This window comes from Beduini sp., assembly GCF_047239305.1.
Taxonomy (GTDB): domain Bacteria; phylum Bacillota_I; class Bacilli_A; order Erysipelotrichales; family Coprobacillaceae; genus Beduini.
Genome location: NZ_JBKTEM010000011.1, coordinates 1 through 57,671, shown reverse-complemented (window position 1 = coordinate 57,671; position 57,671 = coordinate 1). Strand labels below are relative to the sequence as shown.

The 57,671-nt window shown below is 36.4% G+C and carries 59 protein-coding genes (1 of these 59 running past the window's edge); 47 read left to right on the top strand and 12 right to left on the bottom strand.

Annotated elements, in window-relative coordinates:
- The 7 genes from yicI to mutM all read left to right on the top strand — a co-directional run.
- Window positions 1-515, top strand: partial view of an alpha-xylosidase gene (gene yicI, locus ACLRVU_RS12665; protein ID WP_412892132.1) — the 3' portion only. Its footprint begins 1,741 nt before the window's first position; the window shows 515 of its 2,256 coding nt (coding positions 1,742-2,256); its start codon lies off the left edge, out of view; the stop codon is at window positions 513-515.
- A 56-nt stretch (window positions 516-571) separates the two neighbouring features.
- Window positions 572-1,663: an FAD:protein FMN transferase gene (locus ACLRVU_RS12660; protein ID WP_412892131.1), complete on the top strand. Its 1,092-nt coding sequence runs from the start codon at window positions 572-574 to the stop codon at window positions 1,661-1,663.
- A gap of 86 nt (window positions 1,664-1,749) precedes the next feature.
- The gene (locus ACLRVU_RS12655) at window positions 1,750-1,986 is read left to right on the top strand and encodes a TIGR03905 family TSCPD domain-containing protein (RefSeq protein WP_412892146.1); all 237 of its coding nucleotides are present in this window, start codon (window positions 1,750-1,752) and stop codon (window positions 1,984-1,986) included.
- 177 nt (window positions 1,987-2,163) lie between these two features.
- Window positions 2,164-2,379, top strand: coding sequence for a hypothetical protein (locus ACLRVU_RS12650; RefSeq protein WP_147553699.1), 216 nt, complete (start codon window positions 2,164-2,166; stop codon window positions 2,377-2,379).
- Between the two features lie 59 nt (window positions 2,380-2,438).
- Window positions 2,439-5,489, top strand: coding sequence for a DNA polymerase III subunit alpha (gene dnaE / locus ACLRVU_RS12645; RefSeq protein ID WP_412892130.1), 3,051 nt, complete (start codon window positions 2,439-2,441; stop codon window positions 5,487-5,489).
- A gap of 12 nt (window positions 5,490-5,501) precedes the next feature.
- Entirely contained in the window at window positions 5,502-8,099 is a 2,598-nt protein-coding gene (polA, locus tag ACLRVU_RS12640) for a DNA polymerase I (RefSeq protein WP_412892129.1), read from the top strand.
- 7 nt (window positions 8,100-8,106) lie between these two features.
- Window positions 8,107-8,925: a DNA-formamidopyrimidine glycosylase gene (gene mutM / locus ACLRVU_RS12635; RefSeq protein WP_412892128.1), complete on the top strand. Its 819-nt coding sequence runs from the start codon at window positions 8,107-8,109 to the stop codon at window positions 8,923-8,925.
- Window positions 8,926-8,948: 23 nt separating this feature from the next.
- On the opposite strand, the gene ACLRVU_RS12630 is transcribed toward mutM, so the two are convergent.
- Window positions 8,949-9,215 (bottom strand): EAL domain-containing protein, encoded by a 267-nt coding sequence (locus ACLRVU_RS12630; RefSeq protein ID WP_412892127.1) that lies wholly within the window; start codon window positions 9,213-9,215, stop codon window positions 8,949-8,951.
- 406 nt (window positions 9,216-9,621) lie between these two features.
- Between ACLRVU_RS12630 and coaE the strand changes: the two genes are divergently transcribed.
- From coaE to ACLRVU_RS12560, 14 genes are all read left to right on the top strand, one after another.
- The gene (gene coaE, locus ACLRVU_RS12625; RefSeq protein WP_412892126.1) at window positions 9,622-10,221 is read left to right on the top strand and encodes a dephospho-CoA kinase; all 600 of its coding nucleotides are present in this window, start codon (window positions 9,622-9,624) and stop codon (window positions 10,219-10,221) included.
- Window positions 10,206-11,498 carry a DnaD domain protein gene (locus ACLRVU_RS12620; RefSeq protein WP_412892125.1) on the top strand — a complete coding sequence of 431 codons (1,293 nt, stop codon included), beginning with the start codon at window positions 10,206-10,208 and terminating at the stop codon, window positions 11,496-11,498. Before coaE ends, ACLRVU_RS12620 begins: the two co-directional genes overlap by 16 nt.
- A gap of 12 nt (window positions 11,499-11,510) precedes the next feature.
- Complete coding sequence (locus ACLRVU_RS12615) at window positions 11,511-12,410, top strand: hypothetical protein (RefSeq protein ID WP_412892124.1); 900 nt, start codon at window positions 11,511-11,513, stop codon at window positions 12,408-12,410.
- Between the two features lie 79 nt (window positions 12,411-12,489).
- Window positions 12,490-13,443, top strand: a complete 954-nt coding sequence (locus ACLRVU_RS12610) for an ATP-dependent 6-phosphofructokinase (RefSeq protein WP_412892123.1) — start codon at window positions 12,490-12,492, stop codon at window positions 13,441-13,443.
- A 31-nt stretch (window positions 13,444-13,474) separates the two neighbouring features.
- Window positions 13,475-14,902, top strand: a complete 1,428-nt coding sequence (pyk, locus tag ACLRVU_RS12605; RefSeq protein ID WP_412892122.1) for a pyruvate kinase — start codon at window positions 13,475-13,477, stop codon at window positions 14,900-14,902.
- Window positions 14,903-14,989: 87 nt separating this feature from the next.
- On the top strand, window positions 14,990-15,889 hold the full coding sequence (locus ACLRVU_RS12600; RefSeq protein ID WP_412892121.1) for an exonuclease domain-containing protein: 900 nt from the start codon (window positions 14,990-14,992) through the stop codon (window positions 15,887-15,889).
- Between the two features lies 1 nt (window position 15,890).
- Entirely contained in the window at window positions 15,891-16,262 is a 372-nt protein-coding gene (locus tag ACLRVU_RS12595) for an FMN-binding protein (RefSeq protein WP_412892120.1), read from the top strand.
- On the top strand, window positions 16,255-16,770 hold the full coding sequence (locus ACLRVU_RS12590; RefSeq protein ID WP_412892119.1) for a Gx transporter family protein: 516 nt from the start codon (window positions 16,255-16,257) through the stop codon (window positions 16,768-16,770). Before ACLRVU_RS12595 ends, ACLRVU_RS12590 begins: the two co-directional genes overlap by 8 nt.
- Before the next feature lie 116 nt (window positions 16,771-16,886).
- Window positions 16,887-17,294, top strand: coding sequence for a PTS sugar transporter subunit IIB (locus ACLRVU_RS12585; RefSeq protein ID WP_412892118.1), 408 nt, complete (start codon window positions 16,887-16,889; stop codon window positions 17,292-17,294).
- Between the two features lie 24 nt (window positions 17,295-17,318).
- On the top strand, window positions 17,319-18,800 hold the full coding sequence (locus tag ACLRVU_RS12580; protein ID WP_412892117.1) for a 6-phospho-beta-glucosidase: 1,482 nt from the start codon (window positions 17,319-17,321) through the stop codon (window positions 18,798-18,800).
- Between the two features lie 170 nt (window positions 18,801-18,970).
- Window positions 18,971-20,062, top strand: a complete 1,092-nt coding sequence (locus ACLRVU_RS12575) for a MupG family TIM beta-alpha barrel fold protein (protein ID WP_147553685.1) — start codon at window positions 18,971-18,973, stop codon at window positions 20,060-20,062.
- 76 nt (window positions 20,063-20,138) lie between these two features.
- Window positions 20,139-20,405, top strand: a complete 267-nt coding sequence (locus tag ACLRVU_RS12570; RefSeq protein ID WP_412892116.1) for an AbrB/MazE/SpoVT family DNA-binding domain-containing protein — start codon at window positions 20,139-20,141, stop codon at window positions 20,403-20,405.
- Between the two features lie 474 nt (window positions 20,406-20,879).
- Window positions 20,880-21,485, top strand: a complete 606-nt coding sequence (locus tag ACLRVU_RS12565; protein ID WP_412892115.1) for a recombinase family protein — start codon at window positions 20,880-20,882, stop codon at window positions 21,483-21,485.
- 237 nt (window positions 21,486-21,722) lie between these two features.
- Window positions 21,723-23,906 (top strand): Ig-like domain-containing protein, encoded by a 2,184-nt coding sequence (locus tag ACLRVU_RS12560; RefSeq protein WP_412892114.1) that lies wholly within the window; start codon window positions 21,723-21,725, stop codon window positions 23,904-23,906.
- A 62-nt stretch (window positions 23,907-23,968) separates the two neighbouring features.
- Here the strand turns inward: ACLRVU_RS12560 and ACLRVU_RS12555 are convergent, their stop codons facing one another.
- Window positions 23,969-26,347 carry a YhgE/Pip family protein gene (locus ACLRVU_RS12555; RefSeq protein WP_412892113.1) on the bottom strand — a complete coding sequence of 793 codons (2,379 nt, stop codon included), beginning with the start codon at window positions 26,345-26,347 and terminating at the stop codon, window positions 23,969-23,971.
- A gap of 209 nt (window positions 26,348-26,556) precedes the next feature.
- Here ACLRVU_RS12555 and ACLRVU_RS12550 point away from each other — a divergent pair, with 209 nt between their 5' ends.
- Window positions 26,557-26,994 carry an Rrf2 family transcriptional regulator gene (locus ACLRVU_RS12550; protein WP_147553680.1) on the top strand — a complete coding sequence of 146 codons (438 nt, stop codon included), beginning with the start codon at window positions 26,557-26,559 and terminating at the stop codon, window positions 26,992-26,994.
- A gap of 2 nt (window positions 26,995-26,996) precedes the next feature.
- Window positions 26,997-27,563, top strand: coding sequence for a GNAT family N-acetyltransferase (locus ACLRVU_RS12545; RefSeq protein ID WP_412892112.1), 567 nt, complete (start codon window positions 26,997-26,999; stop codon window positions 27,561-27,563).
- Between the two features lie 60 nt (window positions 27,564-27,623).
- On the opposite strand, the gene ACLRVU_RS12540 is transcribed toward ACLRVU_RS12545, so the two are convergent.
- Entirely contained in the window at window positions 27,624-28,700 is a 1,077-nt protein-coding gene (locus ACLRVU_RS12540) for a GNAT family N-acetyltransferase (protein ID WP_412892111.1), read from the bottom strand.
- Between the two features lie 135 nt (window positions 28,701-28,835).
- Between ACLRVU_RS12540 and ACLRVU_RS12535 the strand changes: the two genes are divergently transcribed.
- From ACLRVU_RS12535 to ACLRVU_RS12480, 12 genes are all read left to right on the top strand, one after another.
- Window positions 28,836-29,975 carry a serine hydrolase gene (locus ACLRVU_RS12535; RefSeq protein WP_412892110.1) on the top strand — a complete coding sequence of 380 codons (1,140 nt, stop codon included), beginning with the start codon at window positions 28,836-28,838 and terminating at the stop codon, window positions 29,973-29,975.
- Window positions 29,976-30,079: 104 nt separating this feature from the next.
- Window positions 30,080-30,451, top strand: a complete 372-nt coding sequence (locus ACLRVU_RS12530) for an anti-sigma factor antagonist (RefSeq protein WP_412892109.1) — start codon at window positions 30,080-30,082, stop codon at window positions 30,449-30,451.
- Complete coding sequence (gene spoIIAB, locus ACLRVU_RS12525; RefSeq protein WP_147553675.1) at window positions 30,426-30,857, top strand: anti-sigma F factor; 432 nt, start codon at window positions 30,426-30,428, stop codon at window positions 30,855-30,857. Before ACLRVU_RS12530 ends, spoIIAB begins: the two co-directional genes overlap by 26 nt.
- The gene (locus ACLRVU_RS12520; protein ID WP_147553674.1) at window positions 30,847-31,572 is read left to right on the top strand and encodes a SigB/SigF/SigG family RNA polymerase sigma factor; all 726 of its coding nucleotides are present in this window, start codon (window positions 30,847-30,849) and stop codon (window positions 31,570-31,572) included. The genes spoIIAB and ACLRVU_RS12520 overlap by 11 nt, the downstream gene beginning before the upstream one ends.
- 232 nt (window positions 31,573-31,804) lie before the next feature.
- Entirely contained in the window at window positions 31,805-32,557 is a 753-nt protein-coding gene (locus tag ACLRVU_RS12515; RefSeq protein WP_412892108.1) for an endonuclease/exonuclease/phosphatase family protein, read from the top strand.
- Window positions 32,558-32,858: 301 nt separating this feature from the next.
- Complete coding sequence (gene lepB / locus ACLRVU_RS12510) at window positions 32,859-33,329, top strand: signal peptidase I (RefSeq protein ID WP_412892107.1); 471 nt, start codon at window positions 32,859-32,861, stop codon at window positions 33,327-33,329.
- An 8-nt stretch (window positions 33,330-33,337) separates the two neighbouring features.
- Window positions 33,338-33,907 (top strand): hypothetical protein, encoded by a 570-nt coding sequence (locus tag ACLRVU_RS12505; RefSeq protein WP_412892106.1) that lies wholly within the window; start codon window positions 33,338-33,340, stop codon window positions 33,905-33,907.
- Window positions 33,908-34,067: 160 nt separating this feature from the next.
- Window positions 34,068-35,831 (top strand): phosphoenolpyruvate carboxykinase, encoded by a 1,764-nt coding sequence (locus ACLRVU_RS12500; protein ID WP_412892105.1) that lies wholly within the window; start codon window positions 34,068-34,070, stop codon window positions 35,829-35,831.
- A gap of 32 nt (window positions 35,832-35,863) precedes the next feature.
- Complete coding sequence (locus ACLRVU_RS12495; protein ID WP_412892104.1) at window positions 35,864-36,322, top strand: GNAT family N-acetyltransferase; 459 nt, start codon at window positions 35,864-35,866, stop codon at window positions 36,320-36,322.
- Between the two features lie 105 nt (window positions 36,323-36,427).
- Window positions 36,428-36,769, top strand: a complete 342-nt coding sequence (locus tag ACLRVU_RS12490) for a metalloregulator ArsR/SmtB family transcription factor (RefSeq protein ID WP_147553668.1) — start codon at window positions 36,428-36,430, stop codon at window positions 36,767-36,769.
- A gap of 13 nt (window positions 36,770-36,782) precedes the next feature.
- Entirely contained in the window at window positions 36,783-39,266 is a 2,484-nt protein-coding gene (locus ACLRVU_RS12485; RefSeq protein ID WP_412892103.1) for a heavy metal translocating P-type ATPase, read from the top strand.
- 93 nt (window positions 39,267-39,359) lie between these two features.
- Window positions 39,360-39,860, top strand: coding sequence for a GNAT family N-acetyltransferase (locus tag ACLRVU_RS12480; protein ID WP_412892102.1), 501 nt, complete (start codon window positions 39,360-39,362; stop codon window positions 39,858-39,860).
- A gap of 92 nt (window positions 39,861-39,952) precedes the next feature.
- Here ACLRVU_RS12480 and ACLRVU_RS12475 read toward each other — a convergent pair whose 3' ends face one another.
- Window positions 39,953-41,506, bottom strand: a complete 1,554-nt coding sequence (locus tag ACLRVU_RS12475) for an ABC-F family ATP-binding cassette domain-containing protein (protein ID WP_412892101.1) — start codon at window positions 41,504-41,506, stop codon at window positions 39,953-39,955.
- Window positions 41,507-41,616: 110 nt separating this feature from the next.
- Window positions 41,617-42,372 (bottom strand): hypothetical protein, encoded by a 756-nt coding sequence (locus tag ACLRVU_RS12470; RefSeq protein WP_412892100.1) that lies wholly within the window; start codon window positions 42,370-42,372, stop codon window positions 41,617-41,619.
- A 123-nt stretch (window positions 42,373-42,495) separates the two neighbouring features.
- Here ACLRVU_RS12470 and ACLRVU_RS12465 point away from each other — a divergent pair, with 123 nt between their 5' ends.
- The 3 genes from ACLRVU_RS12465 (at window position 42,496) to ACLRVU_RS12455 (ending at window position 44,899) form a co-directional block, all read left to right on the top strand.
- Window positions 42,496-43,275: an HD domain-containing protein gene (locus tag ACLRVU_RS12465; protein ID WP_412892099.1), complete on the top strand. Its 780-nt coding sequence runs from the start codon at window positions 42,496-42,498 to the stop codon at window positions 43,273-43,275.
- 89 nt (window positions 43,276-43,364) lie between these two features.
- Entirely contained in the window at window positions 43,365-44,201 is an 837-nt protein-coding gene (locus ACLRVU_RS12460) for an RNA polymerase sigma factor (protein WP_147553662.1), read from the top strand.
- Between the two features lie 14 nt (window positions 44,202-44,215).
- Window positions 44,216-44,899, top strand: coding sequence for a DUF2461 domain-containing protein (locus tag ACLRVU_RS12455; RefSeq protein ID WP_412892098.1), 684 nt, complete (start codon window positions 44,216-44,218; stop codon window positions 44,897-44,899).
- Between the two features lie 112 nt (window positions 44,900-45,011).
- Here the strand turns inward: ACLRVU_RS12455 and ACLRVU_RS12450 are convergent, their stop codons facing one another.
- Window positions 45,012-45,824 (bottom strand): MurR/RpiR family transcriptional regulator, encoded by an 813-nt coding sequence (locus ACLRVU_RS12450; RefSeq protein WP_412892097.1) that lies wholly within the window; start codon window positions 45,822-45,824, stop codon window positions 45,012-45,014.
- Window positions 45,825-45,908: 84 nt separating this feature from the next.
- A complete protein-coding gene (locus ACLRVU_RS12445) occupies window positions 45,909-46,553 on the bottom strand; it encodes a TatD family nuclease-associated radical SAM protein (RefSeq protein ID WP_412892096.1) in 645 nt (214 codons plus the stop codon).
- 113 nt (window positions 46,554-46,666) lie between these two features.
- Between ACLRVU_RS12445 and ACLRVU_RS12440 the strand changes: the two genes are divergently transcribed.
- The gene (locus ACLRVU_RS12440) at window positions 46,667-47,218 is read left to right on the top strand and encodes a class I SAM-dependent methyltransferase (protein ID WP_412892095.1); all 552 of its coding nucleotides are present in this window, start codon (window positions 46,667-46,669) and stop codon (window positions 47,216-47,218) included.
- 155 nt (window positions 47,219-47,373) lie between these two features.
- A complete protein-coding gene (locus ACLRVU_RS12435; RefSeq protein WP_147553657.1) occupies window positions 47,374-47,664 on the top strand; it encodes an HU family DNA-binding protein in 291 nt (96 codons plus the stop codon).
- A 40-nt stretch (window positions 47,665-47,704) separates the two neighbouring features.
- Here ACLRVU_RS12435 and ACLRVU_RS12430 read toward each other — a convergent pair whose 3' ends face one another.
- Both ACLRVU_RS12430 and eno read right to left on the bottom strand, forming a co-directional pair.
- On the bottom strand, window positions 47,705-48,574 hold the full coding sequence (locus ACLRVU_RS12430) for a shikimate dehydrogenase (RefSeq protein ID WP_412892094.1): 870 nt from the start codon (window positions 48,572-48,574) through the stop codon (window positions 47,705-47,707).
- Between the two features lie 53 nt (window positions 48,575-48,627).
- Entirely contained in the window at window positions 48,628-49,917 is a 1,290-nt protein-coding gene (gene eno / locus ACLRVU_RS12425; RefSeq protein WP_147553655.1) for a phosphopyruvate hydratase, read from the bottom strand.
- Between the two features lie 199 nt (window positions 49,918-50,116).
- Between eno and ACLRVU_RS12420 the strand changes: the two genes are divergently transcribed.
- The 6 genes from ACLRVU_RS12420 to ACLRVU_RS12395 all read left to right on the top strand — a co-directional run bounded on the left by ACLRVU_RS12420 (window position 50,117) and on the right by ACLRVU_RS12395 (window position 54,091).
- On the top strand, window positions 50,117-51,616 hold the full coding sequence (locus tag ACLRVU_RS12420) for a carbohydrate-binding domain-containing protein (RefSeq protein WP_412892093.1): 1,500 nt from the start codon (window positions 50,117-50,119) through the stop codon (window positions 51,614-51,616).
- 93 nt (window positions 51,617-51,709) lie between these two features.
- A complete protein-coding gene (locus tag ACLRVU_RS12415) occupies window positions 51,710-51,868 on the top strand; it encodes a hypothetical protein (RefSeq protein WP_412892092.1) in 159 nt (52 codons plus the stop codon).
- Window positions 51,837-52,310: a hypothetical protein gene (locus ACLRVU_RS12410; RefSeq protein ID WP_412892091.1), complete on the top strand. Its 474-nt coding sequence runs from the start codon at window positions 51,837-51,839 to the stop codon at window positions 52,308-52,310. The genes ACLRVU_RS12415 and ACLRVU_RS12410 overlap by 32 nt, the downstream gene beginning before the upstream one ends.
- 22 nt (window positions 52,311-52,332) lie before the next feature.
- Window positions 52,333-53,097, top strand: a complete 765-nt coding sequence (locus ACLRVU_RS12405; protein WP_412892090.1) for an alpha/beta hydrolase — start codon at window positions 52,333-52,335, stop codon at window positions 53,095-53,097.
- Between the two features lie 2 nt (window positions 53,098-53,099).
- Window positions 53,100-53,405 carry an MGMT family protein gene (locus ACLRVU_RS12400; RefSeq protein ID WP_412892089.1) on the top strand — a complete coding sequence of 102 codons (306 nt, stop codon included), beginning with the start codon at window positions 53,100-53,102 and terminating at the stop codon, window positions 53,403-53,405.
- Window positions 53,396-54,091 (top strand): pseudouridine synthase, encoded by a 696-nt coding sequence (locus ACLRVU_RS12395; protein WP_412892088.1) that lies wholly within the window; start codon window positions 53,396-53,398, stop codon window positions 54,089-54,091. The genes ACLRVU_RS12400 and ACLRVU_RS12395 overlap by 10 nt, the downstream gene beginning before the upstream one ends.
- A gap of 20 nt (window positions 54,092-54,111) precedes the next feature.
- Here the strand turns inward: ACLRVU_RS12395 and ACLRVU_RS12390 are convergent, their stop codons facing one another.
- The 3 genes from ACLRVU_RS12390 to ACLRVU_RS12380 form a co-directional block, all read right to left on the bottom strand.
- Window positions 54,112-54,429, bottom strand: a complete 318-nt coding sequence (locus ACLRVU_RS12390; protein ID WP_412892087.1) for a hypothetical protein — start codon at window positions 54,427-54,429, stop codon at window positions 54,112-54,114.
- 37 nt (window positions 54,430-54,466) lie between these two features.
- Window positions 54,467-54,802, bottom strand: coding sequence for a helix-turn-helix domain-containing protein (locus ACLRVU_RS12385; RefSeq protein WP_412892086.1), 336 nt, complete (start codon window positions 54,800-54,802; stop codon window positions 54,467-54,469).
- A gap of 124 nt (window positions 54,803-54,926) precedes the next feature.
- The gene (locus ACLRVU_RS12380) at window positions 54,927-55,256 is read right to left on the bottom strand and encodes a helix-turn-helix domain-containing protein (protein WP_147553647.1); all 330 of its coding nucleotides are present in this window, start codon (window positions 55,254-55,256) and stop codon (window positions 54,927-54,929) included.
- A 154-nt stretch (window positions 55,257-55,410) separates the two neighbouring features.
- On the opposite strand from ACLRVU_RS12380, the gene ACLRVU_RS12375 reads away from it, so the two are divergent.
- Window positions 55,411-57,576 carry an ATP-dependent helicase gene (locus tag ACLRVU_RS12375; RefSeq protein ID WP_412892085.1) on the top strand — a complete coding sequence of 722 codons (2,166 nt, stop codon included), beginning with the start codon at window positions 55,411-55,413 and terminating at the stop codon, window positions 57,574-57,576.
- The last annotated feature ends 95 nt before the right edge of the window (window positions 57,577-57,671 follow it).

Sequence of the window (57,671 nt, the reverse complement as noted above, 5' to 3'; positions counted from 1 at the left end):
CCGGAATTCCGATGATGAGAGCGATGGTGTTAGAATTCTTAGAAGACCGTACAACCCATAGTTTGGATAATCAATATATGTTAGGGGATCAACTGTTGGTAGCCCCAATTCTTCAGGAAAATGGCGAAGTCGAATATTACTTGCCAAAAGGAATTTGGACAAATATTCTGACAAATAAAGAGTATGAGGGTGGAAACTGGATCAAAGAAACCCATGGTTATGACAGTCTGCCGCTCATGGCAAGAGAGAATACGATCTTAGTGACCAGTGAAAATCAATGCAGTGCGCAGTATGACTATCTGAGCGATGTCATGATCAAACTATATCATATTCAGCCTAATCAGACACTTCGTCAATTCGTTTATGGAGAAGATGGCCGCATGGGGACAGTGAATGTTGTCAGTCAAGAAAAGGAAATGACAATCACGTTAGATGGGTTTAACGGTGATAATAAAATCTGTTATCAAGGTGAAGAATATTTACTGTCTAATCATAAAATTACTGTCAAATTATAATAATTATAGTTTATCATTGCAGATAAATAGTATATAATACCTCAGAGGAGGAACTTATGAAACCGATTAAAATAATATTAGCTGTTATTCTTTCATTAGCGTTGGCAGGCTGTCAAAGCTCTTCGTCTAAATATCAATATTTAAAAGATTCTTTTACAGGACCTTTTGATACAGTGATTGAATATATGGCCTATGTCAAATCTCAAAAAGAATTTGATACTCAAATGAAACTGATCAAAGAAGAATTGACACGCTTAGACCAATTGTTTGATAAATATACCAGTTATGAAGGCTTAAACAACATTAAGACAATCAATGATAATGCGGGAATAAAAGCGGTTAGCGTTGATCCGGTGATCGTGGATATGCTTCAAAAATCAGTAACGGATTATAAGACTGTTTCGTCAAAAGTCAATATTGCGATGGGGTCTGTCTTATCTTTATGGCATGATTCACGTGATAATGCTGTGGACGGAGTTGGGGTTCCCCCTAGTACCAGTCAGCTGGAAGAAGCCAGTCAGCATATGAATATTGATTCTGTGGAAATTGATACGATCAATAATACGGTCTATATCTCAGATCCAAAGACCTCTATTGATGTTGGTGCAACAGCAAAAGGATATGCCATTGAATATGTGAAACAAGTGTTGATCGATAATGGTGTAGAAGCATTTTTGATTTCCGGCGGAGGCAATATTGCCAGCTATGGAGAAAGAAAGATCAAAGCAAACGGCAATGAATCTGTACCAAGAAGTAAAAATGAATTCTTTGTCGGGATTGAATCCCCGAACAATGGTGCTTATAGTGATGGGAAGTATCCGGCAATGATCATTGCCGATAACAAAGCCATTGTTACGAGCGGAGATTATCAGCGTAACTTTAAGGATAAAGATGGGAATGTATACAGTCATTTAGTTGATCCTGATACTTTGTATCCGGCAACCTATTTCAGATCTGTCAGTGTCATCACAGAAGATTCAGGCTATGCAGACTTCTTGTCTTCTACTTTGTTTTTACTTCCATATGAAGAGGGAAAAGCATTGGTTGACAGTTTAGAGGGTGTTGAGGCTGTCTGGCTATTAAATGATGGAACTGTTCAATATACAGACGGATTAGTGGAAGGCGATAATTTCCATTTAAACAGATAAGCGAGGAAACTCGCTTTTTGTGTGATTTTATTGCATTTATAAATCAATGGTGATAACATACCTAATGGGAGGATACGAATATGAAGATGAGTTATCAAACAGTAGGCGTATGTGCAAAACGAATTGATTTAGAGGTGGAAGACGGAATTATCAAAGATGTGAAATTCGTTGGCGGATGTGCCGGGAATACATTAGGAATATCAAAATTAGTAAAAGGCATGAAAGCGGAAGAAGTCATTGAAAAATTAGAAGGAAATCGCTGTGGGGCAAAACCGACATCATGTCCTGATCAGCTTGCAAAAGCGTTAAAAGAAACACTCTAATACCACATAGGTGGTATTTTTATTTTAAAATAAGTATGCTTAAATCATTTAGAACATATAGTGTAATAGGTGATTATGATGATAATGGTGAAAAAAATAAGAGAATTGCAGTTTCTCTGTGCAATATTATTATTTCTACAGTTTTTCTTTTCTTATTGGGGTGTCTTATTTCACGCAATGGCAGTAATTTTATCCGTCATTGTGATTTGTAATACAAAAATGTTTCGCTGTATTGACGCCCGATATAATTATTGGATCATAGGTCTGTTTCTTTATCGTGTAGCATTACGTCAATGGTATTATCAGTTTCAAATTTGTGCGGCGATCTATGCTATTGTTAGTATCTATATTATTGTTCTGTTAGTCATCTGTACGTACCGCTGTATCATTTAGGACTTGTTTCTTTATAAATCAGCAAAACAATGGTATAATATTTTAAAGGTGGTGATAGGATGTTCGGACATTTGCAAGTGTATAGTGGCTATAGTTTTCAAGAAAGTACCATGCTAGTGAAGGACATTGTCACCCAAGCAAAAAAGTTTGGTCAAAATGCGGTGGCTTTAACAGATAAAAACAATTTGTATGGCATGGTAGAGTTTTATAAGCTGTGTATAAAAGAAGAGATAAAGCCAATTTTAGGAATGGAAGCTGATATTTTGATAGAAGATGAGAAATATCCTTTTGTGCTCCTTGCGAAAGATACGGAAGGCTATTTTCATTTATGCAAAATTTCCACAATGATCCAGTTAGGTGAGGAAGTAACCTTGGATAGTTTAGCTAATTTTCAGCCTCACCTTTTTATACTGACACCGGGACAGAACGGAATTTTAGAACGTTTGATTACAAAAGAACTTTATAATGAAGCTTTGCGTCATCTGGTTCATTTTAAAGAATTATTTAAGGATCATTTTTATATTAATCTGCATCGTCATCAGATTGCTTTGCAGGAAAAGGTGAACGAACATCTCTTATCCTTGGCTAAGATGCATTATATTAAAGTAGTCTGCTCGAATCAGGTCAGCTACTTGGATAAAACGGATGCCTTAGGACTAGATTTAGTAAATGCCAGCAAATTAGGCATCACTTTTGATCCTACTCATCAGCCGATCACTCAGGAAAAATATCTTAAACCGACTCATGAAATGGAGGCACTGTTTGAACCGGAAATCATCAATGAAACTATTCAGCTGATATTATCCATCGATGCTAAGATTCCGATGGATGACCTGCATTTGCCTAAATATCCGGTGCCTCATAATGGAAGCAGTCAGGAATATTTAAAGCAGCTTTGTATCATGGGCTTAAAGAAGCGCTTTGCCAATCAAAAGGTACCATCGGAATACATAGAACGTTTAAGAGAAGAACTTGGGGTTATTACCAAAATGAATTATTGCGATTATTTTTTGATCGTATGGGATTATGTCAAATATGCCAAATCACATGGTATTTTAGTTGGACCGGGAAGAGGATCAGCGGCAGGAAGTTTGGTCTCTTATGTGTTAGGAATTACCAACTGTGATCCGATTCATTATAATCTCTTGTTTGAGCGTTTCTTAAATGTGGAAAGAATCTCAATGCCTGATATCGATATTGATTTTCAAGATGACCGCCGTGAAGAAGTGGTATCTTATGTCGTTGAAAAATACGGCAGCCGTCATGTGGCAGGAATTGTCACTTTTAATACATATGGACCAAGAGTAGCTATTAAAGATCTAGGAAAGGTCATTAAAGTGCCTTTACCAAGATTGGAACGACTGGCTTCTCAGGTTCCAACCTCATACAAAACTAAAAAATCAGCATTGCAGATGTATCAAGGCAATGCCAGTTTTCAAATAGAAGTGGATAAAGATGAGCATTATCGTTATATGATGCCAAGTGTTTTTTTGATTGAACGTTTACCCCGTAATATTTCACAGCATGCTGCCGGAGTTATTTTATCCTCGCAGCCGTTAGATGAACTGATTCCTCTAGTCTGTGGACCAAGCGGCTTTTTGATGAGCCAATATTCCAAAGATTACATTGAAGAAGTAGGACTGCTTAAAATGGACTTTTTAGGATTGCGAAATCTGACAGTGATTGATTATATCTTAAAAGCTATTGAGAAAAATACCGGTGAAAAGATCAATATTAATACGATCCCTTTAGATGATAAAAAAGTCTATGATCTGATTGCTGCGGGGGATACTTTTGGGGTATTCCAACTAGAATCGGATGGGATGAAACAGCTGTTAAGAAAAATGAAAGTCAGCTGTTTTGACGATATTATTGCGGCAAATGCCTTGTTTAGACCGGGACCGATGGAAAATATTCCTTTGTTTTTAGCGAGAAAACATGGGGAAAGTCCGGTTGAATCCCTACATCCAGATTTGGATCAGATATTAAAACCAACATATGGCGTCATGATCTATCAAGAACAGCTGATGCAGGTTGCTCAAAAGCTAGCTGGATTCTCTTTAGCGAAGGCAGATATCCTGCGTAAAGCAACCTCAAAGAAGGAAACTAAGCTCATGGAATCTTTAAAGGTTGAATTTATTGAAGGAGCCTTAAAAAACGGGTATGATGAAGCTTTGGCAAACAAAGTTTTTGAATTAATCTTAAAATTTGCCAATTATGGATTTAATAAATCACATTCTGTAGCGTATGCCTATGTAGCCTATCAAATGGCTTATTTAAAAGTACATTATCCTTTAGAATTCTTTGCTGCCTTGATTTCCAGTGAATCCGGATCAACGACAAGCAAGCTTTCTTTGATACAGGAAGGGAAAAAGTATGGTGTTACACTGCTTCCACCTTCGATCAATCGCTCAACTCAGCGCTTTAAAGTAGAAGATCATAATATTCGCTATGCCTTGACAGCCATTAAAAATGTAGGAGATGCCGTCTATAAAGAAATCGAGGCAGTCCGTCAGGAAGGGCTGTTTAAAGATATTTTTGATTTCTTTATTCGTATCTATCAGCATCGTATTTCAGCTAAGACGATCGAATCATTGATTGATTCAGGAGCCTTGGATGAATTTGGCTATTCACGAGCGATGATGAAAGAAAATATTTCTATCCTTTTGGAATACAGTGAAGTATATTCTAAGTTGGGAATTACAGATAAACCTATTTTAAAAGTAGCAGAAGATCAATATTTGGAACGATTGGAAAAAGAGAAAGAAGTGCTGGGTATTTATTTATCTAAGCATCCTTTATCTTTATATCGTGAGAAATTGAATTTTGCGACTGTGCCGATCTATGAATATGAAAAGCACCTCGGACAAAAAGTGATCAGTGTACTGGCAATTCAGCGCGTCAAGGTGATTAACGATAAAAGAGGGCAGACAATGTGTTTTGTCACCTTCTATGATGAAAATGACCAAGTAGATGGAGTTGTTTTCTCACAGAATTATGAAAGATATCAAGAAATAATTAAAAGAGGAAACGTTTGTTTAGTGGAAGGCAAAGTAGATCGTAAAACGAATTTATCGATTACTGTCAACCAGTTAAAACGTTTAAAATAGAAAGGAATCAATATGGAAAAAATTGTTTTAATCGATGGGAACTCCCTTTTATATAGTGCCTACCATGCCACTGCTTATACAGGAAATTTTATGCGAACCAGTCATGGGGTGCCAATGAATGCGGTATCCGGGTTTGCCAACATGATCGAAAAGCTGATGCAGTCAGCACCGGATTATGTATTTGTCGCATTTGATTATGGAAAGAAAACCTTCCGAAATGAATTGATGGGGGACTATAAAGGAACACGTAAAGAGACCGATGAAGAATTGATTTGTCAGTTCCCGATTGCTAGAGATTATTTAAAGGCTCGCGGCATCATCTATCAAGAAATTGAAGGATACGAAGCCGATGATATTATTGGTACTCTTTCTGTTGAAGCAAAGAAGAAAGGCATTCATGTCGATATTGTCACTAAGGATAAAGATATGATGCAGCTGGTAGATGATAATACGACGGTTTTACGTAATACGACAGGTGTTTCTGAGATGGTCGAGATGACACCGGAAACTGTGTTTGAAAAATATGGAATTCGCCCCGATCAATTCAAAGATTTCTTAGGACTCATGGGTGATACTGCCGATAATATTCCGGGAATTAAAGGAGTAGGGGAAAAAACAGCGGTAAAGCTGCTGACCCAGTTTGAAAGTATTGAAAACATGGCGGAGCATGCCGATGAAATTAAAGGCAAGCTCGGAGAAAAGATTCGCGATCAGATTGAAGATGCTTTCTTATCAAAAAAGATTGCCACTATCAAAACAGATGTGCCGATGGAGATTGACTTTGAGCAATATCGCAATAATGGTTTTGACAGCGAGGTCTTATCTGCTTTTTGCCGAGAGTATGAAATGAATACTTTATTAAGAAAGATATCTACGGTTGTCCCTGATCAAAGTGAGACAATCATGAAACAAGTAACTGTGATGCCGTCATTGACTAAGGATTTTGCTTTAAGTGTCGCTGTTTATGATCACAATTATCATAAAAGCATCGTTTTAGGGTATGGTGTCTATAATAAAGATTTCTGCGGCTACATCAGTTATGAAGATGCCTTAGCTGATGAAAACTTCAAGAAAGCATTAAAAGATCCTGCTATCAAAAAATATGGTTATGATATTAAAAAATGTATGATTGCTTCTAAATGGAACGGTATTGAAATTAATGGATTTGATTTTGACTTGCAGTTATCTAGTTATATTCTTAACCCAAGTCTAAAGGATGAAATTAAATTAGTAATGGATTTCCATGGTGACCATTCACTGCCTTTTAGTGAGGAAATCTTTGGCAAAGGAGCCAAAAGAAAAGTTCCGGACAATGATATTTTGACACAGTATTATGGAAAGATCGCAAAAGGAATCTATGAGATTAGGGCTCACGTTGAAGAACAGCTGCGCGAACAGGAACAATATGATCTCTATTATAATTTAGAACTGCCGGTCGCATATATTTTAGCGGACATGGAGTTTACCGGAGTAAAAGTGGATCGTCAGTCTTTAAAAGATATGGAAAAGGATTTTAACGAGACAATTCAGCAATTAGAAAAGGAAATTCATTTGCTAGCAGGTGTGGAGTTTAATATTGCATCCCCTAAGCAATTAGGAGAAATCTTATTTGAAAAACTGCAGCTGCCTTATGGTAAAAAAACAAAAACCGGATATTCAACATCTGTTGATGTATTGGAAAAATTAGCACCGATTCATCCGATCATTGATAAAGTATTAAAATATCGCGCGATAACCAAATTATATTCTACTTATATCGTTGGACTGCAGGAACAAATCTTTATGGATGGCAAGATTCATACAATGTATAATCAGGCGCTGACTCAAACCGGACGCTTATCTTCAACCGATCCTAATTTACAAAATATTCCGATCCGCAGTGAAGAAGGGCGAATGATCCGTAAAGCCTTTATTCCGTCTTTTGATTATATTGTGTCATTTGACTATTCACAGATTGAATTGAGAGTGTTGGCACATATGGCAAATGTCCCCGCATTAATTAATGCATTTAATGATGATATGGATATCCATACTAAAACCGCTCAGGATATCTTTGATGTGAGCGAAGTGGACAGCAATATGCGTCGTCAAGCGAAAGCGATCAATTTTGGAATCATTTACGGAATGAGTGATTTTGGTTTATCTGAACAAATCGGAGTACCGGTCAATGTCGCTAAAGAGTTTATCCAAAAATATTTTGCGACTTATCCGGGAATCAAGGAATTTATGGATAAAGAAATTGAATTCTGTAAGGAAAATGGCTATGTAGCGACTATTTTAAATCGTAAACGTTATATTAAAGAAATTAATGAGAAAAACTACATGGTACGTGAATTAGGAAAACGCTTGGCGATGAATTCACCAATTCAGGGAAGTGGAGCCGATATCTTAAAATTGGCGATGATCAAAGTCGATGAGGCTATGAAAGCAAAACAGCTGAAATCGAAAATGATTCTTCAGGTACATGATGAATTGATCTTTGACGTTAAAAAAGAGGAATTAGAAGTGATGATGGGGTTAATTAAAGAATGCATGGAAAGTGCAGTTGAACTGAGAGTGAAACTAAAAGCGGACGGCGCTTACGGTAAATCTTGGTATGAACTAAAATAGCTGAGCGATGCCTGAATTACCAGAAGTTGAAACAATTAGAAGAACCTTACAAGGTCCTCTAATCAATCGAACAATTGAATCGATTGAAGTCCTTTATGCCCCCATCATTGAAGACGAAGCGGAACAGTTTATCCAGCAGGTCACGCATCAAAAAATCACAGATATTGATCGTGTTGGTAAATATCTAATCTTTATCTTAGAAAATGATGCCTTTATCTCTCATTTAAGAATGGAAGGAAAATATTATATCGTTTCTAAAGAAACACCCTATACAAAGCATTGCCATGTCATCTTTCATTTAAATGATGATCTGGATCTCCGCTATTATGATACACGTAAATTTGGGCGTATGAAGCTTGTTGATGTTCATCATTACAAAAACGAGCTTCCCCTTGTAAAGCTAGGCAAAGAACCCTTTGATATTGATCCTAAGAATTTATATCAGCTTCTTAAAAAGACCGGGAGACCGATTAAAGAAGTCTTGCTTGATCAGTCCGTTATCTTAGGCATTGGCAATATCTACGCTAATGAGATTTGTTTTAGAATGAAGATAAACCCAATTGCTCCCGCTAATCGTCTGACATTAAAACGAGTGAAAGAATTAGTGTCAATCTCGATTGAGGTATTAAATGAAGCGATTGCTCAGGGAGGAACAACCATTCATACCTTTAGTGCTAACGGCATTGACGGCTTGTTTCAAGTGCGTTTAAATGTTCATGGCAAAAAGGGAGAACCTTGCCCAATCTGTGGCAGTCCGATTGAAAAGATCCAAGTGGGAGGACGCGGGACGTACTATTGTAAGAAATGTCAGCGTAAGAAAACATAAAAGGAATCCAAGAACGGATTCCTTTATTTTTTAAAATATAATGATTCAAAAGAAGAGATCGGAAGTGGTTTAGAAAAATAATATCCCTTAATCAGATGGCATGGCGAATGATGTAGAAATTCAACTTGATCGATTGTTTCAATTCCTATGGCAATCGTTGTCATTTTTAACTCCTTTGCCATCTCCAACATACTTTGAATAATAATATTTTCGTTGTTCATCTTTTGTGAAAAAAAGAAAGCTTTATCTAATTTGATGGAATTGACAGCTATGTCTTTAAGTGTATTCAATATTTTTCCAACTGTTTGTTTTTCTTGATAATCTCCGTTATGTCTGTATAGATGAGTAAATAAATAGGATCATTATTAATCCAATCAATGCATTGAGCATTAATCTTTCAAAGGCATTGTTCCCATCATGATTCATTGAAGAAATTGTAAAAGTGACATCTTTCCCTTGCTTTAATGACGCTAAAACTTCAATCACCTCATGCAAGGCTTTATTAAATCTTCAAGATGAAACGAACGCTCTTGATCAAAGAAATTGAGAGCACTTTTTATGAGGGGAAGATATTGTTTTAAAGAGAGTTGATAAATTTAACTGAATATTCATAATTGGATCAACTTTGTTTTTTTGTGATCAATAATTGCGTGCAGAGAAGAATTTGTTTATAATGTAGAAAATGGTGGTGAGAAGATGATTATAGGAATAACAGGTGGGATTGCCTCAGGAAAGAGTACAGTGAGTCAATACTTAAAAGACAATGGCTTTTTCATAATCGATGCCGATCAGCTGTCAAAAGATGCTTTAACCGTGGATCAGACATGTATTCAGCAGGTTCTTTTGCAGTTTGACTGCAGCGATGAAGCAGGAAATATTGATCGGGCAAAATTAGGTGCTATCATTTTCAATGATAAAAAAGCTCAGGCTCAGTTAGAAAGCATCGTGCATCCTTATGTCATTAAGAAAATGAAAGAAGCCATTCAAAACTGCAAGGAAGAATGGCTGTTTTTAGATATCCCCTTACTCTATGAAGCGCATTTAGAATATTTGTGCGATCAGATTTTAGTGGTTTATGTAGAGGAACAAAAACAGTTAGAACGTCTGCGAAAAAGAAATGCTCTATCCGCAGAGGAAGCCAAAGCGCGCATCTATTCGCAGATGCCGTTAATCGAAAAAAAACAGAAAGCAAATTATGTAATTGATAATAATGGAAATCGAAAAGAGCTGATCAGACAAGTGGATCACTTTATCCAAGGATTAAAGAAAGGAGACATTCTATGGGAGAATTATTAAGCTGTGACCGTTATCAAGTTTATGCAATGGGGCAGTTATCCGCATTATCCTACAGTGTTTTATCACAGCTTTATCAGCCTTTAATCGGGGCAAAAGCATATGGACTGTATATGTATCTATATTCTGAAGTCGATGTGATGAAAATGCTATCGATGGAATCGAATCATAGCCGCATTTCTTCTTACACCGCACTGTCTTTGCATCAGATTAAAGAGAATATGAAAAAACTGGAAGCGATCGGACTTGTGAAGAGTTATATTCGTTATGATAATGAGATGACTAAATATCTTTATGAATTGCTGATGCCGATGAATCCGCAGCAGTTCTTTCAAAATGATCTGTTGAATGTGCTGCTTTACCGCACTTTGGGGTCATTGGAATACGATAAAACCCGCTTTTTATTCCGTCTTCCGGAAATTGATCTGAACGGCTATGATGAAGTGACAGCTAATTTTGAAGAGGTTTTCTTTATTGATGAAACCTCAACAGAAGGCTCACAGATCCTAAAGTATAAAGGGAATTATCGTAAAGAAGAAAGTAAAGCGCCGGTGATGGACTACCCATTAGATCTTTTCTACAAGCAGCTTCAGGAATTGCAGGTGAGAAGAAAATGGATTACGCCGGCTGTTGAAACAAAAGTCAAGCAATTGGGACTGGCCTATCATATCAGTGGCCAGCAGATGGCACAACTTGTTTATGATGCGATTGACCATCAGCGCATCAATTTAGATATTTTAGCTAAAAAGGTAAGAGATTACAATGATCTAGAATCCCCACGCAGCTTCAGTCGTATCTATCACCAGCAGCCAATTAACTTCTCTTCTTCTAAGCAGGCAGACAACGCTAAATCACGTCATATTCAGCAGCTGGAAACCTGGTCTCCTTATAAATTGATTGAAAAGAAGCAGGGAGGGAAGCCGGTGCGAAGAGATTTAGCCATCATCGAAAAGCTAATGGTCGATCTTAACTTGGAACCGGGGGTCGTCAATGTTTTGCTGGAGTTGACATGGTCACAAAATGATGAGCGTATTTCACGTGATTTCGTTGAATCAATAGGCGCTACTTGGAAACGTAAGAATATTCATACAGTTGAACAGGCGATGCAGGAAGCTAAAAACTATATTCGCTATAAAAATAAAAATAATCAGGATATTACACCGGAATGGTTTAAAGATCAGCAAGCAGAAAAGAAACTACAAGCCGTAAAAGAAGATCAGCATTTGGAAGAAAATGATATTTCAGATGAAGAATTACGCGCACTGCTTAAAAGTATCTAATAAGGAGGGCCTATGAAAAAATTAAGTGAGGCAGTAAAGCTGCCTAGTGAAATTAACAGGATGAAAAAAGAAAACTTAGATGCCTTATGTCAAGATCCTTTCATTCAGTCATTTATGCAGACATATCAATTAAAAAGAAGCATGATGGATGATTACTGGATCGAATTAATCAATTATTATGAAGATAAGGAAGTATGCCGTCATTGTCCCGGTATTGAGCAATGTCCTAAAAATACACTTGGCTATCAAATGTCACTGCAATTTGAAAATCAGCGTGTGGCTTTGAGTATGCATCCATGCGAAAAAGAGGCAGTTCGTCAGCTTAAACGCAATACCTTGGATCTGATTGCACCTTGCAATATGCCAAAGACTATTTTTGATATTCCTTTAGATGAACTGGAACTGACAGGACGAAAAGATGTACTGCTGGTTTGTCAGAAGCTGGCTTTGAATTTAGGAAACAAGGGACTGTACTTATACGGACCAATTCAAAATGGAAAGACAACTATCATGGCAGCCTTGATTTATCGATTAGCTTTAAAGAAGATCCCTTGTGGTTTTGTCAATGTGCCGGGATTGATCGCTGAATTAAAAGAACAGTTTTCTTATAATGATGGGAAATCAGATCTTATGCATCAGTTAAAAAGCGTCGATGTTTTAGTATTGGACGATATCGGTGGTGAAAATGTTACTGCATGGTCTCGCGATGAAGTATTGAGTGCTATTATTAATGAACGTGCTTTAAGAAAACTGCCAACCTTTTTTACAAGTGTCTACAGTTTAGATGAATTAAAAAAATATTATGTTTTATCTAAGCAAAAAGGGGATACAATTAAAGTAGAGCGATTAATTGAAAAAATGAAAGCGGTTAGCATGATTATGGAGTTAAAATCAGCTAAATTTAATATGTGAAATTATTATTTAGATGTTGAAAAATAGAAAAATCATGATAAAATATCAGAGGGATTGTAGAACTTAATGAGGTGAACATATGATGAAAAAAGTGGCAGTTTTAACTTCCGGCGGAGATGCTCCGGGAATGAATAGTGTCATCCACGCAATATGTCTTCGATGTGCGAATTTAAACATTGAGCCGATTGGAGTGATTGGCGGTTTTAAAGGATTGTACGAAGGACGTTTTGTGAAACTACATAGTGACAAAACAAGTCAAAGTGCCTCAATGGGGGGAACAATTCTAAAATCTTCACGTTTTATAGAATTTAAACAAGCTAAGTATGTGGAAGCAGCTGCTCAAAAAGCCCGTGAAGCGGGGATTGACGGTATTATTGTGATTGGTGGTGACGGCAGCTATTTAGGTGCTCTTGCTTTATCTAAAGCGGGGATGCCGACTATTGGTGTACCGGGAACTATTGATAACGATATTTCTGGAACTCAGTTTACGATTGGCTTTGACAGTGCGTTCAATACAATCGTGCATTGCATCGATCAGTTGAAAGATACGATTCGCAGTCACGAGCGCTGTCTGCTTGTAGAAGTAATGGGACGCCATTGCAGTGATCTTGCTGTATATGGGGCAATTTCAGGGAATGTCGATGCTGTGATTACAGCAGAGACAAAAATAGATGAAATGGCATTAAAAGATCTTGTTATTGATTCGATAAAACGTAAAGATGAATGTATGATCATGATCAGTGAAAATGTATTAAATGTACATGAGCTGGCGGCGCGTCTGGAAAAATTATCCGGAATGGAATGCCGCGGCAGTGTTCTTGGCTACCTTCAAAGAGGGGGCAATCCAAGTGCGCGTGATCGTTTACTGGCAGCTCGCTGCGGTTTATATGCTGTCGATGCTTTAAATGCTGGGCACAATGGAGAATGCACTTGCTTAAAAGATGAAATGATCGTGTTATTACCGATAGAAAAAGCGTTAAGCGAAAACTATCACAATTCGTATATTCACGAAGAATATCAGAAACTTCGTTAATATAAAGTTAAAATAAAAAGGAGAAAAAGAAATGCAACCTATTAAAAAGACTAAAATGGTATGTACGATTGGTCCTGCTTCAGAACCAAGAGAAATTTTAGAAAGCTTAATCGATGCTGGGATGAACGTTATGCGTTTAAACTTCTCACATGGAGATTTCGAAGAACATGGCGGACGTATTAAAACTGTTAAAGCAATTAAGGCTGAAACTGGAAAAGAATGTGCTATTTTATTAGATACAAAAGGACCAGAAATCAGAACGGGAGATTTCGAAGGTGGCGTAGCTCAATTCAAAAAAGGTCAAACTTCTGTTGTGTGTTTTGAAGATGTTGAAGGAACAAGCGATCGTTTCTCAATTTCTTACAAAGGATTATACCAAGATGTTATCCCTGGTGGAATTATCTTAGTAAATGATGGACAAGTTGAATTACGTGTTGAAAAAGTAGAAGGAAAAGACATCGTAACGACTTGTTTAAATGACGGAGCAGTTAAAAACAAACGTGGAATCAATGTTCCGGGAATCAAATTAGGATTTGATTACTTATCTGAAAAAGATATCAGCGATATCACTTTCGGATGTGAACAAGGAATCAACTATGTAGCGGCTTCATTCGTAAGACGTGCTGATGATGTGAAACAAGTAAGAGCATTATTAGACAAAAACGGACGTCCTGACGTTCAAATCATCGCTAAGATCGAAAACAGCGAAGGTGTTGAAAACATGGATGAAATTTTAGAAGTAGCTGATGGAATCATGGTTGCCCGTGGTGACCTTGGGGTAGAAGTTCCTGCTGAAGATGTACCATTGATTCAAAAAGAATTAATCAAAAAATGTAACGCTGTTGGTAAAGTGGTTATTACAGCTACTCAAATGTTAGAAAGTATGCAAATGAATCCAAGACCAACACGTGCAGAAGTATCAGATGTTGCCAATGCAATCTTTGATGGTAGTGATGCCGTTATGTTATCTGGTGAATCTGCTCAAGGGAATTACCCATTAGAGGCTGTTCAGACTATGGCTAAAGTAGCAATGAAAACAGAAACTGCTTTAGATCATGGATCATTATTCAGAAAAGCGGAAAGAACTGCAAAACATGATGATTCTGATGAAGCAATCTGCATGTCAGTGACTGAAATTGCCAACAAATTTAATGTAGCAGCTATTGTAGCTTTCACAGAATCAGGACGTACAGCTCAAAGAATCTCAAGATTCAGACCTAGCTGCCCAATTTTAGCGGCAACACCTCATGTAATGACAATGAAACGTTTAGCAATCAACTGGGGAGTTCATGCAATTGTTTGTGAACCTGTTACAAAAGTTGAAAACATGGTGCCTTATGCTATCGAATTAGCAAAAGAATTTGGTGTTGAAGCTGGAGAAAAAATCTTAGTTACAGGTGGGAACCCTGGACAAGTTGGTTCTACTAATTTCTTAAACTTAGTGGTTGCAGTTAAGTAAATACATAAATTTGGCTTTCGAATAGGCGGAAGCCTTTTTTATTTGTTTAAATTGTGTTAAGATATAAACGTTACGGAGGGAAACAGGATGGAAAGGTATACTGCATTTGATCTAGAACTAGCCAATCGATATCCAAGCAGCATATGCGCAATCGGAGTTTGCGTTGTTGAAAACAACCGAATTGTCGATACGTTCTATTCAAGGGTAAAACCGGTTCCTTTTATCAGTGAAAGCGGACATTATCATATTCATCAGATCAGTGAAGGTAAATTAGCGGCGGCTCCAACCTTTGATCGAGTGTGGGCACAGATTGCCCCCTTATTCAATGATACGGTTATATTGGCACATAATATTCAGCAGGATGCCTTAGCTTTAAGAGCGACGTTGGATCATTATCATTTAACCTATCCTAACTGTGATATGTCCTGTACCTTTGTTTTATCAAAGAAACTGCTGCCAAACTGTCCTTCTTATAAATTAGATGGGATCGCTGCGTATTTTAATTTTCGTTTTTCTCATCATCATGCTTTAGAAGATGCGATCATGTGTTATCGTATTATTCGAAAAATAAAAAGCATTTATCAATTAAGAAGCTTAGATGAACTGCATGAATTGATTCATGTTCAATATGGAAGAATGGCAGATCAGTATTATAAGAATATCTATATGAGTGATATTGCCAGCAATCAGGAAATGCGTGAAGAAGAAGGCAAGGACACAAACCATTTTCTTTTTCACCAATGCATCTGTTTAGACAGTATTCATGTCAGCTATGGCACCGTCATTAAAGATTATATAACGCTTGCCGGCGGTTTTTTGCAAGAAAAAGTAAACATTAATACGAATTATCTGATCAGTGCCGGCAAGACAGATACAAATAACTATAAACGGGCATATGAACTGATGCAGAAAGGACAGGATATTCAAATCATTGGGTTAACTGAATTTTTGCAGATCATTAATGAAAATACATGGGTAGGGAGTTAGTATGAAAAAGATTTTATGGGTTCTCAGCATTCTATTGGTTATCAGCGGATGCAGTACAAAAGAAAAATCTCTCTATAAAGATGGAGAATACATAGGGGTTGGAAACGGTAAATGCGGCACCATTCAGGTTAAGATTACGGTGAGTGAAGGCAATTTATCGGCTATTGATATTATTAAGGATAATGAAACAGCATCTTATATGTCTGAAGTAAAAGAAAAACTGTTGCCGGAGATCGTTGGCAAGAATTCGTTAGAAGGCATTGACGTTGTGACCGGTGCTACAGCTTCTAGTCAAGGTGTTTTGGAAGCTGTCAAAGTGGCTTTGGATGAAGCACTGTTAGAAAATAATACATCAGGAGGAAGCAATGAATAAAAAAACAAGAAAGCTCGTTTATATTGCGATGCTAACTACCCTTGCGGTTGCTCTCCATACATTTGAAGCCAGCCTTGCTTTACCGCTGCCTTATGGAATAAAATTAGGATTTGCGAATATCATTTCTTTGGTTACAATCGAATTATTTTCGGCAAAGGAAATGGCGATTGTCAATATTTTAAGAGTGGTATTAGCGGGACTGTTAAGAGGTTCAATTTTCAGTTATACGTGGTTTATATCTGCCGGAGGAGTCTTACTAAGTTCCATTGCGATTATGCTGGTTAGAAAGCTTACAAAACTGCCGATGGTTTCAACCTCGATTGTTAGTGCGATCGGTCATGGTGTAGGACAAATTTTAGTGGTTGTCTATATTTATCAGTCATGGGCGATGGCAACCTGGATTATTGCTTTGTTTGCTACTTCCATTCCAACGGGAATATTTACCGGGATTATCGCAAACACGATCGTTACTTATTTATCAAAATATACAAAAAGCATAAAAGCTTAAACACCGATGAGGTGTTTTTAATTTACAAAAAATGAAAGCGGTTATAAAATTGCTTTTGTTTTAATACAATCAGTGTTAAAATTAAGCCATACTGTGTACAGTTAAGGAGGAAAAACATGGTAAAAATATTAATATGCTGTTTAGGTGGATTCTCTTCAAGTGCAATGTCTGTCAAGATGTCAAATGAAATTAAGGAAAAAGGATATGAAGATAAAATCTCAATTGATTTTCAACCTTTTGCATTGTCACATGATGTCATGAATCAATATGATGTCGTGATGTGCTGCCCGCATTTAAAATTTGAAATCAGTACATTCATGAAAAAATATGGGGATATTGAAACACCGCTTTATTTACTGCCCCCAAAGATGTATGGCTCAATGAATGTAGAAGATGTCTATGAAGATGCATTAGATATCGTTGAAGGATTTAAAGAAACGAAGATGAATCCGTTTCATTTTCCTAATGAGGATAATGTCATGCGTATTAAACGTATTTGCAGCTATCGCAAGTCTGTTCAATAATAAATATAAAACGGAGGAAATACTATGAGTTTACCAAAAGGATTTTTATGGGGCGGCGCAACTGCCGCAAACCAATTTGAAGGTGGATATTTAGACGGTGGAAAAGGACTGAGTACTGCTGATGTTGTCACTGCCGGAAGTCACACTGTAAGCCGTCGCATTACATATACAATGCCTGACGGATCAAAACATACGCAGCCAATCATGCCTTATGAAGAAATACCCGAAGGTGCAGTCTGTGATGTGCAAGAAGGTTATTATTATCCATCACATATTGGAATTGATTTTTATCATCGCTATAAAGAAGATATTGCTTTATTTGCTGAAATGGGCTTTAAATGTTTTCGTTTATCCATTAACTGGGCGAGATTATTTCCTAATGGAGACGATGAAACGCCAAACGAAGAAGGCTTAAAGTTTTACGATGATGTATTCGATGAGTTGTTAAAATATAATATTGAACCGGTAGTCACTATATCTCATTATGAAACACCATTAAACTTGGTAACAAAATATGGCGGATGGCTAGATCGCCGTGTCATTGATTTCTATGTAAAATACTGTGAAACTTTATTTACACGCTATAAAGGGAAAGTAAAATACTGGATGACATTTAATGAAATCAATATTATGGGAATGCTGCCATTCTTTGCCGGCGGTGTAACAAAAGCAACTCCTCAGGCAAAAGCACAAGCCGTTCATCATCAGTTTGTTGCCAGTGCAAAAGCAGTTAAATTAGGACATCAGATTGATCCTGAAAACAAAGTCGGATTAATGATTGCCTATGGATCTACGTATGCTTATTCTTGTGACCCAAAAGATCAGGCATTAGCGATGGAAACGACTCAAAATTCACATTTCTATTCAGATGTGCAAGTAAGAGGATACTATCCGGCTTATAAATTGAAAGAATATGAAAGATTAGGTGTTAAAGTAGAAATGGCACCCGAAGATGCACAAACTTTAAAAGAAGGGTGTGTGGATTATTTGGGATTCTCTTATTATTCTTCAAGCTGTGTTTCTTCTAAGCCGGTAGGCAATGAAACAGGCGGGAATTTTGTTTCCGGTGTTAAAAATCCATACTTGAAAGCAAGTGACTGGGGATGGCAAATTGATGGAATCGGATTAAGAATTGCATTGAATCGTCTATGGGAAAGATATCAAAAGCCTTTATTTATTGTTGAAAACGGATTAGGTGCAGTCGATACAGTAGAAGAAGATGGATCTATCAATGATGACTACCGTATTGATTACATTGCAGAACACATAAAAGAAATGGATAAGGCTGTCAACTATGACGGTGTCGATCTAATCGGATATACGCCTTGGGGATGTATCGATTTAGTTTCAGCAGGTACCGGAGAAATGAAGAAGCGCTATGGTTTCATTTATGTTGATCGTGATGACCAAGGAAACGGATCATTAAAGCGAAGCAGGAAAAAATCATTCAACTGGTATAAAAAAGTCATTGCCAGTGATGGAGCGGACTTAGCTAACGATAAATAATTAAACATCGTCTTAATAGGCGATGTTTTCATTTTCAGATTCTGGAATTCTCTTTATTTTATACCTTTGAAAGCGTTATGATATTAGTTGTAAATGAAACTCCCTTAGGCAGCTTAAAGATATACGGGACATCTGAGCGTAGAAACGGGAAAAGAAAAAGGAGACACAATATGAGAAGATTAGGTATTTCAATTTACCCAGAACATTCAACAAAAGAAAAAGATTTTGCTTACATGGAAATGGCAGCTAAATATGGATTTTCACGTATTTTTACTTGCTTATTATCTGTAAACAAACCAAAAGAAGAAATGATTGAAGAATTCAAAGAATTCATGGATAAAGCTCATGAATTAGGATTTGAAGTAGCAGTAGACACAAACCCTAAAGTATTTGAACATTTAGGAGCAAGTGCAACAAACTTAAAACCATTTGCTGATATGCATGTAGATATCGTACGTTTAGATATGTCCTTTGGTGCCATGATGGATACCATGACAACACAAAATCCTTATGGATTAAAAATTGAATTCAATGGTTCTACTACTTCAGACAATGTAGAAGCAATGCTTCATATGGGAGCTAGACAAGATCAAATGCTGATCTGTCATAACTTCTATCCACAAAAATATACAGCTTTAGACTGGGATTTATTCATGAATTTCTCACGTAACTGGAAACGTTTAGGATTCACAACAGCAGCATTCGTATCAAGCCATAATGATCCGACTTTCGGACCATGGGAAGTATATGCCGGATTACCAACTTGTGAAATACATCGTAAAATGCCAATCGATTTACAAGCAAGACATTTATTTGCAACAGGATTAATCGACGACGTTATCATTGGTAATGCTTATGCAACAGAAGAAGAATTAAAATCATTAGGTGGTATTGATTTAAATACAGTGCAGATCAAAATTGATTTAGCAGATACTGTTACTGAAGAAGAAAAGAACTTATTATTCAACCATGTACATTCAAACAGAGGGGATTACCCAAGTCAAATGGTAAGAAGTTCATTCACTCGTATGCTTTACAGAGAAACTTCAATTCCTCATACACCTTGCGATAAAGAATTCTTTACTCGCGGAGATGTTTGTGTCATTAATGACAACTTAAAACATTACCGTGCAGAAGTACAAATAATCTTAGAAGATATTCCTAATGATGGAGAACGTAATTTAGTAGGACGTATTCCTGAAGAAGAATTATGCATCTTAGAACATCTTAAAGGATGGAAGAAATTCAACTTTATTAAATAATAAAACTTGAGAGGCGTTCAGCCTCTTTTGTTCGTATTATGGAACTGGAGATTATGTAATGTAATTTCCGGTTTTTTTGTTGTATAGGTATCTATTTGACACTGTCAAAGTTGGAGAAATGGGACAGATTGTTATTCCTAAAGAAGCCAGGGAGATTTTTAATATCAAAGCAGTGGATATGTTAGATGAAAGGCAGGGTATCGTGGCTGTTATCGGATTTATGGTACTGACGTTAGTGCCGCTATTCCTAATCTTGTACTGTTTTAAAGCAGAAAAGATAACATATGGCGTCATTTCATTGATCTGTTTTCTATGCACGATAATCTTTTTACTTTATTTATGATGGCAGATAAAGCGCACTATCAAAACACATTTAATGCTTATGGAGGATTATGACAGTGACTGTCTTTGCTATAGGGTGTCCTTATTTTTAAATGGTTAAAGCCTTGGTGTATTGGAGAAATAATGATTAATTTATTATAAAAGAAAATAAAAGGTGTTGTTAGTGTTGTGAATCATTCTAGTTGCATAGTTCAACTTTAAGGCTCAGTTCATTATTAACAGCACTTTTTTGGTATACAAAATTATTATATCATGCTTGTAAAGTAGAATCATTTCCTTTTATTTGCTCAATATATCAGTCTTTAGCTAAACATTTAACCTATTTTATTTATCTAATCCTAAAGGTTACTCTACGCCACAAAAAGGATAGAAGTATTTGTAATAATTTTATTATTAAGCAATACAGCATTTTGATATCCTAATGACAGCATATTGTGAAATAATAAGAATTTGTAGAAGATAAGGAGGAAGATATATGAAGAAATATGGTTATGTGCGAGTGTCAAGCAAAGACCAAAATATCGATCGGCAGATGTCAGCAATGAAACAGGCTGGCATAATGAAAGATAAAATTTATATTGATAAGTTATCTGGCAAGGATTTTAATCGTCCACGCTATAAAAGATTGCTCAGACAACTGCAGGAGGGGGATGAACTGTATATCAAATCGATTGACCGCTTAGGCAGAGACTATGATGAGATTATTAAGCAATGGCGCTTTCTAACGAATATAAAGAATATTGATATTATTGTTTTAGATTCTCCATTACTAGACACAAGAAATCAAGTGAATGGCGTTACAGGAAAATTTATCTCCGATTTAGTACTGCAAATCCTTTCTTATGTGGCTCAGGTGGAAAGAGAAAATATTCGTCAAAGACAGGCAGAGGGAATCCGTGAAGCAAAATTAAAAGGGGTTGCTTTTGGCAGGCCACCAAAAAAGATTCCCGAAGAATTCCCGGAAATTCTTCAGTTATGGCTGGATGAGAAAATCAGTCTAAGAAAAGCCAGTGAAATACTGAATGTCAGCCACATGACTTTTTCTCGTTGGGTGAAGCAGTTTATTAAAGGAAAAATATAAAAATAGGTTTAGATTTGCAAATCAATTATATTTTTTTGTAACTTAAGGTTTACTATTTGTTACAAGAATGTTATGATTTATTTGACAAATATTGGTGCGAATAAACCTATATTTTTTATTTGTTACAGACCTTAAAATTATGTGTAACAAATAGTAAACTTTTGTACTAGGGGGGATTATTGGGAAACTGATGAGGAAAACAGTGAGAGAAGTGAGAGATTTAAAAGGAGGAAAATTATGAAAAAAACAATAAGTCTATTCATCTCTGTATTGATGATTGGAAGTTTAATCATGGGAAATTTAGTTTCCGTGAATGCAGTTGGTGAAAATGAAATCAACGATACAGAAAATGTTGCGGAAATAGATGGAACTAAGTATACATCATTATCTGATGCGATTCAAAATGTGACAGAGGGTCAAACTGTTAAGCTTCTAAATGACATAAATTTAGCAAGCACGATTGATGTTAATGGAAAAAAGTTTGTTTTAGAATTGAACGGAAAGAAAGTTACGCAATCACTAACACAGGAGAGTATAAATAAAACGACTGCTCCTATCCGATTATTCAGTTCGTCTTTGACCGTTAACGATAGTGTCGGGGGCGGTTCAATATTCGGTTATCAATGTGCGGTTGGTGTATTTGTTAATTCTGATTTAACACTTAATAGCGGTACACTGAAAGGTTCATGGTATGGAGTTGCCGGAAATGGTTCGAAAAATAATGGTACCACTATTACCATTAATGGCGGTTCGATTTTAAATTCTGATCCAGATGGAACGGGAGCTGCAATCTATCATCCGCAGACTGGAGAAATTACGATTAATGGCGGTACGATCAAGGGAGATCTTGGTATTCAGCTTTGTGCAGGAAATCTTTCTGTAATGAACATCAGCGGTGGTATTATCGAAGGAACCGGTATGGATCATCGTGCTGACAAAACAGGGGATGGAGCTGTTCCCGATGGTGCAGCGATTTCGATCGTAAATCGTCCCGGTTATAGTTCAGTACCAAACGTAACTATTTCAGGAGGAACATTTAAATCTGCAAACAGTGAAGGACTGCTAGCTTACACATGGTCTAAAAACACTGCGTCAGAATGGACAGATGCGAAAGACCATATTCAGGTTAAGGGCGGAACCTTTGATTCTGATCCGACAGATTATGTTGGAACTGGCTACAAAGCATATCCAGTTGAAAATACTTTTAAAGTAGCACCTATTGCTACAGGAATTGAATTATCAGATACAACCCTTACTTTAGAAGCAGGATCTAACAAAACATTAACGGCTACTGTAAATCCAAATGAAACGTTGGATACAGTGACTTGGGAATCAAGTGATCCAAAAATCGCCATTGTAGAAAATGGTGTGGTCAAAGCAGTGGCACCGGGGAAAGCAACAATTACTGCGACAGCAGGAAATGCAAAAGCAGAGTGTGTAGTATCTGTCTATAAGGTAGAAAACCCAACACCGCCTTCTGTCGATACTCAAGAGCCGGTAGAGAAACCACAGGCAGGGTTAAATGATGAAAAAGCACCTGAAATTTTAAATGATACATTAAATGATATTATCAGTAATGGTGCAGATTCAGTGTATACCGATGAAAAAACAGCAGAAAATATTAATAATGCGATTACATCAGGAGAAACAATTACAGTAAATCCAATAGTAGAAGAAATCAACACAGCAAATCCACAGGCAAGTGAAGATATCAAAGCGATTGAAAAAGAGTTGAAACAAATTACTCAGGAAAATAACAGTGTGACAGAAGTTGCCATGTATCTTGATTTAAGTGTTTTAGTAAAAACACCAACAACTCATTTAGGTAATATCACAGTATTGCCTAAACCGTTAACTTTCACTGTTGTATTACCAAACGATATAGCAGAGAATGCAAAAGATAAAGATGTTTATGTATTACGTATGCACGAAGGAAAAGTGGATAAAATTAAAGCTGCGTTAACAGATAATGTAATTACATTTGAGACAGATCGATTCTCAACTTATGCAGTTGTTTTTGAAGAAAAAACAGTGACACCAACACCAACTCCGGAAGAAACGACACATCAAGTCATCTTTGTGGATATGAATGGAGCAGTGTTAAAAGTGGAAACTGTAAAAGATGGAGAAAAGGCAACCGCTCCAGCTGTCCCAGCTATCGAGGGGTATACATTTATTAAATGGGATACAGATTTTAGTAAGGTAACTAAAGATTTAGTTGTTACAGCGGTTTATGAAAAATTACCAGTAGAGGAAGTCGTTAAACCTGATGATAAAGGAGAAAACAAAACCGAAAATACGGATAATCCTTCAACAGGAGATAAGACAAATGCTTCGTTATACAGTGCCTTTGCCCTTCTTGGTTTAGTTTCTGCGGCATTAGTTGCAGTAGAGAAAAAAAGAAGAAGTTTAAGCAGATAAGAAGTAAACTATAAAAACGCATCGCAAAATAGAATGATCTATTGCGCTATGCGTTTTTTAGGTTATGCTTCAATGTTTTTTATTGTTGAAAGTTTTCTGGCTTTCACTTCATAAACCATGAAGGTTAATAATGCAAAAGCAATCAAAATAACAACAAAGATACCTACATCATTAAGAATATTACCGCCGATGCAAAGGGTATTCCTGAAAGCATGGACACTGTAGGTAAATGGCATATAGGGATGAATGGCTTTGAAGAAACCAGCTGATAATTCAATCGGATAAGTTCCTGCTGCTCCCCCTAGCTGTAAAACCATAAAGACTAAGACAATGAAGCTTCCGACTTTTCCTAAGATTAAATTAAAGAAAACAATCATTGCCATAAAAGTGGTAGAAACAAGACATCCCATTAAGAAGGTCTGCAAGATTTGTAAAGGTTCAAGATGATTTATCATCATCAGCATACCGACCATTAAGCAGGCTTGGAGACAAGCTACTACAGCGATGACACTTGCCTTTGAAAGCCACCATTTAAAGCCGCTCTCAACGGTTGGGGTAGAGTGCTGAAGCAATGGGTACATTAAGCAAAAGGCAATACAGCCTACATAAAGACCGACAGACATCATATAAGGTGCCATTGCGTGTCCGTTATTAGGAACAGTAGATAATTCCGATCCTTGGACTTCGACAGGTTCAGCAAACATGCTGGTGGTCTGATCGTTTCCATTGGCTTGATCGACTTGGCTGGCTCCGTCGCTTAAACTAGTTGCCAAGGTTTTTGATCCATCAGCTAAGGTAGAAAGTCCTTCTCCTAATGTTTGGGAACCCTCTTTTAATAAAGCTGCTCCCTCATGAATGTCTCCGGCACCATTGCTTAATTGATTTGTGCCGCTAAGAAGTGTAGGGGTATTTGCATTTAAGTTGGAAGCACCGCTGACTAGGGCTTGACTTCCTTCTTTTAACGCTGCTACTCCATTGGTATAGGCGGTTAATCCGTTTTGAAGTCCGTTTTGACCTTGAAGCTTGCTGCTGATGAGTGTTAAGCCTTGATTGATCGTTCCACACCCTTCAATAATTCCATTTTCTTTATCCAAGTTCTTTTTAACACTAACGAGTCCACTGGATAATTGCTGGATAGCTGTTTGACTTCCTGGCAGCAGCATATCGGCACCCTCGGCAATCGTTTTGACATTTTCTTGTAAATCGTTCATGATGGTTGTTAAAGTGGTGCTGGCACTGTTTAAATGCGTTCCAATGCTGTTTAGATTGGCAGACAAAGCACCAAAGGAAGGGTTCGTTGTTAAAGCAGCTAATAATTCTTTTTGAGTATTTACATCTAACTTTTTAAATGCTTCTGAATTTTTAAATGCTTCGATTGTTAAAGCTAGATTCTGTCCGGCTTCTTGAGCATTGGTTCCAACAGATGTTAGATCTGCATTAATAGTAGCCATCGGACTTGCTGCAGAAGTATCATTTAAAGTAGTATACAAAGCTTGAATACCTTCATTTAAGACAGGCAGCTGTTCCTTTAATAATGCAATATTCTGCATTTGCGTAGGTGTCAGTGATTCTCCTAAGGATTCGGACATTTGATTTAGTCCCGCAAGCAGAGCATCACTACCTAGTTTAAGCTGGGATATCCCTGTATCAAGACTGGCAACACCATCATTTAATGTTGTGTTGTTTTGATTCAATTGATCAATCCCGGCTTGCAGCAAAGAAGCTCCTTGATAAATTTGAGAAACACCGTCGGTATAATCTTTTAATCCAATATTAAGTGTATTGGCTCCATCTTTAAACGTTAAGCTGCTTGTTGCTAATACTTGTAAATTATCGGTAATTGTTGTATTACCCTTAGTTAATTGAGCGGTTCCGTCATTGATTTGGGTTGCACCTTCTGCGGCTTCATGGAAACCATCACCAACAGTACGAATTTGATCGAATAAAATATTAGCATAAGTCTCTGTGACTTTTGTTGAAATACTGCTTTTTATTTTATTAATGGCAGTTTCATCCATTTTTGAAGCAATATAGTTGGTGCCAGGATTGGTCTGATACTCCAATTCCATCTTTTGAGGATGCTCATTAAGAAGCGTTGTCGCATTGGAAGAAAAGTTTTTAGGAATCGTGATTACCATATAATACGTTCCATCTTCTAATCCTTTTTGAGCAGAAGCTTCATCTGTAAAATGAAAATCTAAGGAAGCATCTTCTTTTAAACTGTTGACCATTTCTTCACCAAGGTTCATCTTTTGATCTTGATAGGTGACAGCCTGATCTAAATTGACCACGGCAACAGGCAGCTGGTCTGTCGTTCCATATGGATCCCACATCGATCCTAGAAAAATCGTCGTATATAATGTTGGAATACTCATGACACCAATAATGACGATCACCAGCCAATGATTCTTAAGAAAGCTTTGCCATTCCTTTTTAAGCATATTTTTCTCCTTCTTTCTATTACGATTTAATATATGCTATTAATAGACAAAATGTATCTATGGATATATAATATCTATTAATAAAAGACATTTTAGTCACCTCATAGCAATTTGTCAAGACCATTTACGTAATTATTTTGGGATAAGGAGTGTGGCGATTTTAAAAAATATGGTAAAATAGAAGAAGAATGACGAAGGTGGAAAAAAGAATGAGAGTAAAAAATAGTGTAGAACAGGCAATATGCTTATTGATTATTATTGCGCATGGAAAAAATGAAGAACATATTAAAAGTTATTTTTTAAGTCAGCGCTTAGATGTATCGGATTCCTATTTGAAGAAAATAATTCGTCAATTAGTGGTCGCTGGATTGATAAATTCAGAAGCAGGAAAGAATGGCGGCTTTACTTTGAAAAAAGATCCGGCACAGATCACATTATGTGATATCTTTGAAGCAATCGAAGGAAAAGAGGCTTTTGCTGTAGCAACCGGGTTGGTAGAAAAAGTCTTTTTAGAAGAAAGTGCAGAATTAAAGGCAACGAAACAAAAAATGATTTTGAATGCTTTTGAAGATGCCGAAGAAGCTTTCAAGGCTAAATTACGTGCTGTTACTTTGAAGATGGCGATGAAAGACTATTCGGAGGGATAATGATGGAGTCCTGCAGAGCAAATAGGATGATAGAAACGCCAAGACTGCTTATTCGTCTGCCTCAGGCTAATGATGTAAAGGCTATTTTAAAGATTTGCAACAGTGATTATGTGTTAAGGTATAACGCTATGAAAAAGGTCAGTCCTGCTGAACTGATTAAGAAATTTGAGATACCTCATGAGGACTATTGGACTTTTCATCTCGTATGTAAAGCGTCTAAGGAGGTCATTGGTGCTGTTTTTATTGAGCCTGATACGCTGAGATATAAAGTACGATCCGTTTCCATTTCTTATTATTTAGATGAAGCAAAGACTCAGAATGGCTATATGCATGAAGCTTTGAATGAAGTGTTAAACTATATATTCACAATATTGAAGATGGATATTGTTACCGCAAGAGTTTTTTCGCCTAATACCGCATCAATTCGGCTGTTAAAGAAATTAGGTTTTTTGCATGAGGGAACACTGCGTCATGCTGTGTGTGGATATAGTGATATTATTTATGACGATCTGTTGTTTTCTTTATTCAAATCGGAGTTTGACTATGCAGATAAACAAAAAGACTATTAACAAATATATCATTTGTCAATAGTCTGAACTTTAAATAATAGGGTTTAAAGAGCATTTTTATTATGGTAATGGGATCGGCTGCTCCTGATCGATTTCACGGATGATCTGACAGGGATTTCCGGCTGCCAAACAATCTGCAGGAATATCTTTTGTAACGATGCTTCCGGCGGCAATGACACTGCGTTCTCCAATCGTGACACCTGGCAAAACAACGACATTTGCACCCAGCCAGACATTATTGCCAATCACTATCGGTTTGGCAATTTCATAGCCCTTTTCACGGCTTGCAGCATCTAATGGGTGATTGACTGTATAAAGGCCGACATTAGGTCCGAATAGTACCTCATTGCCGATAATGACTTTTGCTTCATCTAAAATAGTACAGTTAGAATTGGCATAAAAATAATCGCCAATCAGGATATTCTTTCCATAGTCACATTTGAAATGCGGTTCAATATGCGGCTTCTTTCCACAGCTCCCCAATAATTGCTTAAGGATTTGATCACCGACTTCAGAGGGCATTAGTAAGTTAAAATCATAAAGCAGTTCCTTTGCCTGCATGCGTTTTTTATTTAAAAATTTATCGCTTGGCATATAGTAATAGCCGTGAATCATTTTTTGAACTTCAGTAAGCTTAGAAGGATTCAATACTTTTTCCATGATAAAATCATCCATGACAAAGCCGTTGCCAATATCAGAAACTTTGGCATCCACTTTTACGAATCCTTTTTTCTCATAGACTTTGATTGTGTGTTCATTATATTTGTTTACAGTTAAATAAATAAAGTTTTTATGGTTTTCTTTTGCAATCTTTTCTATAAATTCAAAAGCTAAGCTGGCATAGCCTTTTCCACGTGCTGATTTTTGCAGATAGAGTTTGCTTAAAAACAGTTTTTCATTTTCTAAACGAATCGCTGTAAACCCAATCGGGATATTTTCTTCTAAAATAAAATAATAGGTATATCCTTTGCGTTCTGTCTGTTCTTTAATTGCATGAGCAGACTGAAATTTATCTACCATGTAATTGATTTGATCTTCACTTAAAATGATCGTAAAAAATTCATGCCATATCTGATTCGCTAACTCTGCTAGCTGATTGATCTGAGATGGCTCTACTTGATTAAAAGATACCTTCATAGCGACCTCCTTATTCATCCTCTTATATTTATTATAATGAAAGCATGAGGGTTATGCAATAAAATAAACTTCATAAAACATAGGGATTAAAACATATCCTGTTAATTCAAACATATATTATTATGGGTGAATGAAATGAAAAAAATAGGTATTTTCTTATTATGTTTATGTATGTGCATATTGCCGGTCAAAGCAGAGACTCTCAATCTGGCACCTAGCAGCGGGGCGATGATTCTGATCGAAGCATCAACGCGTCAGGTTATCAACGGGGTCAATGAGCAGGAAAAAATGTATCCGGCAAGTACGACCAAGATCATGAGTATGATCTTATTATTTGAGGCCATCAATTCTAAAAAAATCAGCTTTGATGATATGGTCACTACATCAGCCTATGCGGCCAGCATGGGGGGAAGTCAAATCTATTTGGAAGAGAATGAACAGATGAGTGTATATGATATGTTCAAATCTGTGGCAATCGGTTCTGCGAATGACTGTATTGTAGCGTTAGGAGAATATATTGCCGGCACAAATGATGAGTTTGTCAAGATGATGAATGAAAAGGCGAAGGAATTAAAGCTGGTCAATACACATTTTGCGAATGCTACAGGGCTGCATGATGATAATCATTATACCTGTGCATTGGATTTAGCGACGATGGCGGCTTATTTAATTGAAATCGGCGGAGACAAGCTGTTAGAAACAACATCAACGGTAGAAACATATGTCAGAGAAAATACAGACAAGAAATTCTGGCTAGTCAATACCAATAAACTATTGAATGCTTACAGCGGTATTGATGGATTAAAAACCGGCTATACCAAAGAAGCTGGCTATTGCTTAGTGGCAACGGCTCAGCGTGACGGTCTGCGTTTGATCGGCGTGGTTTTAAAGGAACCGACGCCAAAGCAAAGAAACAGTGAAATGGCACAAATATTAGACTATGGCTTTAATTTGTATGAGAGCCGCTATGTTTACCATCAAGGAGATTTAGTGACAACCTTAGAAGTCAATGACAGTGAAATCAAAGAAACGAATCTGTATGCCAAAAATGATATTACGTATATCTCTAAAAAAGGAGAGGCTTATGAACCGAGCTACAATATCCGGATTCTAAAAAATCAGGCGCCGTTATTTACTAATGAAACCGTGGCAATGCTTGATCTGCACAGCGAAGACGGAAAAGTTCAAAGTTATGATCTAGTGATTCTTGAAGATATACCAAAGCTAAAGTTCTCACAGAAGGTGATTCGTGATTTTCAAAGGATGTGGCAGTAATTTGTCGTTTTGTTTCTATTTTTTTCACATAAGTTCTAGTTTTGTCGGATGCGTATCTTTTAGTCATAAATTAGTTTAAGATATGTAGCTGAGGAGGCAAAATGATGAATAAAATACAGTTTGAAAAAAATAGTGATCAGCTCATTGTCTACTTTTCCGGAGAGATTGACAGTATTCATACGATAAATTATCGTAATTTGCTAGTCGCCGAACTGGAAACAGGTAAATATAAAGTTGTAGTGATGGATTTTAATCGTGTAACATTTATCGATAGTTCGGGAATTGGTCTTGTTTTAGGGCGTTACAATCAAATGAAAGCAGAGGGCGGTAAACTTTATATTACCGGATTAAGTCCAGTGGCTTATCGTTTGTTTGAATTAACAGGTATCTTTAATTTAATGGATTATATTAAGAATACAGATGAAATATTAGTAAAGGTAGGGGAACATAATGAATCAGATGAAAATAACGTGTAAAGCAGAACTGGTAAACGATGGTTTTGTAAGAAACAGCGTCGCTTCTTTTGTTATGTCTAAAAATCCTACCATCGATGAAATCGTTGAAATCAAAACGATGGTTTCAGAAGCATTTACCAATGCCATTATTCATGGATATAATGGTGAAACAGATCGTGAAGTATCGATTGAGGCAACCTTAGATGAGGATACACTATGTTTAATCATTGAAGATCAGGGATGCGGAATAGATGATATCGAGCAAGCCTCAACACCGCTTTTTTCAACGAAGCCGGGGGATGAGCATGCCGGTATGGGATTAAGCATCATTGAAGCATTAAGTGATGAATTTGAGATTCTGTCAAGTAAACAACAGGGGACTAAACTAACGATTACAAAAACATTAAAGAAAAAACATGGCCAATAAAAATTCAGTTGAATTAATTAAGCTTGCGCAATCAGGGGATGAAGCAGCTTTAGATCAGCTCGTCAGTCAAAATGTCGGGTTGGTATGGTCTATTGTGCATCGTTTTAAAAATACGTATTACGATAAAGAAGATCTTTTTCAAATCGGTTGTGTTGGATTGATGAAATCCATCTACAACTTTGATTTTTCATATAACGTTCAATTTTCTACGTATGCAGTACCCATTATTATGGGAGAAATCAAACGCTATTTCAGAGATGACGGAACCATCAAAGTATCTCGCCAATTAAAAGAGCTGAATTTAAAAATTCAAAAAGCAAAAGAACATTTAACGAATATCTCACACGATGTTCCTAATGTTTATGATATTGCCGAGTATTTGGAAGTGGATGTTCAAGACGTGATTCTAGCAATTGATGCCTCTTATTATCCGACTTCTCTTAACGAACCTATCTATGAAAAAGATGGTTCTGCCATTTCCTTAGCCGATCGTATAGAGGATAGTCACAATAAAATGTGGTTTGAAAAATTAGCATTGGAAATGGAAATTGAAAAATTAGATGATAAAGAAAAGATGATTCTTGAAATGAGATATAAGCAAAATTGTAATCAAGAAGTAATCGCTAAAAAGCTGGGGATATCACAGGTGCAGGTATCTCGGCTGGAAAAGAAGATTATTGCCAAATTGAAATCCCGCTTAGTTGAAGAATCCTGATTTTTAAATACAAAATCTATAAGATATATTCTGTATAAAGGATATTTTATAAGATAAGGATATAGGAAGCTATATCCTAATGACGATGTATCAAAGACTTTCTCCTTTTAGAGAAGGTCTTTTTTATCACAACGGGCGTAAAAGCAGCTAATGAAGGTTTTTATCTAAATCAAAATATATTATAATAGAGGCAAAGAGAAGTTAGAATGAATGGATAAGCGGAGGGAGAACAATGTTTGAATGTACATGCAGTGATTCACAAAGAGAGAAAAAAAGAGTGGGAGATATTCGTATTGCGAGTTTTAATATCGCATCGCAGATGCATCCTAATATCATTCAGATACATGAACAGCTCAAACACTATCATATTGATGTTGTGGGAATGCAGGAACTCGATCGTTTTACTCGGCGCAATCCCGTGGATATGTTGGCAGCATTCGCAAGTCAAGGTGATTATCCATATGATAGCTTTCAAAAGACAATCGATTTTGAGGGAGGCGAGTACGGCATTGGAGTTCTGTCTGCTTACGAGATAAAAGAAGAAACTGGCGGAAAGCTGAATAGTGAGGGATTGAGCGAAGCTCGGGCATGGCAGCGCATCATCGTTGACATTCATGGAAAATCCGTAGCGATTTATAATACGCACTTAACTCATGAAGGAAAAGCAGCCCGCAGAAAGCAGCTGAATGAAATACTTACTATTATGAATCAAGATTCATCTGCCTATAAAATATTGACAGGTGACTTTAATACCGATCAAGAATACAGTGAGATCTATCCGATGTTAGAAACTTACGTAACAGCAAACGGGTATCAGGATAAGTGGCTGGATACGTATAATCTAAAGAATGAGGAGATGAAAGTTTACGCTATCGATAATATTATCGTGAGTCGGAATTTGGAAATCTGTCATGTCGATATGGTGGAAAATACATTATCTGATCATAATATGCTGTATGTGGATTTGAAGTTTAGTGATGTGTGATAAGAAAGAAGATTTTGTTTTGAAAACATTATATTTGAAGTAACATTAAACACAATTTCACATATTACTGATTATTGAAAAAACATTGAGATAAATAAAATTATGGTTAAAAATGAAACTACGCAGAAAATATCAAAATATGTGGATATATTAAGGAAAAATTGTTTTAGTTTTAGTTATGCATGAGGCGGTATATGTTATAATTATGCTTGTGTTAAAAGATTGCCGGTTCTTCAACTTTTTGAAAAAACACCTAGCATTATAGCCTATCCCCATATATAATAAAACTGAGGTGTCGTCTATGAATGGTGCAAGCAAGTCTTTGCCTAAATATATATTTGTTTTAATTGTTTTTTTTGTTTTGTTTCAGCTGTTTCTTCCCATGGTTTATATTGTAGATGGGGTATCGATGGAACCGACCTTTAATGCCGGTGATATCACCATCATCGATTACTATGGGATGAATAAAAAGTTTAGTAATGGTGATATTGTGGTTATTAATAATGACTCTCAGCACACTAAGATGATCAAACGGATCATTGGCAGTGAGGGGGATCATGTGATTATTAAAGATAATCAGGTATATGTGAATGAAGAATTGTTGGAGGAAGATTATTTATTAGAACCAATGCTCAACAAAGACATGGACTTTATTGTTCAGAAAAATAAATTCTTTGTCTTAGGGGATAACAGAAATAACAGCATTGATTCAAGAAATATTGGATTAGTGGATATCAGTGATATAATCGGGAAAGTGATTTATCACTTATAGGAGGCAGTATGGCAAGAAAGAAAAGAAGAAAACTTAGAGGCTGGGTATATGTAGCTTTGATTATTTTGCTTTGTCTTTTCATCGGTTTAGGAGTCTTTTTAATAAAACATAAAACTAGTAAAAGCGATTATCATTTCTATAAGGGGGATGTATCTGAAGTAGAAATGAGTATGAAAGCAGATGGTTATTTATATACTTATCAGCAGCAGTATTTTGAAGCAGATGGACAAACTTATGTTTCGTTGAATGATCTTTATAATATCTATACGCATTTAGACAGCGGGCAGGTTGTATTGGATCAAGGGAAAAACACCATGGTATTTACAAATTCCGTTAGTCATATTACATTAAATTATAAAAAAGAAAACATGGTTTTTAAAGACTGCCAGTGGAGTGAAGCAACACAGCAGTATCTCACCTCTTTAAATGTCAGTGACCAATTAAAACTGGACGATACGGCAACTCATGCATATATATTTGAAGGAGAGGTTTATTTGGCTCAGGAGGTCATTGAGAAGGTTTTATTTAATTCTCAGTATCAATTGGACCTGTCTCAAAAAACATTGAATAAAAGTTAATGTAATGGATTACATGTTTTAAATTTAGTACAATCATTAAAATTGTCTGCAAATTAGTAGAAATTTTAAAATATTGTACTATTTTTGGTTTGAAAATGGTTTTGTTTATGTTAAAATGTATACACCTTAAAGAGAGTAAGGATGAAAGGATGGTAAAAGGATGGCTTATAAATTCAATATCAATAGAGGAAATGCAATCTTAAACTTTTCGGAAGAATTTTGTCATACACGTTTAGAACTGATCGAAAGTGAAGGCTTTTCTAGGGTAAGCAAGGCTTTTGTGGATCGCATCAAGCGTTTGGATGATAATATTTATAATTATTTAAAAGCATGTAATGCAGATCATATCGGTATGGCGACAGATTTGAAGATGATCGCAAAGCTGTTGTTAGTAATGAATGTGGAAGAGATTTGTGACATCTATGATAATTATCGTACCTATTTCAGAGATCGAGAAATGTTTGTCAATGTAGTGGAGGCTTTTTATTTGTTTTGGCGTCGTTTAGAACGTTATGCGGTTGTAACGAATGAAAGAATCCAAACCGGATTTCAGAATGTACAGTTCGTTGATGCACAGAATAAGTTTGAAGAGTTAGTGCTGTCAACTTATCGTACGATTGAAGAAACTGCATTAGGCTATAAAAATAAAATCTACCGTCAGATCACTGCCGGAGCGAATGCCGCATTGATCGTTAGTCAGATGCGTACATTTTTACCTTATGAATATCGTAATCTGGATGAAATTCCTTTTATTCAGTCGGTTATCATTCATCCGCCGTTTATCACGTATTCAAAACGCAATAAGCGTGATGGTACCTTCCCAGAAATTAAATATAATCCTATTGAAGATAAAAAATTTGATGCAGACCAATGGTTCTGTTATCCCGCTAAAATCGGAGACCTGTTAGCCTTTGTTTATTTTAATGCAGCATTTATGTCTCAGGGGGTTACTCTATGTAACCTGTTTGAATTGGCTGATGAATCTGAATACCGCAATCGTAAGCCGGACATTTTGTATGTATACGGCTATGAGGATGGAAAGAAAAATCAGGCGTTCTATCAGGATGATCAAAATGATATGATGGTAGCTCTATTATCTGCTAATGATGATTTTGATTATTTTGGCTATATGAAAAAAATGCTTTTGACACTGCATAATGTCAGAAAGATCAATCAGAAGCAATTACCAATCCATGGGGCTATGGTAAAAGTGACCTTGCAGAATGGAGACGTAAAAAATATTGTGGTCATGGGAGACAGCGGTGCCGGTAAATCTGAAACAATCGAACAGATCAAAGTGTTTGGCGCTCCTTATATCCGTGAACTCAAAACTATCTATGATGATATGGGACTTTTGATGGTAGAAGAAGGACGCATTAAAACATCGGGAACAGAAATCGGAGCCTTTGTTCGTTTAGATGATTTAGATGTAGGATATGGCTATAAAGAATTAGACCGTTCTGTTTTCATGAATCCGGATAAGATCAATGCCCGCATTGTTATTCCGATTACACCTTATCGTGATGTTGTGGCACACCATGAAGTCGATTACTTCCTATATGCCAACAACTATGAAGAAGGCAATGAACCTCTAAGCTTCTTTGATAATATGGAAGATGCTTTAAAAGTATTCAGAGCAGGGGAAAGAATGGCTAAGGGAACAACAACGGAGATGGGATTAGTTGGAAGCTATTTTGCGAATCCGTTTGGACCTGTTCAGCGTGAAGAACAAACAGACATTATATTAGTAGATTATTTTAAAAGAATGTTTAAACAGGGGATTCATGTCGGACAGCTGAGAACTCGCTTAGGAATCAAAGGAAATGAACATAATGGTCCAAAAGCTGCGGCAATCGCTATCATTGAAGAAATTACAGGTGAACCTTACAGTGATCAAGGGTTTGCGCATTTAGCTAAAAAGTAGGGACTCCCTACTTTTTATTAGGAGGAGTATATATGTATAATTTAAAAAGCATGAGCAAAGAAGACGCAAAAACAGTCTGTACATGGCATTATGAAGGGGATTATGCGGTCTATGATTTGCCGTCTTATGAAGAAGCCATCAAACAGCAATGGGGAATAGGACAAGATGAAATTCGCCAAAAAGAATTTTTTACCATTTATTTAAAAGATGAATTGATCGGTTATTTTCGCCTGCATGACACACCGGACTATATCAGTTTTGGAATAGGTATTCGCCCGGATTACTGCGGACAGGGGCATAGTCAGCAAATCCTGAGTCAAATCGATGATTTTATCCACCAGCATTATCATAAAAAAATACAGCTGCTAGTGCGACCGTTTAATAAGCGGGCACAGGCAGCCTATCTAAAAGCTGGATTTGAGGTGATTGGTGAAACAAAATTGAATACAACGAGTGGTGAAAGTTCATTCATCGTCATGGAAAAGCAATAATGAAAATTTATTGCTTTTTTTGTGCTTTAGCATTGACAAATATAAGAAATGTTCATATAATCATATTAACATATGAATAATTGTTCATATGAATGGAGAACACCTATGGATAAACGACAAATAGTAAATGAAGAAACAGTAGAAAAGGTAAGTGAAGCCTTACCGCCTGAAGAAATTTTATATGATGTAGCAGAATTGTTTAAAGTATTTGGAGATACAACACGTATTAAAATTATTTGTGCTTTATTTGAAGTCGAGGAAATGTGTGTCTATGATTTAGCGGCAACATTAAATATGACTCAATCTGCAATCTCACATCAGTTGAGAATTTTGAAGCAATCGAATTTAGTTAAATTTAAAAGAGACGGCAAAATGATTTATTATTCATTAGATGATGATCATGTGAAGCAAATTTTCGATGCCGGATATAAACATATCATTGAATAGGGGGAAAAACGATATGGAATATAAATTCAAACTCCAAGGTCTGGATTGTGCAAACTGTGCCAATAAGATCGAACAGAAAGTAGCAAAGCTAAAACAGGTGGAAGAAGCATCAGTTAACTTCAATACAGCAACATTAATTGTTACCTCTTCATCAAGCAAAGATGAATTGATGACTGAGATTGAAACGATTGTGCATCAGTTAGAGCCGGATGTTGTAGTGAAAACACTGAATAAAGAAAATACACAACAACATGCTCATCATCATGAAGAAGGCGAGAGCTGTGGATGTGGACACGATCACCATCATGATGAAGGAGAAAGCTGTGAATGTGGGCATGATCATCATCATGAAGATGGAGAAGCCTGCGGTTGTGGACATGACCATGGGGCAGTAGCCGAACAGCCTTATATTGAGCTTGCCGGAGCCAAAGTATTTAAAATTGAAAATTTGGATTGTGCCAGCTGTGCGATGAAAGTTGAAAATCAGATGAATCAGCTTCCATTCGTAGAAAAGGCAGTGGTTAATTTTAGCACCAGTAAGGTGCAGATTAAATTACATGGAGCAATGGAGACGGAAGAAGTAAAGAATGCACTTCAAAAATTAGTAGATCAAATCGAACCGGGAGTAAAAATCTATAGTCAAAGCGATGATAGAAAACCGGTGAAAACAAAGATCTTTGATATGAAAGAAAACATGCCGTTCTTATTAGGAACAGCTTTGGTTATCGTAAGTTTCTTTTTACCGGAGGGAAATTGGGAATTGATCATCTTAGGTATTGCTTATTTGCTTATCGGGGGAAAGGTTATTTGGAAAGCTTTAAAAAATATTAAGGCTGGAGAAGTATTTGACGAAAACTTCTTAATGACAATTGCGACGGTGGGAGCGTTCTTAACCGGAGAATATTTAGAAGCTGTAGCCGTTATGTTTTTATACTATATCGGTGAGATCTTCCAAGCTTACGCAGTTAATCGTTCGCGTAAATCCATCGGTGCCTTGATGGATATCCGTTCCGATTATGCCAATATTATTGTGGATGGGAAAGAAGTGAAATTGTCTCCTGAAGATGTTCAGATTGGGGCAACTATGATCGTTCGCCCCGGGGAACGTGTGGCAATGGACGGAGTGGTATTAGAGGGCGAATCCTCTTTAGATACCAGTGCTTTAACCGGTGAATCCATGCCACGTAATATTGCGGTGGGAGAAGAACTATTATCCGGCGTTATCAACATGAGTGGTGTGCTAAAAGTAAAAGTAACCAAATCAGCAGGTGAATCGACGGTATCTCGTATTTTAGAATTGGTAGAGAATGCAACGAATAAAAAAGCGCCAATTGAGAAGTTTATTACTAAGTTCGCTAAAGTCTATACACCGATTGTATGTGCTTTAGCAGTGGCAGTAGCGATTGTTCCGCCGTTATTATCAGGAGGACAAAGCTTCGATATGTGGATCTATCGTGCCTTGACTTTCCTTGTTGTCTCTTGTCCATGTGCGCTTGTTATTTCGATTCCGCTGGCATTATTTGCCGGAATTGGCGGAGCCAGTAAACAAGGGGTATTGATTAAAGGCGGAAATGACTTAGAAAGAATCAAAGATTTAGATGTCTTGGTTGTTGATAAAACCGGAACTTTAACAAAAGGAAAGTTCAGTGTTGTGGAAATAGACAGTGAGGACCAAGAGCGACTATTAGAATTAAGCGCCTATGGTGAATTCTATAGTCATCATCCGATCGCAAAAAGTATCGTTGCTCGTTATGGCAAAGAAATCGATGCATCACAAATTGAAAACTATGAAGAAATTGCCGGACATGGGATCAAAGCATACGTCAAAGGTAAAGAAATATTACTGGGAAATGTGAAGCTTATGCAGGCAAATCAGATTGTGGTTAAACCTGTAGAAAAGGTTGGAACGATTATTCATGTTGCTTATGATCATCAATATTTAGGTTATTTGGTCATCGCAGATGAAATTAAGGAGTCTACTTATAAAGGAATTAAGCAGTTAAAAGCATTAGGCTTAAAACGCATTGTTATGCTGACGGGGGATGATGACCGTGTAGCAAAAGATGTGGCAGATAAATTGGGCATCGATGAATATTATGCCAATCTGTTGCCGCAGGATAAAGTGGCAAAAGTAGAGGAATTATTGAATCAGCCGCATGTACAGTTAGGCTTTGTCGGTGATGGAATTAACGATGCACCGGTATTGGCTCGAAGTGATATTGGAATTGCCATGGGCGGAATCGGGAGCGATGTTGCGATTGAAGCTGCAGATGTCGTACTGATGAATGACGATTTTACGACTTTAGCGACAGCGATCACTGTATCAAAACGTACGAATCGAATCTTAAAGCAAAATATTTACTTCTCATTGGGAGTAAAGGCGGTTGTCCTTGTCTTAGCCGCAGTAGGTATTGCCGATATGTGGCTTGGGGTATTTGCTGACGTTGGTGTTACTTGTTTAGCTATTCTAAATTCAATGAGAGCATTAAAGAAATAAAGAATCAAGATATGCAAGTTTTAGGACGTGCATATCTTTTTTGTATAAATGACTTATGGTAGAATGAAATAAGGCTTTGAAAGGAGAAAAACAATGATCCAGACTTTAAGATTAACTATAAAACCTTATTGTGACCAAGATCAGGAAAAGATGCTTGAATTATTAACCAACTCGATAATAAAAGAAACATTTATTATCCCTGATTTTAAAACGAAGGAAGAAGCGGTAAAGATGTTTGAAAAACTGAAAACATATTCTTACGACCCTCATCATTATGAACGTGGTGTTTACTTAAAAGAGGAACTGATCGGGTTTGTTAATGATGTGGAAATAGATGGAACCAGTATTGAACTTGGTTATGTCATTCATCCTATTCATCACAATCTAGGGTATGCTACCGAAGTGTTAAAGGCGGTTATTTTGGATTTGTTTAATAATGGATATACAGAAGTGATCACCGGCGCTTTTGAGAAAAATAAAGCGAGCTGCCGTGTCATGGAAAAATGTGGAATGCAGCGACTTGATCGGGCAGAAGAAATAGAATATCATGGAATGCTGCAACGATGTATTTATTATCATATTCAAAAAGAATAAAATAAAAATGCCGATCATCACGATTGGCATTTCATTTTTCTTGAGCCTACATCAATTTTATTATTGATGGCAGGATGTGCTGATATAGATATTTAAATAATTTTTGTAGAACGTTCTTCAAGATTGATGACTTCATCCACAATTGGCAAATAAAACTCCGGATCATGGCTGACAAGGATGATTGCGCCTCTATAGGCTTTTAGCGCAGTCTGCAAAGCCTCTTTTGCGTCTACATCTAAATGATTGGTCGGTTCATCTAAAACCAAGACATTTGCCGGCTTATTCATGATGGCACATAATCTGGCCTTAGCATTTTCTCCCCCGGACAATACTTTCATCAATGATTCAATGTGATCTGTAGTAAGTCCGCATTTAGCGAGCATCGAACGGATCTCTCCATTGTTTTTACTTGGAAATTGATCCCATAGATAATTCAAGGTAGTTTTATTTTCGGAAGCTTCCTCCTGTTTAAAGAAGCCGATTTCTACAAAGGGGTCTTTTTCTACGATTCCGTCGTAGGGTTCCAACATCCCGATCAAAGTTTTCAGCAGGGTTGTTTTTCCTAACCCGTTCACTCCTTTAATAGCTACTTTTCTATTTCTTTCAAAAGTCAGGTTCATCGGTTTAGTCAAAGGCGCATCATAGCCGATGATTAAGTCTTGACAATCAAATAAGACTTTTCCAGGTGTTCTTGCTTCTTCAAAAGAGAATACCGGTTTTATTTTTTCTTTTGGTTTGGATAAGATATCCATTTTATCCAATTTCTTTTGTCTGGAACTTGCCATGTTGCGGGTAGCTACCCTTGCTTTATTTCGAGCGATAAAATCTTCCATATCCGCAATTTCTTTCTGTTGTTTTTTATAGGCAATTTCATCTTGTTTTTTCTTTAATGCAGACTGCTGCAAATAATAATCATAATCCCCTTTATAACGGGTAAGATTACCGTCTTCTAATGCATAAATGACATTGACGACATTATTTAAAAAGGTCGGATCATGACTGACTAATATAAAAGCGTTCTCATAGTTTTTTAAGAAGTTTGTCAGCCAATAGATATGCTGTTCATCTAAATAGTTTGTCGGTTCATCTAAAATCAGGATCATCGGATTTTCAAGCAGCAGCTTGGTGAGCAGCACTTTTGAGCGCTGTCCGCCTGATAGATCATTGACCTGTTTATCTAAGCCGATATCGTTTAAGCCTAGTCCGGAAGCCACTTCTTTAATTTTAATGTCAATCGTATAAAATCCAACATGATCCAAGATTTCCTGAATTTCTCCGACATCTTCTAACAGCTGTGTCATTGTATCATCATCGGCACTTCCCATTTTTTCATAAAGAGACATCATTTCCTGTTCAAGATCATAATAATGCTGAAAAGCGGTCTGCAAAACTTCATATATGGTCACTCCCGGTTTTAGGGAGGTATGCTGATCTAAATAACCAATTGTGATGCGTTTGCACCATTCCAATTTTCCTTCATCCGGCTCGATTTTACCGGTAATGATATTTAAGAAGGTGGATTTTCCCTCTCCGTTTGCTCCCACTAATCCAATATGTTCACCATTTAATAATCGAAAGCTTGCATCATTTAGTATCGTTCTGCCGCCAAAATCATGGCTGACATGTTCAACATTTAATATACTCATTGTTTATCCTCAATTCTCTTTGTTTTCAATATTACTATTATACATAAAACCGTTGATAATGCAAAATGTATATCCGTCATAATCAATGAATTTGTTTCATTTAGATTTATTTAATCCAGATGATTCAGGGCAATTTCAATAGTGATCGTTAACAGATTCAAATAACGGTTGGAATGATAGTAAGAATGAAATAAAGAGGAGACATTGGGTAATGCAATGTGATGTTTTGGATCAATAGAGGTGTCAGCACTGATGATATAGTAAGCAATATGATTCTCTTGCAGCTGTTTTAAAGTATCTTGATGCTGAGTAAGCCAACGACCGGTTAAGGATACAATCAGGACAACTCCCTGCTGTTTAATAAGATCAAATAGAATCGAGTCATCCACATCCCGATTTAAAAGATAGGTGGGATAATGATGAACTTCAAAGATAGAACGCAAATGGTTGCTGGCAGGATCACTGTAGCTGGAATTTAAGATCACGATCGGCCGATGGCATATAATCTGTTTTAATTTCATAGTAAGATCAGCAAAATCCATCCATTTAAAAAAGTCTTGGGTTAGACAATGATCTTTTTCAATAAAAGAATCAATAGTCGTTTGGATATCGGCAGACTGAGCGACATAAGGCAGGATATCTTCTTTTAAAGATTTGAAGCTTAGATAACCTAGACGTTTACAAAATTTAGTCACTGTAGACACACTGGTGTGCGCTTTGGAAGCTATCTGCTCAATGTAGATATCAGGAAAATCCTGTATCAGTTCGATAAGTGTTTTAGCGATATCATAGTTTGCATCATGATGGCGGCAGTCTGCTAAGAAATCAACGAGTTTAAAATAAACGGGGGTACAGCGTTTATCCATTTTAATCACCTCTAATGAGATTGTATCAAAACCTTATCTAAAAGTAAAATGCTCTGACAGCGCTTACGATCTGTTTGTCAAAAGCGAAGAGGTATGATAAAATATGTCTAAAGTGAGGGAAAAATGATGATTGATTACGAAAGTGCGAAAGCGGCATTTGAAAAGTATGTCGCACAATATGATCTAAGTGATAATAAAATTCGGCTGAAATGGATTCATACTTATGGCGTGGTCGCATATGCTCAAAGAATTGCCGAAGAGGAAAAACTAGGGGAAGAAGACATTCAGTTAGCTAAACTCATTGCGTTGCTTCATGATATTGGACGATTTGAACAAATCAGACAATTCAACAGTTTTAATGATAATAATGTATCTCACGCAAAACTAGCCAGTGACTATTTGTTTAAAGAAGAACATATGCGTGATTTTATTGAAGATAACCAATATGACGAAATTATAAAAAAGGCAATCGAACAGCATTCATTGTATAAAATTGAGGAGCAAGGAAACAAAAGAGAGATTCTGCATATAAAATTGCTTCGTGATGCCGATAAGCTGGATAACTTCAGAGTGAAAAACACTGAGGAAATTGAAACTTTATTTGATATCAGCATGGAAGAGCTATCCCAGCAAAAAATAACGGATCGGATTTATGATCAGATTTTATGTAGTCAGCCGATTGTAGCAGAAGAAAGAAAAACAAATATTGATATGTGGGTTTCATGGATTGCCTTTATTTTTGATTTGAATTTTAGAAGCAGCTTTAAATGTTTGATTGAGATGGATTATATAACAAAAAATATTGATCGCATTGATTATCAATTGGACTATACAAGGAAAAAGATGGAACTCATTAAAAAGCATTGCAATCGCTATATTGTTTGGCGCAGTGTCACTAAATAGGAACGATAAAATTATTTTATCGTTTTTTTTTCAATTTTGGTGTCACAAAACAGTTATTTTATCGTCTAATAGTTGAAAGGAGAAAAATAATGGACAACAACATGGAAAAATGGGCAGCAAAAGCTATTGAAGGAGATCGTGAAGCATTGGAATATATTTTAATCGATATAAGAGATTTTGTTTTCAATCTTTCATTGAGAATGTTAGGATCTGTTGCTGATGCGGAAGATGCCACACAGGATATTTTAGTCAAAATTATGACAAGTTTAAGTACATTCAGACAAGAAAGTCAGTTTAAAACCTGGGTATATCGCATAGCAACTAATTATCTTATTGATTATAAAAAATCAATGTTTGCACAGCATCCTTTGGATTTTGATTTTTATGCCAACGATATCAGAGCGGGATTTATCGATTCTAATGAAGATTTATTTATGGGAGTCGATAAGCTAGTATTGGCAGAAGAGCTGAAGATGTCTTGTACGAATGTGATGCTTCAATGTTTAGATGCACAAACACGCTGTATCTTTATACTGGGAACAATGTTTGGGGTTGACAGTAAAATGGCAGGTGAGATTTTAGGAATGACTCCTGCCAACTATCGCCAGAAATTATCAAGAGCAAGAAGGAAAATGGCAGCATTCTTGAGTGAACATTGTGGGCTCTCAGGCGGATATTGCAATTGTGAAAAAAGAGTTGGCTATGCGTTGAAGCAGCATCGTTTACATCCTGAAAAGCTGGAATTTAAAGGCTTAAAACAATTAGATCATGCTGTTTTAACCAGCTGCATGGAATCAATGGAAGAAATAGAGGAGCTTTCTACTGTATTTGATGAATTGCCTAAATACCGATCATCGCTTGAAATTAAACATTTTTTAGAGCAGTTATTGCAGTCAAAGCAACTGAAAGATGTTCAACACTATTAGGAGGAAATAATAAAGTGGATATACAGAAAATATTAAATTTTTTAACGGAACTTGAACAAAATAATAATAAAGAGTGGTATCATGCCCATAAAAAAGAACGCTTAGAGGCAGAAAAAGAATTTGAAAGCCTGATCCAAGAACTGATTTTAAGAATTGGTGAATTCGATGATTCAGTACTGCCTTTTCAACCCAAAGATCTGACCTTTAAAATGGTGAGAGATACACGTTTCAGTCATGATAAATCCCCATATAATCCCGTGTTTCGTGCTCATATTTCTTCTAAAGGGAAATTGCCGATACCGGTTGGCTATTTTGTTTATTTACAGCCGCAGGATCGCACTTTTTTAGGAGGTGGTCTGTTTGCTGATATGTTCACTCAGGCAACAATGCTGATGCGTGACTATTTATCATCAAATAGTGAGGCTTTCTTAAAGCTGATCGCAGAAGAATCGTTTCAAAAACACTTTACTGTGATGGGAACACAGCTAAAAAATGTGCCTAAGGGTTATGATAAAGAAAGTCCGGTGGCAGAGTATTTAAAGAATAAATGCTGGTATTTAGAATATCCTGTACAGGATATTGAGATGTCAGACAGTAATCGTTTTATCAATGAAGCAGTTGAAATTTTTAAAGTAATGGTGCCATTTAATACATACCTGAACACTGCTTTGAAAGACTTTACGATGCCGGAACGATAATTGTATAATCTTATTATTGTGAAGATAACGAAATCAAATAATAAATGAGTGAGGGCGGCAGGAAGCTAAATCAGAGGAAAATATATTATAAAAAGCGAGGGGGTTCCTCGCTTTAGTGTATCTGTGTATATTTAATATGATAAAACATCTCAATGATTTCAAACAAATAAGTTAATGAGAATTTTGAAATCAAAGAATCTTTCGGACCTCCGAGATTGATGAAAAGATCGTATTGATCTTTAAGGGTTTCTTCTACATTTTGAGTAATAATCACCTTATGCGCTTTGGTATTTTTAAATAAGCGAATAACCTCGCTGCTTTGTTGGATGAATTTACCTGTCATTGAGCTTAAGATTACCAAATCATTTTCTGTTGCCTCCTGCAGGATTTCGAGCTGACCTTTTTCATCAAACAAGCCGAAACACTCTTTACCTAAATAGGCTAGTTCAATTTGCAGCTGCATAGTTGTATTTTGGGAATAATAATAACCTAGAAAAATAATCCGACTTGAATCATGAATCAAATCGACTAATTGGTTGATTTGACGAGCATCAATTGTTTCATAAACGCGATCAATCGTATGAATGACACTATCATGGTGTGCTTTTAAAATCTCTTTGTCATTATCTAGTGTTGTCGTTAAACTTTTTGAATTTGGAAAGTAGATATTTTCGTACACATTATTAAATTGTTCGATTGAAAGACAAACAGTCGTTTTAAAATCGATGAAAGATTCAAAGTTCAGTTTACGACATAAACGGCTGATTGTTGCCGGTGAAACATAACACATTTCCGCAACATCTGTAATCGAACAGTGGGGTATCTGGCGAATGTTTTTTAAAATGACCTTGGCGGCATCGTAATAAACGTCATGCTGTGTTGCTGTGTTGATAAATAAGACTAATTGATAGAATGCAATTCTCATAAAAACTCTCCTTTATGACAGTACCATTTTAGCATATCTTATAAAAAGTCATTCAAAATGTGCAAATCTTGAAAATCTTTTGATTTATTCTTCAAAAGGACGAACTCTCAAATAAAGACCGAGACGATCTGCAATACTCTGACACTGGCTGATCTTTTTTTCACCGATAATATCAACCACAGTCACAATAACATGGGGGACATAGCGTTTACATTTGACGGCAAAGTCCAGCATACCTTCAAAAGAAGCTATTCCAAAGCGACTACGTGTGAGTTCAAAATATTCTTTAGCTGTTGGAGCATTTAAACTGATCGATATAGTGTCAATCAATCCCTTTAAGCGAGGTGTAATATCTGTTTCATATATCAGATTTGCTAATCCATTGGTATTGATTCGAATAGATAATTTCGGACAAGTTTGTTTTAAGTAAGCGGCAATATTCAGCAGATCATCTAAGCGTTCAGTAGGTTCTCCGAAGCCACAAAAGACACATTCTTTAAATAATGTAAGATCATAATTGGACAGTTCCTCTATCACTTCTTTAGTTGTGGGTTCTTTTTTTAGCCAAAGGGAGTTATCTTTCATCATTTCTTTTGTTTGTCTTAGACAGAAGGTGCATTCACAGGGACAGCGGTTTGTGAGATTGATATAAAAACTGATACCTTTTTTATTTTGAATATGCACAATATCGATATAGCTATTGTTATATAAAGTGTATAAAATAGTCATCTTTGATTCCTCCTATGCCTTTATTTTACGCTGAAATCTATTTGCTCTCAATCTTTTTTGAGATTCTTTACATGAAGTAAAAAAAGGATTATGATCAAGTGGGAGGGATCATAATGAAAAGGATCGTTGATTACGCACAGCTGTTTATGAAAGAATATCTAAAAGATGGAGATACAGCTGTTGATTTTACGATGGGAAATGGCTATGACACACTCTTTTTAGCTAAGCATACACCCCATGGGAAGGTCTATGCTTTTGATGTTTTAGAGCAGGCATTAAAGAATACTAAAGCTAAACTTTCTTGGGAAGGAATTGAAAATGTTGAATTGATTTTAGATGGACATGAACATGCTGAACGATATATATCAAGGTTTAAAGTAGGAGTGTTTAATTTTGGTTATCTGCCTGGAAATAATAAAGAAGAGACCACCCTTTTAAAAACAAGTCAGGAAGCTGTAGAAAAAGCTTTAAAGCGGCTTGAAAGAAAAGGGGTATTGATTCTAGTGTTGTATCCCGGACATGAGCAAGGAGCATTAGAAAGCCACTATTTCTCTTCTTATATTCAATCACTGGATACCTATTATTATGAGTGCTTTACTTTTAAAATGGAGAATAAAACAGACTGTCCCTACATCATAGGAATTGAAAAGAAACGTGAGAAATGAGGGGATTTCGTGCTTTTTATGGGGAAACTGTAAGAAACATAATAAATCAGTAAAAATAAAGCAAGAAATATCAATTTTTTTATTATACAAAGACATTTATTAATGAATTGTGGTATACTGTTTTTGTAAATATTTTACAAGGAGGAAATTTAATAATGAGTAATGTTTTAAACAAAAAAGCACTAGCTGAAAAAATTGCAGAAAAATGCGAATTAAACAAAAAACAATCAGAAGCTATCGTGAATGCGGTATTTGATGAAATTAAAACAACTTTAGAAGATAAAGGAACTGTAGATATCTATGGTTTTGGTAAATTCGAATTAGCTCATCGTGAAGCAAGAGAAGGGATCAATCCTTTAACTAAACAAAAAATGACGTTTGCAGCTAGCAACTCTGTAAAATTTAAATCTTCTAAAGCATTAAAAGACGCAGTAAATAATAAATAAATAAAAAGCACACTCACATTAAATCAGTGAGCGTGTTTTTTTATTTGAAGCCAATTTCTTCTTTGACGTAGTCAATCGGCATGTCCTGGCCGGTCCAAAGTTTGAATGAAGCTGCTCCCTGCCACAGCAGCATATTGAGCCCGTTCATAAACTTGCATCCGGCAGCTTCTGCCATCTCTAATAATTTCGTTTTTTGCGGATTGTAGATAATATCCACAACAAATAATTCCGGAGCGAAATAGCTCTGATCTGGAATATAAGTGATCCCATTCATCGGTGCCATTCCAACATTAGTTGCATTTATGAAATATTGACTGCTATGCATATCGGCTTTCAAAGCTTCTAAATCATCTAAATCTTTAACCGTTACTTTTGCCTGAGTATTGTTCGTAATCTTTTTAGCCGTTTCTAGAGCATTTGGGAAGAAACGGTCTTTTTTATTATAGATAATAAGTTCTTTTACACCATCCATTGCGGCTTGAATGGCAATGGCAGTTGCTGCTCCGCCACATCCTACGATCACCATTTTTTTTCCAATCGGATCTTCACCTGCATCTTTTAATGCGGACATTAAGCCTGTTCCATCGGTAATATGACCGGTTAAGATGCCGTGATCGTTGACAATCGTATTGACTGCACCAATCAATTTGGCAGCCGGCGATAAATGATCTAAGTAAGGAATGACCGCTGTTTTATAGGGCATGGATACATTGCACCCACGTACTTTCATCGCTTTTAATCCTAATAGGGTATTTTCAAGATCTTCCTCATCAATCTCAAAGGCAAGATACGCATAATCCAATCCTAATTTTCTAAATCCGGCATTTTGCAGTGCAGGCGAAATGCTGTGACGGATAGGTTTGGCAATCAATGCCATCAGTTCTGTATGTCCGGTAATTCTTTTTTCCATAGTTCTCTCTCCCTTATGGATACTATTATAATGAAAATAAAAAAAAATCCAACTTATTTGTTGGATTTTATTTGATAAGCACCCATTCCTAAATAGATGGCACGATCACCTAAATAATGTTCAATTCTAAGCAGTTCGTTATATTTAGCGATACGCTCACTTCGTGAAAGTGATCCGGTTTTAATCTGCATCGTATTTAAACCGACAGCTAGTGAAGCAATTGTGGTATCTTCACTTTCTCCAGAACGGTGACTCATAATAGTGGTATAGCCATTTTTCTTAGCCAGCATGATCGTCTCAATTGTTTCGGATAAAGTTCCGATCTGATTTGGTTTGATCAGGATTGAGTTTGCGATATGTTCATCGATGCCATGCTGTAAGCGTTCTTGGTTAGTAACAAATAAGTCATCGCCAACCAGCTGAACCTTATCTCCTAATTGTTTGGTTAACTCTTTCCATCCGGCTTCATCTTCTTGGTCTAAGCCATCTTCAATAGAAATAATAGGATAATCTTTAATTAATTCTTTGTAATAGTCAATTAATTCGATAGAACTTAAAGTGCGGTGTTCACCTGTTAAATGATAAGTTCCATCCTCATAAAATTCACTGCTGGCAACATCAAGGGCAATATAGAAGTCTTTTCCCGGCTCATAGTTTGCCGCTTTGATAGCTTCGACGATCAATTCAATCGCCTCTTTGTTGCTGGAAAGGTTAGGTGCAAATCCCCCCTCATCCCCAGTCGCAGTGACATGATTTTTACTTTTCAGAATAGCTTTCAAATGATGGAAAACTTCAATGCTTTGACGTAATGCTTCCTTGAATGTTTTAGCACCGGTAGGCACGATCATAAATTCTTGGAAATCGATGCTGTTTGCAGCGTGCATTCCGCCATTAATAATATTCATCATTGGCGTAGGCAATACATAGCCATTGATTCCGCCGATATATTGATGATACGGCATGAAATAGTAATTAGCAGCAGCCTTGCTTACTGCTAATGAAACACCGAGAATGGCATTTGCCCCCAGCTTCACTTTGTTTTTGCTTCCATCTAATTCGATTAAAGCTTCATCTATTTCTTTTTGTTTAGTGACATCTTTTCCTAATAGATGTTTGCTGATGGTTTCGTTAACATTTTTAACAGCTTTTAAAACACCTTTGCCTAAGTATCGTTTTTCATTTTCATCACGCAGTTCATGCGCCTCAAATTTTCCTGTAGAGGCACCTGAAGGAACGATCGCACATCCGATTGCTCCGGATTTCGTTTCTACAACAACTTCAATTGTGGGATTTCCACGAGAATCTATAACTTCCATTGCTTCTATACGTATAATAGTTGACATAATTGTTTCTCCTCTCTTTTATTAATATTGTTCCTAAAACTAATCAAATTATACAGGAGATTGTCGAAATATAAAAGTTATATGCATTTAACTTTTTCATAGCTTCATTACTTTTTGTAAACAATGATGGATTTAGGATAAATTTTAAAAAGAAGCGGGTATACTGTGAATATGAATAAAAGAGATGGTGGTGTAAAGAATGTCATATAAAATGATAAAAATTTATTTAGGGCTGGTTATCTGTCTGATCTTTACTGGCTGTCAGCAGCAAAAGTCTGATTTTCAGTCACAAATCGATATACATGATTATACCGGCTACATTGAATTTGGAACACCGGTTCAAACAAAAGGTGAGGGGATTTTGGTTAATGGAAATATTGTGACTATTCATTCGGGCGGAACCTATGCTTTAGCTGGAAAAAGTATGGATGGTCAGGTCATCGTGGATGCCGGAGATCAGCCGGTCGAATTAGTTTTTGCGGGAATAGATTTAACATGCCAAAATAACAGTCCGATTCTTATTAATTCTGCTCAGGCAGTTACGCTTACAACTAAAGAAGAGACTCAAAATAAATTAAAAGATACCAAAAACTATCTTTTGAATAATGTCGGGGCCACAGCTGTTATTTACAGTCAGTGTGATCTGACCTTGAAAGGAACCGGACTGCTTGAAATTGAGGCACGATACCAAAACGGAATAGAGACAAAAGGAAATATGATAATTGAATCCGGTCGATATATTATTGATGCTGTGTATAATGGCTGTGTCAGCCTCAATCAAATGATTCTCCAAAAAGCAGATTACTCAATTCAAAGTGATGATACAGCAATTAAAGGAAAAACAGTTTTGGTACAGGATGGTACTTTTTTACTGGAAAGCAAAAAAACAGCGTTGGAAGCAGAAACGATTGATATCACTCAAGGGATGTGGACTGTTGAAAGTCAGCAGAATGGATTTATTGCGAAGGAATTACTGACAATTCGTGATGGAACCTATCTTTTCGACAGTAAGAAGCGATGTATGGAAGCAAATGATCTCGCTATTTATCAGGGAGCTTTTACATTAAACAGCGAAGAAACCGGCATCTCTGTAAACGATCATTTAGCTGTTTACGGCGGAACACTAAGAATCGACAACAGTCAAACAGGATTGATGGCACATTCTTTAGATGTGAATGATGGGACATTGAATATCATGAGTACCGTTGATGGAATTCATATTATTAAAAAGAATGAACAAGTCGGGAACTTGATGATTCAAAGCGGAAACATTATTATAGATGCCGGTAGCATTGGCTTTAATATTGACGGTTCCATGAAGATGCAAGGGGGGACAGTCTATCTAAACGGACCGACACATTCACAAAGTCAGGCTCTTGTCTGCACGCAAGCATATGAGATCAATGGCGGAATCTTATGTGCATTAGATCTAAGCGGCCCGATTCAGCTGCCGATAAAAGAATCCGAACAAGCGGGTCTGCTGGTCACGTTGGGAAAGTCCTTTGCAGCAGGCACTTCTATCATGATTAAAGACAGTAATGATCACAATATTTTTGAATATACAAGTTTAAAATCTTTTCAAACAATGATGATTTCAACAATAAAGCTTAGTTTAGAGGATACTTATTCTATCTATATCAATAATCAGCTTTATGGGGAAATCACTTTATATACGGCTTATAGTCCTATTCGTTATTAAAACTTCTTAGATGAGAAGTTTTTTTCTTGATATGACAATTATTTTATAAACAAACCGCTATAATCATAAGCAAAGAAACAAGGGGTGAAAATCATGTCTAAAAGTAATCGTATTATTATGGCAGTCTTAGTTGTTGTTATGGTGATGGCTGTTATGTATATCACTCACTACGCTTTTGAAATTTCACGTTTAGTTCATCATCAGCAGCAGGAAGGATGGTATGAGATCAATGATTCAAAAACTAATCAATAAAGGCTTACTCCTTCTTTCGGTGTTGATTATTCTTTTTATTTTTCTGCCAATTTCTCTCGGGTTTGATCTCCATGTTTCCCATGCTTCTCCCTGGTCTTTGATTTACAGCCGTTCTATTGAATTTGATCACTTACAATCGGATACACGTTTGCTGATTAAAGACAAGGATAATCAAGTTTCACTCGAGTATGCTTCTTTTATTAATCCAATTACTCGAACAATCGTACTGGATAATCAGGAAACAATCAGTGAAAATGGCATAGTGGGACAAGCAGTCATCTCCATCCCCTATCTGGGAAATGTGTATACCACACTCTTGGCTATTGAATATGATATTAAGCTGCAAGTGATCGTGCTGATTCTAATCATCTATGTTTTACCGGAAATATGTCGCACTTTATTAAAAAAATGGAGAATCCAATCTGAAAAGGTGATACAATAAAGGAAGTAAAGGAGGGCTAAATATGGCAAGAATGACCTGTAATTTTATTTCTTATGTATTAAAAAGAGCGGTAGATATTACCGTTATTATTCCTACCACAACGATTCCGGAATCATTGGTGAATGATCCTAAACAAAAACCAACACATGTAATAGAGGAAAAATATCCGGTTTTGTATTTACTCCATGGCTATGGCAATAATCATGCGACTTGGGCAGGCTATAGTCGGATTGAACTTTACGCAGAAGAGAATAACATGGCGGTAGTCATGCTGTCTGCTGAAAACAAAGCGTACAATAATGTGAGTCAGGAAGATCATTACTATGATTTTCTGAGTGATGAATTACCAGAATTTATTGCAGCGATGTTTCCTGTATCTACAAGGAAAGAAGATACTTATATCGCTGGATTATCAATGGGAGGCTATGGAACTTTGGTGCATGGTTTAACCCATCCGGAACGCTTTCAAGCGATTGGCTCTTTTTCCGGAGCAGTATCCATGCTCAATGGAAAAGAAGGTGCTTATGATGTGATGAATATTATCAAGCATCTTTTAGAAACCAAGCAGTCATTCCCTCATATGTATATTGCATGTGGCAAGGAAGATTTCCTTTATGATGCCAATGTTCAGCTGACCAAATATTTAAAAAATAATGATGTACCTGTAACTGTGGACTTTGTGGAGGGCTATACACATGAATGGCGCTTTTGGGACATGGAAGTGGAACGCTTTTTAGACTGGCTGGATCGCAGCGATCATTATGCAGGTCAAAAACGCAAGGTTTAATAATGGATCAAGATTTAGTCTATTTAATTTTATCCATCGTTCAAGAAATTCCTGAGGGCAAAGTGGCGAGCTATAAGCAGCTTGCCATCTTAGCGGATCATCCTAAAAATGCTCGTTTAGTTGGGAAAATATTGAGTCATGCGTCTTATTTTGGCGAATTCCCCTGTCATCGGGTGGTAAATTCTGCCGGACGATTGGTTCCCGGCTGGGAAAATCAGCGAGCATTGTTAGAAGCTGAACAGGTGATATTTAAAGAAAACGGGAATGTCGACATGAAAAAATGTCAATGGAGGGTTGGATGCGATTAGATAAATATTTGCAGCTGACGAAACGACTATCCAAAAAAGAGATACAACAGCTATTAAAACAGCAGGCAATTACAGTGAATGAGAATAAAGCCACTTCTGTAAAGCAAGACATATCGAGGACAGATAGGATATGTATAAGCGGCATTAAAATTACAGAACCGCCTTATCTTTATCTGATGGTTAATAAGCCGGCAGGAGTTCTCAGTGCGCTGAAGGATGCACAAGAAAAAACGATTATGGATATTATTGAGCATCCTCGCAAAGATAGTCTGCGTATTATGGGGAGACTGGATCGGGATACAACCGGGTTGATGATTTTAACCAATGACACACAATCAATTAAAAGAATTACACTGCCAAAATCACATGTTGAAAAAGAATATGAGGTGACACTGCGTGACCCTGTTTCAAAAGCAGCAGTCAAAGCATTTGCCGATGGGCTCATTATTGATAATGATGTTCAATTAAAACCGGCTGAACTGACGATTTTAGATGATTATCATGTAAAAGTCATTATCAGTGAAGGACGCTATCATCAAATTAAGAAAATGTTTCTATCCATACATAATGAAGTGCTGTCATTAAAGCGCATTCGCATTCATCACTTATATTTAGATGCTTCGTTGTCTTTAGGTCAATTTAAATGTTTAGATGAAAAGGAAATAGATAAATTACTTTCAAAATAAAAAACGATCTTCGGATCGTTTTATAATACCTGTAAATTCATATAGTAAACATGAGGATCAAACACATCCGCCATAATCTGATCAGTTTCAATATCTTCTTCATCCTCACCTTGCCAATAGCTCGCTAAAAAACTTTTAAGGTCTTCCAGCTGATCTTCTTGAATTTTCAGACTGATAGCTAATTCTGCGTAATCAGCGATTTTTGCGTAAGGGCGCATGGGTGAAAAAGATAAATCCTGCATTTTTAAAGCTGCCTGTTTCTTTAAGATTTCTTTGATTTGCTCATATACAGCTTCTTCTTCGCTGTTTAAAAGCATATGGATAATAATTTTCTTCATTAAAAAACACTCCTTTTACCCATTATAACATAAATGGCTAATCTTTGGAGTGGTTTATGAATGTATCCATAATATCTAAAATCATTTCTTTTTGCTTAGGTGAAAGCTGTTCTAATTTTTTTGCTACATCCTCATCCAGATAGTTTTCTTTACTAGGGTTAGCTCCTCTTACAACTTCTGCCATATCTAAATCTAAATACTGACACAAATCATTAAGAACAGAAAGTGACATATTCGCTTTTCCGTTTTCTATGCGAGAGATAAAAAAGGTGGTAATTTTTAATTGTTCAGCCATCGTGTCTTGAGTAATATGTAATTCTTTACGTTTTGCTTTTAATCGGTTGCCGATTACTTTTAGATTTACATCATCCATCTTTTTCCCTCCTGTCTATTATTTAAGATAAAATGAAATTCATAATAATTCTATATACTTATTAGTCAATATTGACTTGGAACATATCGTTTAAAAAACTCTCCTTAAATAAGGAGAGCGAAGTTTATGAATTATTAATGATAGCATCCAGCAAGGCAAGAGCCAGTTCTCTTTGTTTAGAATCAAGCAATTCAATGCGCAACGCAAATTCATCTTCAAGATATTTTGGTCCTAAGGGATTAATACCGCGAACAACGTCGGATAAATCGATGTTAAGATACTGGCAAATGGAAGTCATCATCGCTAAGGTTGTGCTGGTTTTGCCATTTTCAAGTTTGGAAATGAAAGAAATGGTCATATTAAGATCTAAATGCATTTGTTCTTGGGAAATCTTCAGTTCTTTTCTACGTGTTTTAAGGCGTCTGCCTACAACCTCTAAGTTTAATTCTTCCATTCTTTCATCACCTCTCTTACTTTAAAGATAAATCGAAACTATATGAAATACTACGCCATATTTCATCAATGTTGACTTTAAACATACTATTATTTTTGACATCTATTGGTATCTTTATACGTGAAATTCTTGTATAATAAAGGCGGTGATAAAAATGAACTTATTAAAAGAACTAAATTCGCAGCAATATTTAGCGGCAACGAAAGTGGATGCCAACGTGAGGATCATTGCTGGCGCAGGATCCGGGAAAACACGTGTATTAACATACCGTATTGCTTATTTAATAAATGAAATGGGAGTAGATCCGCGAAAAATTTTAGCGATTACTTTTACAAACAAGGCTGCCAATGAAATGAAGAGCCGTGTTGAAAGAATGCTGGATGGTTCAACTTTAGGGTCCACGATTTGTACAATTCACTCATTATGTGTGCGTATTTTAAGAGAGCATATTCATTTATTGGGATATCCTCGTTATTTTGTGATTATTGATACAGAAGATCAAAAAAGTATTTTAAAGGATATCTACAACCAGCTGGAAATTGATGTGAAAACATTCAGCTATTCAAGTGTGCTTTCTTTAATCAGCCGCTATAAACGCGGAGGCGTTGAACCTGAAAAAGCCATGAAGCTGGCTGGGGACTTTCGTGGAGAAAAATTAAAAGCGAAAGTATATGAATTATATTTAGCTTATCAACAGAAGGAATTGTGTTTAGATTTTGATGATTTATTATTAAAAACATTAGAGATTTTTAAACAATTTCCTTTGGCACTGGAAACATGGCAGCATCGCTTTCAGTATATTCATGTCGATGAGTTTCAGGATGTCAGTGAAGTTGAGTATGATATAGTAAAATATTTAGGGGGGAATCATAATTTCGTCTGTGTAGTAGGGGATCCAGATCAAACTATCTATTCATTTAGAGGAGCAAACGTCAACTATATTATTGATTTTGATAAAGATTATGATAATGTAGTGACAGTGTATCTGAATCAGAATTATCGTTCTACTCAAAACATCTTAAACGGAGCTAATACATTGATTCGTCATAACCGCAACCGTTTGGAAAAAGATTTGTTTACTAAATTAGATGTAGGGGATCATATCGTTCATTACAGTGGCGGCAGTCAGGAAGAAGAAGCCCAGTTTGTTGTGGATGAAATCAATCGGATTATTGAAACTGTAGAGGGAGTCAATTATCATGATTTTTTAATTCTTTATCGAGCTAACTATTTATCTCGTCCAATTGAACAGGTCTTATTAAGGAATAAGATGGATTATCGTATCTTTGGCGGATTGCGATTTACTGATCGTAAAGAGGTAAAAGATGTCTTGTCATATATGCGGTTAGTCGCTTTTCACGATGATTTGGCAATGAATCGTATTATTAATGTGCCTGGACGTGGAATCGGAAAAAAGACGCTGGAGAAAATAACCTCTTTTGCTTTAGCTAATGAAATGAATATTTATGACAGCTTGAAAGATCATATGGGTGAGATGGGGTTGTCGACAAAAGTGAAAAAGAACCTGACTTCTTTACTTACTTTATTGGAGAAGGTTAAAGAGGGGATCGATTATGGTCAGATTGATTTAGTGGAGGCCTATGATTTGATTCTTCATGATTCAGGCTATATGGATATGCTGAAGCTGGAAAATGAAGATGCGCGTATTGAAAACGTATTGGAAGTTAAAAATATGGCGGCTGATTTCATGCGTCGTTATGACGGTGAAAATGTATTGGAAGAATTTTTGCAGGAAATTCCATTATCCAATCTTCAAGATAATGATATCGATGACAGTGAATACATTTCACTAATGACTATTCATATGTCTAAAGGATTGGAATTTAACTATGTATTTGTTGTGGGGCTTTCAGATGATGTATTTCCAAGTTTCAGAAGTGTTGCCGAAAGCGGTGATGAGGGCTTAGAGGAAGAACGACGTTTAGCTTACGTTGCATTTACACGAGCGAAAAAGAAATTATATCTTTGTGACAGTCAGGGCTTTAGCTTTGTCACGAACAGTCCGAAGCTGACATCACGCTTTATAGATGAAATAGGAATTGACGGTGTGGATCATCATGGGAAACGACAGCAATATAAAACCAGTGACTATATTAATATAAAAGAAACGATGAGTGAAAGAATCGGGGACAATGGGATTACCGATATGCAGGTTGGAGATCTTTTAGAACATCAGATGTTTGGAAAAGGGGTTGTTGTAAAGATCGATGGCAATATGATTGATGTGGCCTTTGCTGTTCCGTTTGGTATAAAGACATTAATTAAAAACCATAAGGCGATAAAGAAACTTGATTCTTGAGTTTCTTTTTTGTTTATAGAGAAGAAATACGGTATTTGTCAAAAAAAATAAAAAAAGTAATAAAAAAGACTTGTCAAAGGAGAAAGGACGTGGTA

Excerpts from the sequence above, each read along its gene's own strand:
- ACLRVU_RS12660 (WP_412892131.1), top strand. The coding sequence starts at position 572 with ATGAAACCGATTAAAATAATATTAGCTGTTATTCTTTCATTAGCGTTG.
- ACLRVU_RS12655 (WP_412892146.1), top strand. The coding sequence starts at position 1,750 with ATGAGTTATCAAACAGTAGGCGTATGTGCAAAACGAATTGATTTAGAG.
- ACLRVU_RS12650 (WP_147553699.1), top strand. The coding sequence starts at position 2,164 with ATGGCAGTAATTTTATCCGTCATTGTGATTTGTAATACAAAAATGTTT.
- dnaE (WP_412892130.1), top strand. The coding sequence starts at position 2,439 with ATGTTCGGACATTTGCAAGTGTATAGTGGCTATAGTTTTCAAGAAAGT.
- polA (WP_412892129.1), top strand. The coding sequence starts at position 5,502 with ATGGAAAAAATTGTTTTAATCGATGGGAACTCCCTTTTATATAGTGCC.
- mutM (WP_412892128.1), top strand. The coding sequence starts at position 8,107 with ATGCCTGAATTACCAGAAGTTGAAACAATTAGAAGAACCTTACAAGGT.
- coaE (WP_412892126.1), top strand. The coding sequence starts at position 9,622 with ATGATTATAGGAATAACAGGTGGGATTGCCTCAGGAAAGAGTACAGTG.
- ACLRVU_RS12620 (WP_412892125.1), top strand. The coding sequence starts at position 10,206 with ATGGGAGAATTATTAAGCTGTGACCGTTATCAAGTTTATGCAATGGGG.
- ACLRVU_RS12615 (WP_412892124.1), top strand. The coding sequence starts at position 11,511 with ATGAAAAAATTAAGTGAGGCAGTAAAGCTGCCTAGTGAAATTAACAGG.
- ACLRVU_RS12610 (WP_412892123.1), top strand. The coding sequence starts at position 12,490 with ATGATGAAAAAAGTGGCAGTTTTAACTTCCGGCGGAGATGCTCCGGGA.
- pyk (WP_412892122.1), top strand. The coding sequence starts at position 13,475 with ATGCAACCTATTAAAAAGACTAAAATGGTATGTACGATTGGTCCTGCT.
- ACLRVU_RS12600 (WP_412892121.1), top strand. The coding sequence starts at position 14,990 with ATGGAAAGGTATACTGCATTTGATCTAGAACTAGCCAATCGATATCCA.
- ACLRVU_RS12595 (WP_412892120.1), top strand. The coding sequence starts at position 15,891 with ATGAAAAAGATTTTATGGGTTCTCAGCATTCTATTGGTTATCAGCGGA.
- ACLRVU_RS12590 (WP_412892119.1), top strand. The coding sequence starts at position 16,255 with ATGAATAAAAAAACAAGAAAGCTCGTTTATATTGCGATGCTAACTACC.
- ACLRVU_RS12585 (WP_412892118.1), top strand. The coding sequence starts at position 16,887 with ATGGTAAAAATATTAATATGCTGTTTAGGTGGATTCTCTTCAAGTGCA.
- ACLRVU_RS12580 (WP_412892117.1), top strand. The coding sequence starts at position 17,319 with ATGAGTTTACCAAAAGGATTTTTATGGGGCGGCGCAACTGCCGCAAAC.
- ACLRVU_RS12575 (WP_147553685.1), top strand. The coding sequence starts at position 18,971 with ATGAGAAGATTAGGTATTTCAATTTACCCAGAACATTCAACAAAAGAA.
- ACLRVU_RS12565 (WP_412892115.1), top strand. The coding sequence starts at position 20,880 with ATGAAGAAATATGGTTATGTGCGAGTGTCAAGCAAAGACCAAAATATC.
- ACLRVU_RS12560 (WP_412892114.1), top strand. The coding sequence starts at position 21,723 with ATGAAAAAAACAATAAGTCTATTCATCTCTGTATTGATGATTGGAAGT.
- ACLRVU_RS12555 (WP_412892113.1), bottom strand. The coding sequence starts at position 26,347 with ATGCTTAAAAAGGAATGGCAAAGCTTTCTTAAGAATCATTGGCTGGTG.
- ACLRVU_RS12550 (WP_147553680.1), top strand. The coding sequence starts at position 26,557 with ATGAGAGTAAAAAATAGTGTAGAACAGGCAATATGCTTATTGATTATT.
- ACLRVU_RS12545 (WP_412892112.1), top strand. The coding sequence starts at position 26,997 with ATGGAGTCCTGCAGAGCAAATAGGATGATAGAAACGCCAAGACTGCTT.
- ACLRVU_RS12540 (WP_412892111.1), bottom strand. The coding sequence starts at position 28,700 with ATGAAGGTATCTTTTAATCAAGTAGAGCCATCTCAGATCAATCAGCTA.
- ACLRVU_RS12535 (WP_412892110.1), top strand. The coding sequence starts at position 28,836 with ATGAAAAAAATAGGTATTTTCTTATTATGTTTATGTATGTGCATATTG.
- ACLRVU_RS12530 (WP_412892109.1), top strand. The coding sequence starts at position 30,080 with ATGAATAAAATACAGTTTGAAAAAAATAGTGATCAGCTCATTGTCTAC.
- spoIIAB (WP_147553675.1), top strand. The coding sequence starts at position 30,426 with ATGAATCAGATGAAAATAACGTGTAAAGCAGAACTGGTAAACGATGGT.
- ACLRVU_RS12520 (WP_147553674.1), top strand. The coding sequence starts at position 30,847 with ATGGCCAATAAAAATTCAGTTGAATTAATTAAGCTTGCGCAATCAGGG.
- ACLRVU_RS12515 (WP_412892108.1), top strand. The coding sequence starts at position 31,805 with ATGTTTGAATGTACATGCAGTGATTCACAAAGAGAGAAAAAAAGAGTG.
- lepB (WP_412892107.1), top strand. The coding sequence starts at position 32,859 with ATGAATGGTGCAAGCAAGTCTTTGCCTAAATATATATTTGTTTTAATT.
- ACLRVU_RS12505 (WP_412892106.1), top strand. The coding sequence starts at position 33,338 with ATGGCAAGAAAGAAAAGAAGAAAACTTAGAGGCTGGGTATATGTAGCT.
- ACLRVU_RS12500 (WP_412892105.1), top strand. The coding sequence starts at position 34,068 with ATGGCTTATAAATTCAATATCAATAGAGGAAATGCAATCTTAAACTTT.
- ACLRVU_RS12495 (WP_412892104.1), top strand. The coding sequence starts at position 35,864 with ATGTATAATTTAAAAAGCATGAGCAAAGAAGACGCAAAAACAGTCTGT.
- ACLRVU_RS12490 (WP_147553668.1), top strand. The coding sequence starts at position 36,428 with ATGGATAAACGACAAATAGTAAATGAAGAAACAGTAGAAAAGGTAAGT.
- ACLRVU_RS12485 (WP_412892103.1), top strand. The coding sequence starts at position 36,783 with ATGGAATATAAATTCAAACTCCAAGGTCTGGATTGTGCAAACTGTGCC.
- ACLRVU_RS12480 (WP_412892102.1), top strand. The coding sequence starts at position 39,360 with ATGATCCAGACTTTAAGATTAACTATAAAACCTTATTGTGACCAAGAT.
- ACLRVU_RS12475 (WP_412892101.1), bottom strand. The coding sequence starts at position 41,506 with ATGAGTATATTAAATGTTGAACATGTCAGCCATGATTTTGGCGGCAGA.
- ACLRVU_RS12470 (WP_412892100.1), bottom strand. The coding sequence starts at position 42,372 with ATGGATAAACGCTGTACCCCCGTTTATTTTAAACTCGTTGATTTCTTA.
- ACLRVU_RS12465 (WP_412892099.1), top strand. The coding sequence starts at position 42,496 with ATGATGATTGATTACGAAAGTGCGAAAGCGGCATTTGAAAAGTATGTC.
- ACLRVU_RS12460 (WP_147553662.1), top strand. The coding sequence starts at position 43,365 with ATGGACAACAACATGGAAAAATGGGCAGCAAAAGCTATTGAAGGAGAT.
- ACLRVU_RS12450 (WP_412892097.1), bottom strand. The coding sequence starts at position 45,824 with ATGAGAATTGCATTCTATCAATTAGTCTTATTTATCAACACAGCAACA.
- ACLRVU_RS12445 (WP_412892096.1), bottom strand. The coding sequence starts at position 46,553 with ATGACTATTTTATACACTTTATATAACAATAGCTATATCGATATTGTG.
- ACLRVU_RS12440 (WP_412892095.1), top strand. The coding sequence starts at position 46,667 with ATGAAAAGGATCGTTGATTACGCACAGCTGTTTATGAAAGAATATCTA.
- ACLRVU_RS12435 (WP_147553657.1), top strand. The coding sequence starts at position 47,374 with ATGAGTAATGTTTTAAACAAAAAAGCACTAGCTGAAAAAATTGCAGAA.
- ACLRVU_RS12430 (WP_412892094.1), bottom strand. The coding sequence starts at position 48,574 with ATGGAAAAAAGAATTACCGGACATACAGAACTGATGGCATTGATTGCC.
- eno (WP_147553655.1), bottom strand. The coding sequence starts at position 49,917 with ATGTCAACTATTATACGTATAGAAGCAATGGAAGTTATAGATTCTCGT.
- ACLRVU_RS12420 (WP_412892093.1), top strand. The coding sequence starts at position 50,117 with ATGTCATATAAAATGATAAAAATTTATTTAGGGCTGGTTATCTGTCTG.
- ACLRVU_RS12415 (WP_412892092.1), top strand. The coding sequence starts at position 51,710 with ATGTCTAAAAGTAATCGTATTATTATGGCAGTCTTAGTTGTTGTTATG.
- ACLRVU_RS12410 (WP_412892091.1), top strand. The coding sequence starts at position 51,837 with ATGAGATCAATGATTCAAAAACTAATCAATAAAGGCTTACTCCTTCTT.
- ACLRVU_RS12405 (WP_412892090.1), top strand. The coding sequence starts at position 52,333 with ATGGCAAGAATGACCTGTAATTTTATTTCTTATGTATTAAAAAGAGCG.
- ACLRVU_RS12400 (WP_412892089.1), top strand. The coding sequence starts at position 53,100 with ATGGATCAAGATTTAGTCTATTTAATTTTATCCATCGTTCAAGAAATT.
- ACLRVU_RS12395 (WP_412892088.1), top strand. The coding sequence starts at position 53,396 with ATGCGATTAGATAAATATTTGCAGCTGACGAAACGACTATCCAAAAAA.
- ACLRVU_RS12390 (WP_412892087.1), bottom strand. The coding sequence starts at position 54,429 with ATGAAGAAAATTATTATCCATATGCTTTTAAACAGCGAAGAAGAAGCT.
- ACLRVU_RS12385 (WP_412892086.1), bottom strand. The coding sequence starts at position 54,802 with ATGGATGATGTAAATCTAAAAGTAATCGGCAACCGATTAAAAGCAAAA.
- ACLRVU_RS12380 (WP_147553647.1), bottom strand. The coding sequence starts at position 55,256 with ATGGAAGAATTAAACTTAGAGGTTGTAGGCAGACGCCTTAAAACACGT.
- ACLRVU_RS12375 (WP_412892085.1), top strand. The coding sequence starts at position 55,411 with ATGAACTTATTAAAAGAACTAAATTCGCAGCAATATTTAGCGGCAACG.